Below are 42,200 nucleotides of genomic sequence, written 5' to 3' on the forward strand. Positions count from 1 at the left end.
TCTCAAGGTCGTTCTCGTCGACGAGAACGCCGAGCCGGGCGGCACGCTTCTGTCCGAGCCGCAGGCGGTCATCGACGGCAAGCCCGCCTGGGACTGGCTGGAGGCCGAGATTGCGGCGCTGAAGGCGGCCGGCGTGCGCGTCATGACCCGCACGACCGCCATCGGCTACTACCACCAGAACATGATCGGCATGGTCGAGAAGCTGTCCGACCACCTCGCCGAACTGCCGCAGGACACCCCGCGCGAACGCATGTGGCGGGTGCGCGCAAAGCGCGTCGTGCTGGCGCAGGGCGCGCTGGAAAAGCCGCTGGTTTTCAACGGGAACGACCGGCCTGGCGTGATGCTGGCGGGGGCCGCGCAGACCTACCTCAACCGCTACGGCGTGCTCGTGGGCCGCAAGCCTGTGGTGCTGACCTCGCACGATTCCGCATGGTTCGCCGCCTTCGATCTCGCCGATGCGGGCGCGAGGGTGCAGGCCATCGTGGACACGCGGGCGCAGGTGGACGACGCGCTTCTGGCCGGGGCCGAGGCGCGCGGCATCAAGGTCAGGCTGTCGCATACCGCGACCGCGACCTCGGGCCGGCTGCGCGTCACGTCGCTGCGGGTGAACCCGGTCCGGGAGGGCGCGGTGGGCGCACCCTACGTCATCCACTGCGACGCGGTCCTGATGTCGGGAGGCTGGACGCCGTCGCTGCACCTGTTCTCGCACACCAGGGGCTCGCTTGCGTGGGACGAGGACCTGACGACGTTCCTTCCGAAGGACACGCCCGAGGACTGCGTCATCGCCGGCGCGAGCCGGGGTCTTTGGGGCATCGCCGCCGCGCTTCGGGACGGGGCCGAAAAAGGCCTCGCCTCCGCGGCCGAGCTGGGCCTGACGGGCCATGCGGTCGAACGGAGCGTCGCGGAGGATCGCACCGGCGGCGGCGCGAGCCTGCGCGAGCTGCCCACCGACCTCGACCCGGCGCGCGCCAAGGCCTTCGTGGACTACCAGAACGATGTCACCGCCAAGGACCTTCGCCTCGCCGTGCGCGAGGGCATGCGCTCGATCGAGCATGTGAAGCGCTACACGACCAACGGCATGGCGACCGACCAGGGCAAGATGTCCAACATCAACGGCCTGAACATCGCCGCCGACGCCCTTGGCAGGAAGCAGCCGCAGGTCGGCCTGACGACCTTCCGCCCGCCCTACACGCCCACCAGTTTCGGGGCCTTCGCGGGCTATCACCGCGGCGCGCATTTCGAGGTGACGCGCAAGACGCCGATCGACGGCTGGGCCGAAGCCCATGGCGCGGTCTTCGAGCCGGTCGGCCAGTGGCGCCGCGCGTGGTATTTCCCGAAACCCGGCGAAGGCATGGAGGCCGCGGTGCGCCGCGAATGCGCCGCCACGCGGAAATCGCTCGGCATCTTCGACGCCTCCACGCTGGGCAAGATCGAGGTGGTGGGCCCCGACGCGGTCGAGTTCATGAACCGCATGTACACCAACCCCTGGACGAGGCTCGCGCCCGGCCGCTGCCGCTATGGCCTGTTGCTGGGCGACGACGGTTTCATACGAGACGACGGCGTGATCGGCCGTCTCGGCCCCGACAGGTTCCACGTGACGACCACGACGGGCGGCGCCGCGCGGGTCCTCAACATGATGGAGGACTATGTCCAGACCGAGTGGCCGGACCTCGACGTATGGCTCACCTCGACGACCGAGCAATGGTCCACGGTCGCGCTGAACGGACCGAACGCGGCGAAGCTTCTGGCGCCGCTGGTCGAAGGCGTTGACCTGACGGACGAGGCCTTCCCGCACATGTCCTGCGCCGAATGCACCGTCGCGGGGATGCCCGCGCGGCTGTTCCGGATCAGCTTCACCGGGGAGATCGGCTTCGAGGTGAACGTGCCCGCCCCGATGGGCGCCCGGCTGTGGGAGATCCTCTGGGAGGCGGGGCAGGACTACGACATCTGCCCCTACGGCACCGAGACGATGCACGTCCTGCGGGCCGAGAAGGGCTACATCATCGTCGGACAGGACACCGACGGCACCGTGACGCCCTATGACGCGGGCATGGGCTGGGCGGTCGGCACCAAGAAGCCCGATTTCGTCGGCAAGCGCGGCCTCGCCCGTCCCGACCTGGCAGCGCCGGGGCGCAAGCAGCTCGTGGGCCTTCTGACCGAGGACCGCTCGCGGCTCGAGGAGGGGGCGCAGATCGTGTTCGACCCCGCGCAGCCCAAGCCGATGCGGATGGTGGGCCACGTCACCTCCGCCTATCACTCCGAGGCGGTGGGACGGCCCATCGCGCTTGCGCTCGTGGAAGGGGGGCACGACAGGATGGGCGAGATCGTTCACATCCCCATGCCCGACCGCACCATCGCGGCGAAGATCACCCCGACCGTCTTCGTCGATCCCGAAAACGCCCGTCTGAAGATATGAGGAGGCGACGATGACCGCACCTTTCCCGTCCTCCGCCCCTTCGGTTCTCGCCGAGACGGACGCCGCCCGCGTCACCGTCATGGCGCCCCGCGCGCGGCTTTCGCTCCGGGTGCGCGGCGAGCTCGCCGCGCTGAACGGCGCGCTGGGCCTGACCCTGCCCGGGCGCATCGGCGCCCGCACCGCAACGGGCGGCCTTGAGGCGCTGAGGCTGGGACCGGACGAATGGATGCTGCACTGCGCCGAGGATGCCGCTGCGCCGGTCATCGAGGCCGCGGCCAGTGTCTACGAGGCGCACCCCCACAGCCTCGTCGACGTCTCGGGCCGCGAGGTCAGCTTTCTCATCGAGGGGCCGCGCGCGGCCGAGCTTCTGACGCTGGGCTGTCCGCGCGACATCGACGCCATCGCCGTGGGCGAGGGGCGGCGGACGCTGTTCGACGGTGCGACCGTGATCCTGTGGCGCGACGGCGAAGCCGCCTTTCGCATGGACGTCTGGAACAGCTTCGCGGCGCACCTCGCCCATCTCCTCGAGATCGGGTGCCGCGAACTGGCCGCCGAAGCCGCGTCCTGACGCCGCCGTGACGGCGGGGGCGTTCCCCGGCCCAAAGACCCCGGGCCCCTCGCGCCGCGCCGATCCGGCGCGCGCCATCCGCCCGCGCAGATGCCCGGTCCCGACCGCCCTTGCGCGCCCTTTGGGGGGCAGAACTATCCGTGCCGCCTGTCGTGCTTGCCGGAACCTTTCCACGCATGGGGCATTTTCCGCCAGGGAGGTGCCTTGATCACGGCGGCCATCGCGGCGCGTCTCGGCCAGCCTCAAACGCCTGCCCGGTGCGCGTGGCCTCCCGCCCGCGCCCTCTAAAAGACCCATGCAAGACGAAGGAGAAACATCATGGCCGCGACCACCGATGACGGGCCGCGCAAGGCGGAGGGGGCGCAGACCAGCGCGCTGGGCCTCGTCGGAGACGTCTTCGAACACGTCACCGACCTCGTCCGCAAGGAGCTCGACCTGTTCCGGGCCGAGTTGCAGGAAAACGTCGACAAGGCCTTCGCGGCGATCGGGATGATCGTGGCGGGCGTCGTGCTGATGCTGGTCGCGCTGAACGTGCTGGCCGGCGCGGCGGTCGCGTGGCTGGCGGGCAACGGCATCGCGCCGGGCTGGGCCGCGCTGATCGTCTTCGGCGCCCTCGCCGTGATCGCGTTGATCCTGCTTCTGGTGGGCAGGAACAACCTGCGCTTCGCCAGCCTCGCGCCCTCGCGGTCGGTCAGGAACGTCCGGCGCGACGCGCAGACCCTGAGGGAGGCCGCGGCGCGCAATGGCTGACGTGAGGCGTTCGGCCCGCGAGATGGAGCGCGCCGTCGAGCGCGAACGCGCCGAGCTGCGCGATGCGGTGGATGCGCTGTTCGAGGTCTCGGCCCGCCTCGGTGCCGACGAGATCTGCACGAGGCTCGCCGCCACGCTGCGACGGGACGAAGTGGGACTGGGCGAGGGGCTGGTCCGCGTCGCGCGCGAAAGGCCCCTTGCGCTGGGCCTGACCGCGCTCGGCGTGGGTTTGCTGATGTTCGGACCGCCGCGGCGCCGCGCGCGCGGCGAAGGTGGCGGCGAATTCCGGTATGCCCGGCCGTTTCCGCGCCCGTTCGAGCGCGGCTACCGCGACTACGACGAGGAGGCGCGCGATTTCCTCGAACGCTCCGGTTTCGAGGAGGACAGACCCGACGCCGACGGCCGCGACGCCGCTCGCGCGGGAGCGCCCGCGCGCGGCTGAGCGCGTCTCGGGCCATCATGCGCGTCCATGGCGATCCGATGCGGCCGCGCCGGGGCGGGCCGCATCGAAGGGGTTCTAGCCCGTCGGCATCAGGAAGATCTCGTTCACCGCGCAGCGCGGCTCCGCCTCGAGCGCGAACAGCGCCGCATCGGCGATGTCGTCGGGCTGAAGCTTGTCGGGCTTGGGTTCGTCGAAGAAAGGCGTGTCGACCATGCCCGGCGCAAGGATGGTGCAGCGCCCGCCGAAGGCTTTCATCTCATCGGCCAGGTTGCCGCCGTAGCCGTGCACGAACCACTTCGAGGCGCCGTAGACCGATCCCGCGATATGCCTGCGGCCCGCCGCCGACCCGGTCAGAAGAAGGTGGCCCTTGCGCGCCTTCAGGTGCTCCATCGCGGCCTTCGCGGTCCACAGCACGCCCAGCACGTTCACGCGGATCATGGCCTCCCATTCCCCGGGATCGCCCGCGTCGGTTCCGGCCGCCGAAAGGCCCGTCCCGGCATTGGCGAAGGCGGCGTCCATGCCGCCCGTCCGGCTCACGAAGTCCGCCATGGCCGCGCGCTGGCTTTCCAGGTCGGTCACGTCGCCGGGCAGCGCGATGGCCTTGTCGCCAAGCTCGTCCACGAGGGCGTCGAGCTTGTCCTTCGACCTCGCGAAAAGCCCCACGGTCCAGCCCCGCGCGACCGCGGCCCGTGCCGTCGCCGCGCCGATCCCGCTCGAGGCGCCGGTGATGAAAAGTGTCTTGTCCGTCATGTTGCATCCCTCTTTTCGGATTGTTCGCACAAGGGTGGTGAACGCCCGCGACGGCGTTCGGTTTCATGTGCCGCCGCGCCGCGTTCGGCCTTGTGCGTGCGCGCCGTTGCGGTATTTATGCAAACGTATAGCAACATGCGGAGCGGGGGACCATGACCGCGCAGCGACCGAAGTTCAGGCGCAAGGCGGCCACCATCCGCAAGCAGGCGCTGGTGGACGCGACGATCGAGGTCGTGGCCGAGGCGGGCGTGCGCGCGGCCACGGTCCGCGCCATCGCCGAGCGCGCCGGCGTGACGCAGGGGCTGATCCGGCACCATTTCTCGTCGAAGGAGGACCTCGTCGCGGCCGCGTACGGCCATCACATGGCGCGCATGACGGACACGGTCTGGCGCGCGACCGGCGATCCGGCCGACGCGCCCGGCCTGAGACTGTCGCGCTTTGTCGCCGCCGCGCTCGCGCCGCCGGTGATGTCCGCGGACTGGGTCGCGCTCTGGGCGGGTTTCCTCGGCGAGACGCTTCACGACGAGAGGCTCGGGCGCATCCACGACGAAAGCTACCGCGCCTTCCGCGACCTGCTGGAGCATCTGATCGGCGAGGTCCGCGCGGACGCCGGGCGGCCCGCCGACGGGCCCGAGCGCCGACGCCTCGCCATCGCGGGAAACGCCGTCATCGACGGCCTTTGGCTGGAGGGTGCCGCCCTGCAGGAGAGTTTCGGGGCCGCCGAGATCGCCGCGATGGGGATCGGGGCGATCGCGGCCATTCTTGGCGTCGCGTTGCCCATGCCGGATGAAATCGAGGGGACGCAGCGATGAAATACGCCGAGGTGCTGGACCGCGTCGCCGATCTTGGCGGGGCGAAGTGGGAGGTCCATTTTCGCGCGCGGGCGCTGGCCGCGGCGGGCCGGGACATCATCGAACTGACCATCGGCGAGCCGGACACGCCGACGCCCCCGCACCTCGCAGAGATCGCCATCGACGCGATGCGGCGGGGACGGACGCGGTATTCCAACGGGTCGGGCGAGGCCGGGCTGCGAGCCGCGCTGGCGCGGCGCTACGGCGCGCGGAGCGGACGCGACATCGACCCCGCGCAGGTGCTGTGCTTTCCCGGCACGCAGACGGCGCTTTACGCCGTCATGGCGGGGATCGTCGATGCGGGCTCGGAGGTCCTCGTCGGCGACCCGATGTATGCGACCTACGAGGGCATCGTGCGGGCGGCGGGAGGGCACGTCGTGCCGGTGCCGATGGACGCGGGCGACGGGTTCCGCCTGAAGGCCGAGGACGTGGCCGCGCGCGTCACGCCCGCCACGCGCGCGATCCTTCTCAACTCGCCGCACAACCCGACCGGGGCGATCCTGTCGCGGGCCGACATCGCGGCCATCGGCGAGGTGGCGCGCGCGCATGACCTGTGGATCGTCAGCGACGAGGTCTACGAGGATCTCGTCTTCGACGGCCAGGGCTTCGCGTCGCCGCTGTCGCTTCCCGGCCTCGCCGACCGGGTGATCGTGGCGTCCTCGATCTCCAAGTCGCACGCCGCGCCGGGCTTCCGCAGCGGCTGGATCGTGGCGCCGGCCGAGTTCGCCCGCAGGCTTCTGCCGCTTTCGGAGACGATGCTGTTCGGCAACCAGCCCTTCATCGCCGACATGACCGAGGCCGCGGTCTCGGCCCCGTCGGACGTCGCGGCGGGCATGGCAAGGCGCTACGCCGCGCGCGCGGCGCACCTCAAGACCACGCTGGAGGCCGCCGGACGGCTTGCTGTCCACCCGCCGCAGGCCGGCATGTTCGCAATGGTCGACATCTCGGCCACAGGCCTCGCCTCGACGCCCTACGCCCTCGATCTTCTGGAGGAGGCGGGCGTCGCGGTGATGCCCGGAAGCGCCTTCGGCTCCGCGCTCGACGGGTGGGTGCGGGTCAGCCTGACGGTGGACGACGCGCGCTTCGACGAGGCGGCCGCGCGCATGGCGGCCCACGCGGACACGGTCTGCCGCGTGTCGTCCTGACGCGGCGCTGCCGCCCGCCGGGCCCGGAGACGGCGCGCCGCGGCCCTCAGCGGAACAGCAGGACCGGCACCTTGCACGAGCGCATCATCTCGGTCGTGGTCGATCCGATGACGAGGCTGCGCACCCGGCTGTGGCCATAAGCGCCCATCACCAGCATCCCGAAGCCCTCGTCGTCCACCAGCCTGCCCAGCATCTCCTCGGGGCGCCCCTCGACGATGCGGGTCTGCGCGTCGATCCCGGCCGCCTTCAGAAGCGCGCTCGCGTCCTCGAGGCCCTTCCGCACTGCCGCGCCCTCGGCGCCGACTGTGACGACGGTGACGGCGAGCCCCGCGAAAAGCGGGCTGCGCGCGATATGGTCCACGGCCTTCATCGCCGAGCGGCCGCCGTCGTAGGCCACCAGCACGCGCTCGATCGGGGCGAAGGCGCGCGAGGCCACGAAGACGGGCCGGTGCGCCGCGCGCACGATCCGCTCGAGGTTCGATCCAAGGTGCCCCCTCGCAAAATCCGCCGCCTCGCCGCGCTTGCCTATCACGATGACGCGGGCCTCGTCCTCGATCTCGCCGATCGCCTCGACGATGTCGCCATGGCGCAGGCGCGTCGTGATGTCGGTGACGCCGTCCCGGTCCACGATGGCGCGGGCGTCCTCGAGGATGGCGCGGCCCCTGTGGCTGACCAGCTTCGCGCGCTGCGCGTCGAGTTCTGCGAGCTCCTCCAGCAGCGCCGAGCGCGCGCCCAGCCGGATCGAACCCGACAGGTCGCGCGTTCCCGGAGCCTCGCGGCGGCCGAGGACGTGGATCAGCTCGACCGTGGCCCCGGTGCGCGTCGCGATCCACGCGGCGTGGTCGCAGACGCTTTCGGAATAGATGGACCCGTCCACCAGCGCGATGATCTTGCTCGTCATGTTCCCGTCCCCCCTCAATGCGCCGACAGCTTGTCGAGCGCGTCCGGCCTGTCGCTGAGGCCCAGCCTGTCCACCAGCGTCTCGGTCGCCTCGTTCATGCCGACCACCTCGACCTCCGCCCCGTCGCGGCGGAACTTCAGGATGGCCATGTCCAGCGCCTGCACCGAGCTGATGTCCCAGATGTGCGAACGGCTCACGTCGATCACCACGCGCTCGGGCGCCTCGCGGAAGTCGAAGGCGTTCATGAAGTCCTCGACCGATCCGTAGAACATCTGCCCCTCGACGTGGTAGGTGCGCACGCGGCCGTCGTCGCTGATCTCGGTTGTCACGCGGAACAGCTGCGCGATCTTGCCCGCGAAGAAGATCCCCGACAGGAGCACCCCCACCAGCACGCCGATCGCGAGGTTGTGGGTGTAGACGACGGTGGCCACCGTCGCGAGCATCACGATCGAGGACGAGCGCGGATGCACGCGCAGGTCGCGGATCGACGACCACGAGAACGTGCCGATGGAGACCATGATCATGATCGCCACCAGCGCCGGCATCGGGATGATGCTGACGAGATCGCCGAGGCCGACCACGAGGATCAGCAGGAACACCCCCGCCACGAAGCACGACAGCCGCCCGCGTCCGCCCGACTTCACGTTGATGATCGACTGGCCGATCATGGCGCAGCCCGCCATGCCGCCGATGAAGCCTGTCGCCGTGTTGGCGAGGCCCTGGCCCACGCATTCCTGGTTGCGGTTCGACTTGGTGTCGGTGAGGTCGTCCACGATGTTCTGCGTCATCAGGCTTTCCAGAAGGCCCACGACCGCGACCGCGACCGAGTAGGGCAGGATGATCCTCAGCGTCTCGAGGTTCAGCGGGATGTCTGGCAGCAGGAACATCGGCAGCGTGTCGGGCAGCTCGCCCATGTCGCCCACCGTGCGCACGTCCCAGCCGAAGGCCACCGTCAGCGCGGTCAGGACGATGATCGTCACCAGCGGCGAGGGCACGGCCTTCGTCAGGCGCGGAAAGAGGTAGATGATGCAAAGCCCCGCGGCCACCAGCGCGTAGGTCAGCCACGTCACCTCGCGCGGGTCCAGCTCGGGCAGCTGCGCCATGAAGATCAGGATGGCGAGCGCATTGACGAAGCCTGTCATCACCGACTTCGAGACGTAGCGCATCACGAAGCCCAGCCTCAGAAGGCCGGCCCCGATCTGGATCAGCCCGGCAAGCACCGTGGCGGCAAGCAGGTATTGCAGCCCGTGGTCGCGCACCAGCGTCACCATCAGCACGGCCGTCGCGGCCGTCGCCGCCGAGATCATGCCCGGCCGCCCGCCCGCGATCGCGGTGATCACGGCGATCGAGAAGCTGGCGTAGAGTCCCACCTTCGGGTCCACGCCCGCGATGATCGAGAACGCGATGGCTTCGGGGATGAGTGCGAGCGCCACCACCAGCCCCGCCAGGAGGTCGCCACGGATGTTGCCCAGCCACTGGCCGCGGTAAGCGTCGATTGAAAACATGAAATGCGTGTCCCTGTCCGGCGCACGCATCCGCGTTGCCGGCCGTCGCGTGATTGCGTGTCGTTGTCCGGCGGATCGGCGGCCGGAAGAGCCACCCGGCGTCGAGGCCGGGTCCCGGTTTCTGCGATGCAGAATAGAGAATTCCACGCCGAGGGCAACCTGCGGGGGCGCGCGCGCCCGATCCGGGGGGCATCGACATGGCGGCGCGGCCGCGCAAGATTGGCGCCACGCCGGGCGGGATGGGACCGGCGAACGGGCATCTGCTGAGGGAGAGACGCGCGATGGCACCGCTCGAGGTCGGAAGTTTCGCCCACGGCGAATGGATCGCGCCGGGGCAGGGCGCGCGCGAGATCGCGGACGCCGTCACCGGCGAGGTCTTCGCGGTCGCCGGCAACGCGGCGCTGGATACGGGCGGGATGCGGGATCATGCGCGCGCCACCGGCGGCCCGGCGCTGCGTGCCACGGGCTTTCATGACCGCGCGCGGATGCTCAAGGCGCTGGCCACCCATCTTGAGCGGTTCAAGGACGAGCTTTACCGGCTGTCCCACCGCAGCGGCGCGACGCTGGCCGACGCCCGCATCGACATCGACGGCGGCATCGGCACGCTGTTCGCCTACGCCTCGAAGGGGCGGCGCGAGATGCCGGACGGGCAGGTCTATCTCGACGGCGGCCCCGAGCGGCTGTCGCGCGACGGAAGCTTCATGGGCCAGCACGTCTGCACGCCGCTGCACGGCGTCGCGGTGCATATAAACGCCTACAACTTCCCCGTCTGGGGGATGCTGGAAAAGCTCGCGCCGACGCTTCTTGCCGGGATGCCGGCGATCGTGAAGCCCGCGACCTCCACCTGCTACGTCACCGAGGCCTGCGTCCGCCGCATCCTCGAAAGCGGTGTCCTGCCCGAGGGCGCGCTCCAGCTGGTCTGCGGCGGCCTCGGGGATCTGCTCGACCGGCTCGATTGCCAGGACGTCGTCGCCTTCACCGGATCGGCCGCCACCGCGCGGAGCTTGCGCGTCCTGCCGGGCCTGATCGGCAACTCGGTGCGCTTCACGGCGGAGCAGGACAGCCTGAACGCCACGATCCTCGGGCCCGACGTCGCGCCGGGGAGCCCGGAGTTCGACCTCTTCGTGCGCGAGGTGCACCGCGAGATGACCGCCAAGGCCGGGCAGAAATGCACGGCGATCCGCCGCATCCTCGCCCCCGAGGCGCAGGTCGAGGCGTTGATCGTGGCGATCTCGGCGCGCCTGTCGCAAACGGTGATCGGCGCGCCCGAGCGGGAGACGACGCGCATGGGCGCGCTGGTGTCGATCGAACAGCGCCGCGACGTCCTCGAGAAGGCCGCGATCCTCGCCACGGAGGCCGAGCGCGTCTGCGGCGATCCCTCGGCCTTCGAGGTCCACGGCGCGGATGCCGAGCGCGGCGCCTTCCTGCCGCCCCTCCTGTTCCATTGCGATGCGCCCGACCGCGCCGCGCGCGTCCACGACACCGAAGCCTTCGGACCGGTCGCCACCATCATGGGATACGGCGATCCCGGCCACGCGGTGGCGCTGGCCAATCGCGGCGGCGGCAGCCTCGTGGCCTCCGTCGTCACGCGCGACCCTGCCGTGGCGCGCGAGATCACGCTGGGCTCCGGCCCGTTCCACGGGCGCCTCCACTTCGACAACCGCGCGTCCATGACGGCAAGCACGGGCCACGGCTCGCCCCTGCCGCACATGGTCCATGGCGGGCCCGGCCGCGCGGGCGGCGGCGAGGAACTGGGCGGGGTGCGCGGCGTGCTGCACTACATGCAGCGCACCGCCATTCAGGGCAGTCCCGACATCCTCACGGGCATAACCGGCGCATGGATGCCCGGCGCGCGCGAGGTCTCGGCGCCCGCCCATCCCTTCACCCGCCGCTTCGGCGAGCTGGCGCTCGGCGAGACGATCCGCACCGGCGAGCGCGAGGTGACGCTGGGCGATATCGAGACTTTCGCAAGCTTCACCGGCGACACGTTCTACGCCCACATGGACGAGGACGCGGCGGCGCGGAACCCGTTCTTTCCGGGCCGCGTCGCGCATGGCTACCTGCTTCTGTCCTTCGCCGCAGGCCTCTTCGTGGACCCCGGCGAGGGGCCGGTCCTCGCCAATACCGGTCTCGACGGCCTGCGCTTCCTGAAGCCCGTGCAGCCGGGTGCGCGCATCTCGGTGCGCCTGACGGTCAAGGCCAAGACGCGCCGCACGGGCGATTACGGCGAAGTGCGCTGGCACGTCACCCTGAGCGATCACGAGGGCGAGGCGGTCGCGGAATACGAGCTGCTCACGATGAACGCATATTGAGCGGGCATCGCCCCGGTCCGCGCCCTCGCGGCAGGGCCTCGGGCGGGGGCGGGGTTGCAGTCTTGGTGCCCGGCATGTTCGGATAGAGTCCTGGGCGGGCCACCGCCACGCAGGCGCGCAGCCGCCGGATCGGCACGTTTCGGGGAACACGCGCGGCACTCGCGGGTTTGTCATGAAAAGCCGGCATGACGTTCGAAATGCGCGGCGACATAACGGACGACGGGGAGAACGACGAATGGCGGCAAGCAAAAGCCGCGCCAGCTCGGCGGCACGGTTGAAGGACCTTGCGTCGAACAGGCTTGCGATAGAGGGCATCGATCCGGACATCGACGCGGGGCGCTTCGCGGCCAAGGCGGTCGCAGGCTGGCTCATGCGCGTGGAGGCGGACGTCTTCGGCGACGGCCACGAGGTGTTCGGCGCCGCCGTCGAGACGTCGGAGGGCGCGCTCGTGCCGATGATCCACGAGGGCAACGACCGCTGGAGCGCGGAGATCGTGCTCTCCGGGAACGGGCCTGCGGGCTTCGAGGTGCTGGCGTGGCGCGACGTCTGGGGCAGCTGGGCGCGCGACACCGCACGGAAGATCGCCGCAGGCGTGGACATCGGGGTCGAGCTGCAGGAGGCGGCCGAAATCCTCGGTGCGATGAAGGCGCCGCGCGGGCAGGGCGAGCCGTTGAAGGCGCTCCGCAAGGCCGCGCAGGCGGGCGACGTGAAGGCGCTTCTGACCGACGAGGCGGCGGCCTTCATGGCCGCGCACGGGCCCCGCGCCAACCTGACCCGTTCGCGCAGGGTGCCGGTCTGGGTCGATCGCGAGCGCGCGGCGTTTTCGGCGTGGTACGAGCTGTTCCCCCGCTCGCAGGGTCCCGAGGGGCGCCACGGCACCTTCCGCGACGTGATCGGACGCCTGGACTACGTTGCCGACCTCGGCTTCGACGTCCTCTATTTTCCGCCGATCCACCCCATAGGCGCGACCAACCGCAAGGGCCGCAACAATTCCCTGCGCTCCGATCCCGAGGACGTGGGCTCGCCCTACGCGATCGGATCGCCCGAGGGCGGCATGGACGCGGTGCACCCCGAACTGGGCACGATGGAGGACTTCGATGCGCTGGTCGAGGCCGCGCGGGGCAAGGGCCTCGAGATCGCGCTCGACATCGCGCTGAACGCCTCGCCCGACCATCCCTGGATCGCCGAGCACCCCGAGTGGTTCGAGCACCGCCCCGACGGCAGCATCAAGCATGCCGAGAACCCGCCGAAGAAATACGAGGACATCGTCAACTTCAGCTATTACCTCGGCGAGGAGCCCAACATCCCCTTCTGGGAGGCGATCCGCGACCTCTTCGTGTTCTGGATCGGCCACGGCGTCACGATCTTCCGCGTCGACAACCCCCACACCAAGCCGTTCCCCTTCTGGGAGTGGATCATCGAGGAAGTCCGGCGCGACCACCCCGAGACGATCTTCCTGTCCGAGGCCTTCACCCGGCCCAAGGTGATGAAGCACCTCGCCAAGCTGGGCTTCAACCAGAGCTACACCTACTACACCTGGCGCAACACCGCGCCGGAGCTGGCCCAGTACGTCACCGAGCTGTCGCGCGACGCATGCCGCCACTACATGCGTCCGAACTTCTTCACCAACACCCCCGACATCAATCCCTACTTCAACCACGATTCCGGTCGGCCGGGCTTTCGCACGCGCACGGTCATGGCGGGCTCGCTGGTGGGAAACTGGGGCCTCTATTCGGGCTTCGAGCTGTGCGAGGCCGACTGGCTGCCGCCCAAGGACGAGTATCTCCATTCCGAGAAATACGAGCTGAAGCACCGCGACTGGGACGCGCCGGGCAACATCAAGGACGACGTGCGGCTGATCAACCGCATCCGCCGCGAGAACCCGGCGATGAAGGATTTCACCAATATCCGCTTCCTGCCCGTGGATGACGACAGGGTGCTGTTCTACGGGCGCTTCGACGAGGCCGCGCGCAACTACCTTCTGTTCCACGTCCTCGTGGATCCCTTCGCCCCGGCGGAGTTCGGCTTCGAGCTGCCGCTGTGGGAGTTCGGCCTGCCCGACGAGGCCTCGGTCGGGGCCGAGGACGCCATCCACGGCAACCGCTTCACCTGGCACGGCAAAAGCCACAGGCTCTGGCTCGACCCGCAGGAGCGGCCCTACGCCATCTGGAAGCTGTTCCCCCCGGGAGGTGCGCAATGACCGTCGTGGACAAGGACCTGCTGGCCGCCGATCCGGCCGTGCCGGCGCAGGACTGGTACAAGGACGCGGTGATCTACCAGATCCACGTCAAGGCCTTCCAGGATTCCAACGGAGACGGGATCGGCGATTTCGCCGGTCTCATGCAGCGGCTCGACCATGTGCAGGAGCTGGGCGCGACCGCGATCTGGCTCCTGCCGTTCTACCCCTCGCCCCTCAGGGACGACGGCTACGACATCGGCGAATACAAGGCGATCAACCCGTCCTATGGCACGATGGGGGATTTCCAGGCCTTCGTGGACGAGGCGCACCGGCGCGGCCTGAAGGTCATCACCGAGCTGGTCATCAATCACACCAGCGACCAGCACGAATGGTTCCAGCGCGCCCGGCGCGCGCCCAAGGACAGCCCCGAGCGCGACTTCTACGTCTGGTCGGACGACCCGTCCAGGTGGATGGACAAGACGCGGGTGATCTTCAACGACACCCACGACAGCAACTGGTCGTGGGATCCGGTGGCCGAACAGTTCTACTGGCACCGCTTCTTCGACCACCAGCCGGACCTGAACTTCGACAACCCGGAGGTTCTGCGCGAGGTGCTGGACGTGATGCACTTCTGGCTGGACAAGGGCGTGGACGGCCTGCGCCTCGATGCGATCCCCTACCTCGTGGAGCGCGACGGCACCAACAACGAGAACCTCCCCGAGACGCACGCCGTCCTCAAGGCGATCCGCGCCGATCTCGACGCCCATTACGACGACAAGATGCTTCTGGCCGAGGCGAACCAGTGGCCCGAGGACACGCGGCCCTATTTCGGCGAGGGCGACGAGTGCCACATGGGCTTCCACTTTCCGCTCATGCCCCGGATGTACATGGCCGTCGCGCAGGAGGACCGCTATCCGATCACCGACATCATCCGGCAGACGCCCGCGATCCCCGACAACTGCCAGTGGGCGATCTTCCTGCGCAACCACGACGAGCTGACGCTCGAGATGGTGACGGACCGCGAGCGCGACTACCTGTGGGATTTCTACGCCAGCGACAAGCGCGCGCGGATCAACATGGGCATCCGCCGCCGCCTCGCGCCGCTCTTGCAGAACGATCGGCGCAAGATCGAGCTTCTGAACTCGCTCCTGCTGTCGATGCCCGGCACGCCCGTGGTCTATTTCGGTGACGAGATCGGCATGGGCGACAACTACTATCTCGGCGACCGCGACGGGGTACGCACGCCCATGCAGTGGTCGGCCGACCGCAACGCGGGCTTTTCCCGCGCCAACCCGCAGGCACTCTACCTGCCCACCATCCAGGACCCGGTCTTCGGCTACGAGGCGGTGAACGTCGAGGCGCAGCAGGCCTCGCCCTCGTCGCTTCTGAACTGGATGAAGCGCATGATCGCCGTGCGCCAGCGCCACAACCTGTTCGGTCGCGGCGAGATCGAGCTTCTGTACCCCTCCAACCGCAAGGTGCTCGCCTATGTCAGGCGGCAGGGCGAGGACGCGGTGTTCTGCATCGCCAACCTGTCGCGGCAGGCGCAGGCGGCGGAGATCGACCTTTCGGAATTCGAGGGCCGGGTGCCGATCGAGCTGACCGGCCAGTCGCCGTTTCCGCCGGTGGGCGAGCTGCCCTACCTGCTGACGCTTCCGGCCTACGGGTTCTACTGGTTCCTTCTCGCCGACGCGAAGGAGGCGCCCAGCTGGCACGCGGGGTATGCCCAGATGCTTCCCGACTTCATCACGCTGACCACGCGCGACGGGTCGATCTCCGGGGCGATGGCCGACCGCTCGCGCGACGAGTTCGAGCGCCGTTCGCTCTGCGCCTACCTGCCCCTGCAACGCTGGTTCGGGGCCAAGGAGGGGCGCATCGAACACGCGCGTCTCAGACCGTTGGCCGAGCTTGACCGGCAGCACCTTCTGTCCGTCGTGGACGTTCGCGTCGGCGGTGCCGATCAGCGTTACTTCCTGCCGCTCGCGGCGCTCTGGGGCGAGGACAACCTGACGATGGGTCCGCGCCTTCCCGCGACGCTCGCCAAGCTTCGCCAGGCCAACCGGGTCGGCGCGATCGTGGACGGCGCCGTGGAAGAGGGCATGGCCAACGCGCTGCTGGCCGCGCTTCGCGAGGGCCGCGAGATCGACGCGGGCGAGAACGGAAGGCTTGTCTTCTCGCCCACCGAGCGGCTCGAGGGCCCCGCCGCCGATCCGGGCGTGCCCCGGCTTCTGTCGGCGGAGCAGTCGAACGCCTCGATCGCCTTCTCTGACAAGCTGATCCTGAAGCTCTACCGGCGCCTCCGCCGGGGTATCCAGCCCGATATCGAGGTGGGCCGCTTCCTGACCGAGGAGACGGACTTCGAGGCCACGCCGCCGCTTCTGGGCACGCTCGACCTGATCGACGCCGAGGGGCAGGTGACGACGCTGGCGGCCGCCAGCGAGTTCGTCCGCAACCAGGGCGACGCCTGGACCTACGTCACCGAGGCGCTGGATCGCGACATGGAACGCCACGACACCGTCGAACGCGGTCTCAAGCCCGAGGAGGCCGAGGAGGGCGCGGTCATGGGCGGGCCGCTCGACCTTGGCGAGGTGCTGGGCCGGCGCACGGCGGAATTGCACCGCGCGCTGTCGAGCGGCGCGCCGGGCGGCGCCTTCGGGACGGAACCGCTGGGCGGCGACAGGCTCGTGCGCGCCGTGGACGAGATCCGGGGCGAGGTCTCGGGTGTCCTCGACCGGCTGCAGTCGCGGCTGCGGGACCTTCCGGCCGGCAGCGCCGAGCTTGCGCAATCGCTGCTCGACGGGCGCGGCCGCCTCCTGGAGCGGCTCGACCGGGTGCGCGGCATGGCCCCCTCGGGCGGGTGCTGCCGCATCCACGGCGACTACCACCTCGGCCAGGTCCTCGTCGTGCAGCGCGACGTCATGATCATCGATTTCGAGGGAGAGCCCACGCGGACCCTCGAGGAGCGCACGGCCAAGACCTCGCCCCTGCGCGACGTGGCGGGGATGCTGCGCAGCTTCGACTACGCGCTCTGGTCCACCGTCCGGCGGCGCCTGGAACTGGGCGCCGACCCCGAGCGCACGCTGGCCGGCGTCGACGGCTGGCGGCAGGCCACGCAGGGCGCGTTCCTCGACGCCTACCGCGCCACGATGGCCGGCGCGCCGGTCCACCCCGACGATCCAGAGGCCGAGCGCGCGCTGCTCGACCTCTTTCTCATCCAGAAGGCGGCCTACGAGGTGGGCTACGAGCTTTCCATGCGCCCCGACTGGATCGAAATCCCGCTCCGCGGCCTGCTGTCCCTGACCATGGACGAACAACGATGACCCCATCGACCTATCCCGACACCGCACCGGCCGCCGCCGAGATCGAGGCGATCCTGCGCGGCCAGCACGGAGATCCCTTCCGCATCCTCGGAATGCACCAGCACGGGGACGGGCCGATCACGGTCAACGTCTTCGCGCCGGACGCGACCGAGGTCGAGGTGCTCGACATGAAGGGCCGGACGCTCGGCGCGCTCCAGCTGATCGACCCCGAGGGCTTCTTCCACGCCTGCTTCAAGCGGCGCAAGAAACGCCAGCCCTACCGCCTGAGGATGCGCAACGCCACGGGGCACGAATGGGAGGTCGGCGACCCCTACGCCTTCGGGCCCGTGATGGGCGAACTGGACGAATACCTGCTCGGCGAGGGGCGCCACGAAGAGCTTTACCGCCGCCTCGGCGCGCATCCGATGACGCACGAGGGCGTCGAGGGCACGGCCTTCGCCGTCTGGGCGCCCAATGCGCGCCGCGTCTCGGTCGTGGGGCATTTCAACGCCTGGGACGGCCGCCGCCACGCGATGCGCCGCAGGGGCGCCACGGGCGTGTGGGAAATCTTCCTGCCGGGCATCGGGCCGGGCGAGATCTACAAGTACGAGATCGTCGGCGCCTACGGCCATCTTCAGCCGCTGAAGACCGATCCGGTCGGAACCTATGCCGAGCTGCCGCCCGAAACGGCCTCGATCGTGCACGGGCTTCCGCGATACGAATGGAGCGATGACGGCTGGATGGAGGCGCGCGCGGCCGACCAGCGCCGCGCGCCCGTCTCGATCTACGAGGTGCATCTCGGCAGCTGGCGGCGCACGCTCGAGGGCGAGATGCTCGATTACGCCACGCTCGCCGAGCAGCTCGTGGACTACGTCTCCGAGATGGGGTTCACCCATGTCGAGTTCCTGCCCGTGAGCGAGCATCCCTTCTCGGGGTCGTGGGGCTACCAGCCGGTGGGCCTGTTCGCGCCCACGTCCCGCTTCGGCACGCCCGAGGATTTCGCGGCCCTGGTCGACCGACTGCACGGCGCGGGCATCGGCGTGATCGTGGACTGGGTGCCGGCGCATTTCCCCACCGACGCCCACGGCCTCGGCAACTTCGACGGCACCGCGCTCTACGAGCACGCCGACCCCCGGCAGGGCTTCCACCAGGACTGGAACACGCTGATCTACAACTTCGGCCGGCGCGAGGTGGCGAATTTCCTGCGGGCCTCGGCGATCTACTGGCTGAAGGAGCTGCACATCGACGCGCTGCGCGTCGATGCCGTGGCCTCGATGCTATACCTCGACTATTCGCGCAACGAGGGCGAGTGGATCCCCAACCGCTACGGCGGCCGCGAGAACCTCGATGCGATCGAGTTCCTCAAGGGAATGAACGAGGTGGCGCGCGACTACGTCCCCGGCGCGCTGACCATCGCCGAGGAAAGCACGGCATGGCCCGGCGTCTCGCGGCCCGTGTCCGACGGCGGCCTCGGGTTCGACTTCAAGTGGAACATGGGCTGGATGCACGACACGCTCCAGTACATGAGCCAGGATCCCGTTCACCGGAAGTATCATCACCACGAGATGACCTTCGGCCTGGTCTACGCCTTCTCCGAGAATTTCGTGCTGCCGCTCAGCCATGACGAGGTGGTGCACGGAAAGGGCTCGATGCTGGGCAAGATGCCTGGCGACCGCTGGCAGAAGTTCGCGAACCTGCGCGCCTACTACGGCTTCATGTGGGGGCATCCGGGCAAGAAGCTTCTGTTCATGGGCGGAGAGTTCGCACAGGAGCGGGAGTGGAACCACGACATCTCGCTCGACTGGCATCTGCTGGAGGATCCGCTCCACGACGGGATGCGGAAGGTGGTGCGCGACCTCAACGCGCTCTACCGGTCCGAGCCGGGGCTGCACCAGCGCGACTGCGCGCCCGAGGGATTTGCGTGGATCGAGGGGGGCGACAGCGACAACAACGTGTTCTCCTTCGTGCGCCACGGCGAGGACGGCGCGAAGCCCGTCGTCGTGATCTCCAACATGGCCCCCGTCCTGCGCGAGAATTACCGCATCGGCGTGCCCTGGGCGGGCACCTGGAGCGAGCGGCTGAACACCGACCGGGCCGAGTATGGCGGCTCGGGGGCGGGCAACGGCACGCTGCGCGCCTCCGACGAGGGGATGCACGGCCAGCCCCATTCGCTTTCGGTGACGCTGCCCCCGCTCGCCACCGTCTTCCTGACCCCGGACTGAGCGCATGGACAAGGCCGCCCCCGCAACCCTGTCGCGCCGCGTCCACGCCGGATCGGACGTCCCCCTCGGCGCAAGCTGGGACGGCTCGGGCACCAATTTCGCGCTGTTCTCGGCCCATGCCGAGCGGGTGGAGCTGTGCCTGTTCGACAACCGCGGCCGGCGCGAGCTGGAACGCATCGAGCTGCCCGAGTTCACCCATCAGGTCTGGCACGGCTACCTGCCCGACGTGCGCCCAGGCCAGCTTTACGGCTACCGCGTGCACGGGCCCTACGCACCCGAGGCGGGGCACCGCTTCAACCCCAACAAGCTGCTGCTTGACCCCTACGCGCTTCAGCATGTCGGCAACCTGCGCTGGCACGAGGCGCTATTCGGCTACAAGATCGGCAACGCCCAGGGCGACCTCAGCTTCGACCGGCGCGACTCCTCCTTCGTCATGCCGAAATGCGTCGTGGTGGACCCTGCCCATACCTGGGGCGGCGACGTCCGGCCCGACGTGCCCTTCGGGCGGACGCTGATCTACGAGGCGCATGTCGGCGGCATGACGATGGGCTGCGAGATGATCGACGAGCCGCTCCGCGGCACCTTCGAGGGCCTCGCCGATCCCCGCGTGATCGACCACCTCGTGAAGCTGGGCGTCACCGCGATCGAACTTCTGCCGGTGCAGGCCTTCTACGACGAGGGCCACCTGACCGACCGTGGGCTGGTCAACTGGTGGGGATATTCCACCATCGGCTTCTTCGCGCCCGCGCCGCGATACCTGACGCATGACGGCGGCCTGCACGAGTTCAAGCTGATGGTCCGCCGCCTGCACGAGGCGGGGATCGAGGTCATCATGGACGTGGTCTACAACCACACCGCCGAGGGCTCGGAGCTTGGCCCCACGCTGTCCTTCCGGGGCATCGACAACGCCAGCTACTACCGCCTGTCGGAGGACCCGCGCTACTACTACGACACCACGGGCTGCGGAAACTCGCTGAACCTGCGCAATTCCCGCGTGCTGCAGATGGTGATGGATTCGCTGCGCTACTGGGTCGAGGAATGTCACGTCGACGGCTTCCGCTTCGACCTCGCCACCACGCTCGGCCGCGACGGCGAGACCTATTCGGAGCACGCGATCTTCCTCGAGGCCGTGCGCCAGGACCCCGTTCTGGCGGGCGTGAAGTTGATCGCCGAGCCGTGGGATACCGGGCCCGGCGGCTACCAGCTGGGCAATTTCCCCCCCGGCTGGGCGGAATGGAACGATCGGTATCGCGACACGCTGCGCGGCTTCTGGCGCGGCGACCCGGGCGCGTTGAAGCATGTCGCAGGCGGGCTTCTGGGGTCGGCCGCGACCTTCGCCCATGACGGGCGGCGCCCGTGGGCGAGCGTGAACTTCGTGACCGCGCATGACGGTTTCACGCTGAAGGACCTCGTGTCCTACAACGACAAGCACAACGAGGCGAACCAGGAAGGCAACGCGGACGGCCATTCCCACAATCTCAGCTGGAACTGCGGGGCCGAAGGGCCGACCGACGATCCCGCGATCAACGCGCTGCGCGACCGTCAGCGGCGCAACATGATGGCGACGCTCCTGTTCAGCCAGGGCACGCCGATGATCCTGATGGGTGACGAGCGCGGGCGTACGCAGAACGGCAACAACAACTCCTACTGCCAGCCGGGCGCGATCAACTGGCAGGACTGGACCCCGCCGGACGACGAGCTGGAATTCGAGGATTTCGTGCGGCGCCTCGTCCGCCTGCGCGCCGGCCGCGGCCTGTTTCTGGCCGAGAGGTTCCTTCATGCCGGCCCCGACGCGCGGCACAACCGCTTCGCCAAGTGGCTGCGGCCCGACGGCGAGGAGATGACGGCCGAGGACTGGGACAATGGCGAAAGCCGCGCGGTCGGCCTTCTGATGCACGAGGGCACGACGTTCCTCCTGATGGCCATGAACGCCTCGGACGTGGACCTCGACTTCGCGCTACCGGGCGGCGAGGACCGGCGCTGGTCGCTTCTGGTGGACACCGCGCGCGGCATCGCCGAGGACACCGGGTGCTGGCACGTCCACGGCGGCGACACGATCCTGCCGGCCCGCTCGCTCTTGCTGCTGGAGACGGGCCTTGACCATTGAGGCGGACGCCGGCTGGGGCGCGTCGCCCGCGGGCGACGGGTGCTGGCGCTTCCGCATCTGGGCGCCTGGGGTGGAGGCGCTGACGCTGAGGCTGGCGGGCCGGGACCTCGCCATGACGCAGGAGGGCGAGGGCTGGTTCGGCGCCCGCGCCGAGGCGAGCAAGGGCATGGACTACGCCTTCGTCCTGCCGGACGGGACCGCGGTGCCCGACCCGGCCTCGCGCCAGCAGGCGGGCGACGTTCACGGCGCCTCGCGCCTCGTGGCCCCGAGGACGCCCGCGCCATGGCCCGGCCGTCCGTGGGAGGAGGCCGTGATCTACGAGCTTCACGTCGGCACCTTCACGCCGGAGGGCACCTTCCGCGCCGCGATCCCCGAACTGGACCGCCTTGCCCGGATCGGGATCACGGCGATCGAGATCATGCCCCTCGCGCGGTTCGGCGGCGACCGCGGCTGGGGCTACGACGGCGTGCTGCCCTATTGTCCGCACGAGGTCTACGGGCGCCCCGACGACCTCGCCGCGCTGATCGAGGCGGCGCACGCGCGCGGCCTGATGGTGCTGCTCGACGTGGTCTACAACCACTTCGGTCCCGACGGGAATTACCTGCCGCTCTATGCGCCGGACTTCTTCGACGCGGGCCGCCACACGCCATGGGGCGCGGGGATCGACTACACGCAGGCCCCCGTCCGGCGCTTCTTCATCGACAACGCGCTCTACTGGCTGGGCGAGTTCGGCTTCGACGGCCTGCGCCTCGACGCGATCGACCAGATCGCCGACCCCTCCGAGCCCGAGTTGCTGGTCGAACTCGCCCGCGAGGTCCGCGCCCGCCTGCCGGGGCGACGCATCCACCTCACCACGGAGGACAACCGCAACGTCACCCATCTGCACGAGCGCGAGGACGGCCGCGCCGCGCTGCACACCGCGGAATGGAACGACGACATGCACAATGCCGCCCACGTTCTGGCGACCGGCGAGCACGAGGACTACTACGCCCCCTTCGCCGACGACCCGCTCGCCCATCTGGGACGCGCGCTGTCCGAGGGGTTCGCCTTCCAGGGCGAGGGCGGGCGCGGCGAGCCTTCGGCGCACCTTCCGCCCGTCGCCTTCGTGGACTTCCTGCAGAACCACGACCAGACCGGCAACCGCGCGCTGGGGGAGCGGCTGGACGCGCTGACGGACGGCGACACGCTGTCGGCGCTGACCGCCATCCTGCTTCTGTCGCCGCATGTTCCGCTGCTGTTCATGGGCGAGGAATACGGCGAGACGCGGCCGTTCCTGTTCTTTGCACATTTCGGCGACGCGCTCGACGATGCGGTGCGCGAGGGGCGGAGGGCGGAATTCCGCGGCTTCTCCGACTTCACCGGCAAGGAAATCCCCGATCCGATCGCCAGGGAGACCTTCCTGCGCTGCAAGCTCGACCCCGCGCGCCGCGACAGCGCGGAGGGGCAGGCGCGGATGGCCGGGATCGCGACCCTTCTCGACCTGCGTCATCGCCTGCTCGTGCCGCATCTCGGCGCGGCGGGCGGGCACTGCGGGACCTGCCTCGCGGCGCGCGACGGGCGGCTCGCGGTGGACTGGCGGCTGGGCGGGGTCCGCCTGTCGCTGCGCGCGCGCTTCGGCGCGGCGGCGCTTCCGGACGGCCGGGGGCGCGAGATCCACCGCACAGGCGGCGCGCGGGCCCGCGCGGAGGCCGTGCACTACCTGGAGGCGGCGTGATGGCGATGCGCCTTCCGACGTCGTGCTACCGTCTGCAATTCCGGCAGGGCATGGACTTCGACCGCGCCGCGTCGCTCGTGCCCTACTTCGCCGATCTCGGGATCAGTCATCTCTACGCCTCGCCGCTCTTCACCGCGACGCGCGGCTCGACGCATGGCTACGACGTCATCGACCAGGGGCAGATCGACCCCGCGCTCGGCGGCCGCGCGGGGCTGGAGCGGCTGTCGAAGGCGCTGAAGGCGAAGGGGCTCGGCCTGATCCTCGACATCGTCCCGAACCACATGGCCTTCACGCCCGAGACGCCGTGGCTGCGCGACGTTCTGAGGCGCGGCGCGCAAAGCCGCTTTGCCGGGCATTTCGACCTCGACCCGCGGGCCGAGCGCATCCGCCTTCCGTGGCTTCCCGCACCCTTCGAGGAAATCCTCGAGGACGGCGGCTTCGGGTTGGACGACGACGAGGACGGGCCCGTCCTGGTATCGGGGGAACTGCGCGTGCCGCTGGCCGAGACCGCGTCGCTTGCCGCCGCGCGGTCCGACCCCGCGAAGATCCGCGCGCTCCATGCCGAGCAGCCCTGGCGGCTGGTGCACTGGCGCACCGAGAACGACGCAATCAGTCACCGGCGCTTCTTTTCGGTCACCGGCCTCGTCGGTGTGCGCGTGGAGGACGAGGCGGTCTTCGAGGACGTCCATGCACTTCTGTTCGGTCTGATCGGCGAGGGGATCGTCGACGGCATCCGCATCGACCATATCGATGGCCTTGCAGACCCGGACGCCTATCTCCACCGCCTGCGTGCGCGGGTTCCGAACACCCCTGTATGGGTTGAGAAGATCCTCTCGGGCCCCGAAACGCTGCCGCCGCAATGGCCGGTGCAGGGAACCACGGGCTATGTCGCCGCCCGCGCGCTCTGCCGCCTTCTGACCGAGGCGCACGGCCTCGAGCAGGTGGCCGAGACCTACCGCGAGACGACCGGCCGGACCGACGCGATCGACGAGGTGATCTGGCGCGCCCGGCACCAGGTGATGACCCACGACCTCGCGGCCGAACTATGGGCGCTTCAGCGCCTGTTCTCCGAGATCGCCGCCGCGGATCCCTATGGCGCCGAATTCGGGCAGGAAAGCCTCCGCGAGGCGCTTCTGGAGTTCATCGCGGCCTTCCCGCGCTACCGCACCTACATGACCGAAACCGAGATCGGCGCGGCGGACGCGGCCCTCGTGCGCAGCACGGTCGGGCGGGCTGTGCGGCGCCTGAACCAGCCCGGCGCGCTGCCCTTTCTCGGCGAGGTGCTGACCCGCCCCGAGACGGAGACCGCGCGCTTCCGTCTCAGGATGCAGCAGGTGACGGGCGCCGCCGTCGCCAAGAGCGCCGAGGACACCGCCTTCTACCGCGAGGTGCGGCTCTTGTCGGCCAACGAGGTGGGGGGCGAGCCCGACGACGACCCGCTCGGCATCGACGGCTTCCACCGCGCGATGGAGCGCCGCGCGGAGCAGATGCCGCACGGGCTGACGCTGACCTCCTCGCACGACACGAAGCGGTCCGAGGACGCGCGGATGCGCATCGCGGCCATCACCCGCGAGCCCGACGCCTTCCGCGCGTGGTTCCGCATCTGCCGCGGCTTCGCGCCGCCGCGCCTCAACCCCAATCTCGTGTGGTACATCGCCCAGACGTTTCTCGCCCTTCAGCCCGGCGACGGCGACATGGGCGAACGTCTCGCGGATCACGTGGTCAAGGCGCTCCGCGAGGCCAAGAGCGAAAGCTTCTGGACCGCCCCCGACCTCGAACTGGAGGAGGCCGCGCAGGCCTATGTGCGCCGCCTCGCCAGCCACTTCCCGCGCCACGCCCCCGAGGTCCGCGCGATCATCGACGCGGCCAGGCGGCTGACCCTGATCCAGACGGCGCTGAAGCTCACGATCCCGGGTATCCCGGACATCTACCAGGGCTGCGAGTTGCCGTATCATGCGCTCACCGATCCCGACAACCGCCGCGCCGTCGATTTCGACCTGCGGCAGAGGGCCCTCGCCGATCCGGAGGTGCTTCCGGGGGATCTGGACCGCGCCAAGCTGGAACTGACGCGCCGCCTGCTGACGCTGCGCCAGGAGGAGCCGGACCTGTTCCTGTTCGGCGGATACGAGCCCGTCTCCGCACCCCCGCGCATCTGCGCCTTCCGGCGATCCATGCCGGGCCTGAGCCTGACGGTGGCGGTCACGTCCGGCGGCGAGGGCAGCGCGCTCGAGGCGGTGCTGCCGAGGGCGCGCTGCGTCTGGCCCGATGGGGACGCGCCACGCGACTGCCCGGTGCGGATCGCCATCTCGGACGGCTGAGGCAGTCAGCCGGTTTACGAGGGTCCGGGCGCACGATGCGCACGCGTCAGCGCTTGTCGCCCCAACATGTAGACATTCCGCAACATACTTTCGACATAATCGCCGCACGCGCATTTCCCAAGTTGCGGCGCGTGATCCGGAAGGTGACTGTGTCCAAAGGGAGGAGGGACGCCTTGAAGGGCCTGCCGCCGCCCGGCAAATCCGGAGTGGCCTGATCTCGGGGGAGTGATCGTCGCGCCGGGCGTCGTGACGAGACCGCGGGCGTATCATGCGCCTGCTCCGGGCATCGCGAATGCCCCAACGCTTGAGGGACACAGACCTTGCGCAAGACCCTGACCGCTGCCGCCGGAGCGATGACGACGCTTCTTCTCGTTTCGGCCTGCGGCGACGGCGCTGCGACCCGCGCCACCCCCGAGCGGTTGAACGCGCTTCTTCAGGACGGGATCGACCCCGACCGCGCGGCGCGCGCCGACGAGCGCCTTGCCCGGCTTCTGGGCCGCGACAACGCGACGGGCGCGTTGGCGGGCCCCTATGGCGGGCAGGAGGACGGCACGGGCGCCGATCTGGGGCAGCTTCTGGTCGCCGCGCTGGAGCGCAACACCACGATCGGCGCGGCCGCGCAGGACATCAACCGCGCCGACGCCGAGCGGCTCAACGCGATCTTCGGCTACCTGCCGCAGATCAGCTTCGACGCGACCTACAGCCAGATCAACCAGCGCGTGGTCGAAAGCGACAACGCCGTCTTCCAGGAGGGCGAGGCGGAATACCCGGTGCTCGACTACCGGCTTCTCGTGAACCAGCCGCTTCTCGACCTCGGCCGCCTGTTCGGGCTTCAGGTGGCAACGAACGCGCGCAGCCTTGCCGAAGTCACCTACATCGCCACCGTGCGCGATGTGACCTTCGAGGTCACGGACGCCTATCTCGTGGCGCTTCAGGCCGACAGGCAGGCGCGTTTCCTGCGGCAGCGTCAGGAGCTTCTGGCGCGGCAGGCCGCAAGCAACGCCACGCTGCAGGAGCTGGGCCTCGGCGACATCACCGCCGAAAGCTCGGTGCGCGGCGAGGCCGCGAGCCTCGCGGCGCGCGAGGCCACCGAACTGGCGAGCGCGGCCGAGGCGCTGGGCCGGCTGAGCGGTCTGACCGGCGTGACCGTGACCGGGGTGGGCGCGACGTCGTTCCCCTCGGACGTGCGTGGCGTCGAGCGGCGCGTCTCGGCGCAGCAGGCTGTCGAGGACGGCCTCGCCAACAATCCCGCCATCGCCGCCGCGGCCCTGCGTGCGGTGGGGGGCGAACTGGACCGCAGGCGCGCGCTGGCCGAGGATTTCTCGCCCGTCGTCAGCGCCTTCGCCTCGCTGGAATACCAGGACCGGGACGCCAGCCGGTTCGGCGGCGGCTCGGTGACCGAGGACACGACGATCGGCGTTTCGCTGCGCGTGCCGCTGTTCAACGCGGCCGGCGAGGGCTACGGCAGCCGCCCCGCGCGGGTGGCGGGCAACGCGCTGGTGCTGGAATACCATGCCGCCCGCCGCGAGCTGGAAACCGAGATCGTGGCCACGCACAACCGCCTTGCCGCCCTCACGCGCGCCATTGGCGCCTCGCGCAACGCCGTCACCCAGGCCCGCCGCGGCCTGCAGGCCGAGCGCGAGCGGCTGCTGAGCGGCGAGACCGTGGACATCGCCGTGGTCGGCCGCCAGCTGCGCCTGAACGTCGTCGAGAGCGAGGTCGATTTCTACGACCTCGAATACCTGCGCGCCTGGGCGCGGCTGCAATACCTCATGGGGCGCGACCTGTCGCGCGCCGGGGGGTGAGACGTCGGGCCGGCGCGGCCGGTCTGGGCATTCTCGCGGCCTCCCTCGCGGCGGCGTCCGCCCTGGCGCAGGACGTCACCTCGCCCGGCGCGTTCGAGGCGCGCGCGGCGCAGGTCGCGGGCGCGGGCGCGGGCGGCCTTGCCGTCGCCGCCATGCGCGACACGCTCAACTGCACGATCCGCCCGTTGCGCACGGTCGAGGTGTCGTCGCTGATCAACGGCGTCGTGGCCGAGGTCATGGTGCGCCCCGGCCAGCGGGTCGCCCCCGGTGATCCGCTCGTGCGGCTCGACACCTCGCTGATGGAGGCCGACCTCGCGGTGGCCCGCGCCGTGGCCGAGGCCCGCGCTGCGCTGGACACCGCGATCATGCGCCGCGACGGCCTGTCGCGCCGGGCCGAGCGGCTGCGTGCGGGCTACGAGCGCAACGCCGTCTCCGAGGCAGATTACGAGGATGCGGAACTGGACCTCGACCTTGCCGAGGGCGCGGTCGCCGAAGAGCGGCAGCGCATCCGCCTCGCCCGGGCCGAGGCGGCGCGCATGGAGAACCAGGTCGCCAGCGCCGTCATCCGCGCGCAGGTCGGCGGGGTCGTGGGCGAGAACCTGATCGATCCGGGCGAGGGCACGCAAGGCCGCCCGATCGCGACCATCTACGACAACGATCCCTTGCGCGTGGAGGTCTACGTTCCGACCGCGCAGCTTTCGCAGGTGATGGCGGCCGAGCGCCACGCGATCGTGCTGCCCGACGGGCCGCAGGGCGCGCGCGAGCATCCCGTCCGGCTCGATTACGCCGCGCAGGTCGGCGATGTCGCGTCCAACACCATCAGCGTCTTCTTCTTTCTCGAGGCGGACGACGTGCTGGCGGGCAGCCGCTGCACCATGCCCGCGCCCCGGCAGGAGATGTGAGGATGGCGGTTCCGACCATGCCCGCGAAACGCGCCCTTGCGGCCACTGCGCTCGCCGCGCTCACCGCCCCGCAGGGCGCGACGGGCCAGACCACCGGCGAACTCGTCACGGGCGTGAGCTATTCCTCGATCCATGGCGGCACGGCCTTTGCCGACATCGTGATCGAGGACGCCTTCAACACAGGGCTCGCGCTGGACTTCCGGGCGCGCGGCGGCGAGGGCGGTCATGCGTTCAGCTTCGGCGTGGGCGACTCCGTGCAGTTGGGCGGGCGCGTTCCGGGCGACGACGCGAGCCTCTACTACCGCCTCGGCGTCTCGGCCACCGACTGGGAGGCCGACAGCTTCGCAAGCCGCAACGCCAGCCTTGCGCTCGGGATCGCCGCCGGCCTGTCCCCCACGCTGTCCTACCGGGCCGAGACCTTCTGGGACGGGGTCGAGACCGACGACCTCGACCCCGCGCTGTCGCCCCTGCTTCTGCGCGACGAGGGGCGGGCGACGGCCTACGGGATCGGCCTGTCGCTGCACCATGACGGGCGGCGGGGCGCCGGCCTTCTGGCGCCGGGGATCGAGGCGAGCGCCGGCCTGCGCTTCGCCGCCTCGCCCGACACGCGCGCGACCACGCAGGCCACGCTCGCGGCATCGGGCGTCGCGCCGCTCGGGGCGGCGGGGGGGCTACGGCTCAGCGGGTCCGCGGGCCTGATCGAGGGCCGGGCCGAGGACGGCTGGGTTCCGATCCACGACCGCGTCCTTCTCGGCGGCCCGGCGCCGCGCGGTTTCGCCTATGGCGGCATCGGCCCGCGTGACGCTGCGACCGACGACGCTCTGGGCGGCACCCGCTTCGCGCTCGCCTCGGCGGAATACCTCTTTCCGTTGCGCGGCAACCTGATCCTCGGCGTCTTCGCCGACGCGGGAAGCGTTTGGTCGCTGCCCGGCGCGGGCGGCGGTGTGGTGGGCGACGACTTCTTCATGCGCGCCAGCTATGGCCTTTCGGTCAACTGGGACCTCGATTTCGGGACGCTCAGCGTCTCGCTCGCCGACCCCGTGCGCAGCCGGTCCTTCGACGAGGAGCAGACCGTGTCGTTGAGCCTGGAGGCGTCCTTTTGAGCCGTAGCGCCATGAAATTGCCGAACGGAACGTCGAGGGTCGGCCCCCGGAAGCGTGGGGAGCGGTGAAGGGATCTGGTCATGGGCGCGCCTAGACATCCGGTGGCGAACGAGGACGGCGGCGCCGTGCAGCCCGTTCCGACCCGCATCGAGGATCGGATCCTCCCGCTCGAGCCGCGCCTGCTGCTCGACGCAAATCTCGAATGGGACCTGTCGGGCACCACGGCGCTGACCTCGGCGCTTTCGGGCGTCGCGCAGATCTTCGAGCAGCAGTTCGGCGACGTCTCCGCCTTCCTCGACACCTTCGGCCAGAGCGCTGACCAGGCCTTCGCGGCGGTCGAGACCGTGGTGGACACCACCGGAGCGCTGGGCACGGACGACCTGAACGCCGTCACCGAGGCCGTCTCGCGCATCAAGGAGGCGATCACCGCGCTGCGCGACGCGACCGACGGCAGCATTGCGGGTCTTCTCGACGGCACCTTCGCGGCAGATGTCGCGGCAGGTTTCAACAACCGCCTGAACACCGCCAACGGCAACACGGCAGCCGATTTCACGACCGCCGAGGTCGCCGGTCTCTACGCCTACTCGAATTTCGCCGATGGCACCGTGACGGCGGACCGCGACGCGTTCCTGACCGCGAACGCAAGCCGCCTCGGGTCCGTCGACGTGGCCACCGCCACGGGTCTCTTCGACGATGCCGTCGCAGGCGTGCTGGGTCTTCCGGGGGGCAACCTGTCGGTCGCGCTCGCCGACATCGCGCTCGACGGGCAGACCATCATCGACTTCACCCAGACGACCGCGACATCGGTCGGCGTCTCTGTCGTCGTGCCCGACACGATCGCGGATTTCGGCGAGGTGCTGCAAAAGCTCGTGCCCGGCATCTCGCTGCCCTTCGACGTGAGCGTCGGCAGCGACGGCGCGCTTCTGGGCTTCGACATCGACAGCCGCGTCGCCCTGACCGGCGACACGCTCGACGCGATCGGCGTGGACATCCACGACTTCACCTTCGCCCCGCTCCTCGAGCTTGGCGGCCCGGTGACGCTTCCGGCGGACGCATCCCTCAAGCTCGGCATCCTCGAGCTGGAGGCCACGTCGCTCGAGACCGCGCGCCTGGGGCTGTTCGTCACCCCGTCGGCGAACCTCAACCTCGGAGGAGAGGTCGCCTTCACCGGCACGCCCGGCATCACCTTCTTCGGCGACGGCGCCTCCATCGAGGTCGACGCCCGCATATGGGAGGCCGGCGCGGGCGCCTATGCCGACATCCTGGCCGACACGTCCTACGACCTCGTGACGCTCGACGCGGCGGGCACGCTGGACTTCTCCGCGACGCCGCTGACCTTCGCGACGACGCTCACGCTGTCGACGATCCTCGACACCGAGGGCGCGGCGGGGCGGATCCAGACCTTCCTCGAGAACGCCACGATCGGCTTCGACGTGGACCTGTCGGGCGCCGGCCTCGATCCCGCTCTGCAGGCGCAGCTGGAACAGGCGATCGGCACGCTCGCCGCGATGGGCACTGGCGACGTCATCCAGTTCCTCTTGGACGTGGGCGACACGGTCGCAGGCGCGCTGCGGGACGCCGCCTTCGACGTGGCGGTGCCGCTGACGGACCTGAACCTCGGTGCGGTGATGGCCGAGCTCGCAGGCTTCTTCACGGGACTGGCCGAGCGTTTCGCGATCGACAAGGCCTTGCTCGGCTTCGTCGAGGATATCGAGCGGCTGTCGTTCTCGCCGACAATCGACACGCAGACGGCGGACACGCCGACCACGGGACAGCTGGACGCGCTGGCGGGCTTCGACCGGCTGACCTTCGAGGTGTTCACCGGCACGGCCGACGCCGAGGGCAACCCGACGCCGACGGCGGTGACGGTGGACATCGCGGGAACGGACGTGGTGAACACCGCGCTCGACGCGGCGAGCCGGATGTCCGCGCTCGCGCAGCTTCTGACCGCGCAACTCGGCAGTTTCGGGCTTGCATTTTCGGTCACCGGCAGCAACGCGCTTCGCGTCACCTCGGACGTGAAGCCCCCGGTGGGATCTAACCCGCCGACCTACAACACCTTCTCGCTCACGGCGGCGCGCAAGCTCGACCAGTCGGTGGACGGAGATTTCTCGCTCGCCGATCTCGGGTTCGGGCCGGGTACGCTGACGGCGGTGAGCAGCGTCAACGCCGAGAACCGCACCGAGGCGGTCCTGAGCTTCCTCGCCGAGGCGACCTCCGGCGATCTCGGCGCCCTGCAGCTCGACGAGCTGACGGGCGTCACCTCGCTGCGCTTCTCCTTCGTGGTGGACGGGATCGCGCAATCGCTCGACGTGAAGGGGGGCGCGACCGGTTGGGCGAGCCTCGCCGCCCTCGTGACCGACTTCAACACGGCGCTCGATGCCGCCGGCATCGGGCTGACGGCGGGCATCAACGCCGCCGGGGACGGCCTTGGCTTCACGCTCGACGCGGGCGAGACGCGGGCCATCGACATCTCGACCAATGCCGGCGACCTGCTGCGCGCGCTGGACGTGGACGGCCTGATCGGCTGGGTCAACGCCGAGCTGACGAAGGTGCTGCCGGGCGCCTCGCTGGAGTTGACGGACGAGGGCGCCCTGATCTTCGGCTTCCCCGATCTCGGCGTGTCGCAGACCATCGACGAAAGCGACGGGCTGTTCTTCAACACGCAGGACCTCGGCCTGGGGATCGCGGAGAACCTGACGCTGTCCGCGGCGCTCTTTGCGTCCATCGACGCGACGTTCACGTCTGCCGCCGGCATCGACCTCGTGGGGTTCGGCGGCGATATCGTGGGCGCGAGCGGCGGCTCGGCGCTGGGCGAGAGATCGTCGCTCGGGGACACCCTGCAGGACGCGCTTCTGGACAACGTGTTCCTGACCAACCTGTCGCTCGACGCGCAGATCACCGGCGGGGCGTCCGCCATCGCGGGAACGGCCGATCTCGGCCTCGTGTCGATCGCCATCGGCACCGCCGACCCGACCGCGAACTTCCTCGTCGCCGACGCCCAGCTTCAGGCGACGCTGGTGGGCACCGACCAGGCCGGCGACTTCAACGACAGGCTGACCTTCCGCAACCTCTTCGACGCGGTCGCCGACAAGTTCGTGATGGTCGACAACGCCGTGCAGAGGATCGAGGCGCCGGGCCTGACCTCGCTTCTGGGACGCTACGACCTCACGGGCGGCATCGTGGTGGACGGCGACGGGCAGGGGCTGTCGGTAGGGCGCGCGCCGGTCGGCTCGGCGGCCGAGATCCAGGTCGTGGACGCCTTCGCATATGGCGGGTCGGACGCGCTGGCGCAGCTTCTGCTGAAGCTTGGCGACGTGAAGATCACGGTCGCGGGCATTCCGGGCATCAACGAGAACCTGATCGACGGCATCGGCATCACCGTCCTCGACCTGCGCGATATCGCCGGCACGTTCGACCTCAAGCTGCTGAGTTCCTCGCAGCAGGCGCAGGACGCCATCGACGGCCTGACCGCGCTGGGGCAGGGCGACATCCTCGATTCGCTGACCGCCATCGCCAACATGCTCGTCGTCGTGGGCGAGACGCTGTCGGACCGCCTGCCGTTCCTTGCGGACGACATCCCGCTCCTGAACTTCTCGATCCTCGACACGATCGACTTCGCCGCCGATTTCCTGGCCGCCCTGCAGGAGCTCCGCCGCGACCCGCAGGCGGCGCTGAACGTGCTGGAGGGCTATCTCGAGCAGGCTTTCGGGCCGGGCACCGTGACGCTGACATGGGACGGCGCGGCGCAGACCATCCTCTTCGACCTCGAACTGAAGTTCCTCGAGGACGCGCGCCAGGAGCTTCCGTTCCAGCTCGACCTTGCGGAAATCCTCGGCGGCGCGCTGGCGGACTACATCGGCGCGGACCTCGCCGCGACCGTCTCGGGCCTCGTTGCGGCGGGGGGGCAGGGCTCGCTGGTGTTCCAGCCGCTCCTGTCGCTGCGCTTCAGTTTCGGGATCGACCTGTCCCCCACGCTGGCCGAGCCCTCGACCCTCGCCGCCGCTGATCTCGCGCTTGCGCAGCTTGCCAGCGTGTCCTCGGTCAACTTCCGGCCGCAGGGTGGCAACGACCTGCGGATCGTGCGCACCGACGCCGAGACGGGCGCCACAACCGAGACCTTCGTCGAACTCGCCGGCCTCACCACGCTGGACGAGGTGGTGGCCGCCATCGACGCCGCCGTGCAGGCCGATCTCGGCGCCACGGTCAGCTTCTCCTACGACGCGGCGACCGGGCGCGCGACGCTCGCCGACAGCCAGAGCAGCCTGACCGACGCCACCGGCGTGCTGGCCCTGTTCGGGGCGGAAAGCGCGGCTTCCGCCGAGGTTGCGGGCGTCCAGACGCTCGACCTCGACGGCGGCTTCGCCGACTTCGCCGCCGCCCATTCCTTCACGCTCGCGATCAACGGCGAAGCGGTCGCGGTGGACATTCCCGCCGATGCGGGCCGGACCACGGCTGCGGGCTTCGCGCTGGCCGTCAACGAGCTGTTGAAAACGATCTCGATCGGGCGCGACGCGATTTCCGCCACGGCCGCCCCGCTTCTGGACATCGCGCTTTCCCAGCTTCTGAGGATGACCGAGGACGGCGGCACGCTGTCGCTGGAGGCCACGAATTTCGCCGAGGCCAACGGCTACGGCGCGATCTCCTTCGAGGTCTCGGCGCAGGACACGGCGCGCGAGATCGAGTTCCGCATCGAGGAGCTCGGCGGCTCGAACCTCGGCCGTGCGCTGGGCCTGGCGGCGGACGGCTCGGTCGTGACCGGCGACGTGGTGGGCGAGGTCCTGTTCGAGAGCGTGACCCTCGGCGCGCCGCGCGTCTACCTCGACACGGCGCAGACGGGCATCGTGGCCGAGTTCACCGCCGGCATCGCCGAGGGGCTGAACGTCGAGCTCGGGCTCGGGCCGCTCAAGATAAACGTCGTGAACGGCAAGGCGCTGGTGAATGCGGGCGACGGCTCGGGCGACGCGGCGTTCCTGAGCTTCACGATAAACGACATCGACGGCGACGCGAACGCGGGCCAGTACGACCTGAAGCACATCTTCGACATCGCCAGCGACCCGTCCGCCAGCTTCATCGACCTCTTCGGCTTCGACGCGCAGATCGGCATCGACGTGCTGCTGCCGCTGAGCGACAGCCTCGGCCTGTTCGACCCGGCGACCGACAGCCTCAGCTGGCAGACCGTCCTTCTTGGCGTGAAGCCGGGCGCAAGCTGGGCCGACCTCGCTTCGTCCAGCCTCGACGCGGTGTTCGAGGGCGATCTCGTGTCGCTCTACCTCGGCGACGGGATCGACCTGTCGAATTTCCGCTTCACGCTGCCCGACCTGAGCGACTTCCTGTCGAACCTCAATGTCCTGTCGCTGCTGAACGACCCCCGGCTCGTCCTCGAGGGCATCGATGCGATCCTGAAGCAGATGCAGAAGGTGTTCGACGACTTCCTCGGCGACATCAACCTGCCCGTGGTGGGCGACGCGATCGGCGCGGGCGTCACCTTCTTCGACGACTTCCGCTACCGGATCATCGAGCCTGCGCTCGCCTATGCCTCGACGCCGCTGCCCGACGGGTCGCTGCCGACGACGGTGGACCTGCTGACGGGCTTCATCAACGACCAGCTCAACAGCCTGTTCGGGACGAACGGCGTCACCTACCTGCAGGCCTATCTCGACACCTCGGGCTCGACCGAGGAAAGCTACGTCTACGGCGTCCTGAACTTCAACGGCATCATCTTCGACGAGATGATGGACATCGACTTCGACTTCGGGATCCCCGGCTTCAACCTCGAGGTCGAGAAGGGCAGCAAGATCCGGATGGCGCTGAACTACGCCATCAACATCGGCTTTGGCTACGACCGCAACGGCTTCTTCCTGCTCAACGACACCGACGACGCGGAGGCGGGCATCGAGTTCATCGTCGATGCAGGCACCTTCGAAGGCTCGATGAGCGTGTTCAACGTCCTCGGCATCGACGCCAAGGCGGTCACGCTGGGCAGCGACGGCCTGATCGACCCCAACGCCGGCGGGACCGCGCAGCTGACGGCGGCGCTGACGGCCGACCTGTTCGGCGACACCGGCCTGACCATCGTGAACGGCACGCCGCCGCCCGGCGGGTCCTACGTCACCTCGACCGAGGCCTACCGCAACTTCGACCAGGTGACGCCGCGCGACGGGCTGGGCCGCGTCCTCGACTTCGAGAAGGTAGTCTACGCCGCGCAGATCGACACCGCGAAGCTGATCGAGTTCGGTTTCTCGGCCGAGATCGATCTGCAGATCGGGCTGACGGGCAACATCCTCGATCCCACGACCGGCCTCCCGATCGAGATCGGCGGCGTGCAGGCGATCCCTTCCGTCGCGGCCGAGGTGGTCATCAAGGGCGGATACTCCACCGCCGCCGGGCTCGGGCTGACCGAGCTTGCCTTCAAGAACGTCCGCCTCGACGCGAGCGTGCTCTACGACGCGATCATCGCGCCGGTCCTAGAGCCGATCATGCAGTTCGTCGATCCGCTGGCGGACTTCTTCGCGTTCCTCAACGCCGATCCGGTCAAGATCGTGATCGACCTGCTCGGCAACGTGTTCCCGATCCTCAGGATCGCCTCGACGGTCATCGAGATCGGCGCGGCCGTGACCTCGTTCGTGCAGACCCTTGCCGATACCGGAGGCTGGGTCCTGTTCGGCGACTTCGACTTCACCGGCTCGGCGGGCAACGTCAGTTCGGGCGAGACGCGCATCTCGGACGTCGACCGCCGCGACATCGCGCGGAGCGGCACGACCACGGCAGCCTCGGCGGGCGCGCAATTCGGCGTCTTCGGCAATGCGCAGAACGGATTGTCGATCGAGATCCCGCTGTTGCGCGATCCGTTCTCGGCGATGGACATCCTTCTGGGCAACTACGAGGACGTCGACCTCATCGTCGCCAACTTCACACTGTTCAACATCAACACCGGCGTGATCGACATCGGCGACGAGGTGCTGCGCAGCTTCGGCGCGCCGGGCTGGGTGCGAAGCATCATCAGTTCGGTCTTCCAGGCCACGATCGAGCTGCGGCTGATCGCGAAGTTCACCGCGGGCTACGACCTCAGCGGCATCGTCAACTTCGTCAACACGCTCGATCCTGAACGCCTGCTCGACGGGGTGTTCATCGACGCCGCGCCCGGCGCGCTGGTGGACGTCTACATCGGCGCGAGCTTCCGGCTGAACCTCGGGATCGCGGGCGTCAACGCCGCGGGCTACGCGGGCGTGACGCTGACGTTCAACGACCCCAACGGCGACGGCAAGCTGCGCATCCCCGAACTGATCGCCGTTGCCGAGGCCGCCTACGAGGCGGCGCAGAGCAACCCGATCGACGCGCTGGGATACATCTTCGCGGGCACCGCCGAATACGGCTTCTTCCTACGGGTCTGGGTCGGCATCAGCCTTCCCTGGCCGCTGCCCGACATCAAGTGGTCCACGACCGTCTTCAACATCAGCGACAGCATCTCGTTCGGCGGCAACCCGATCCCAGCGCGCATCGGCGCGGACGCGGACGGCGGCACGGTCGTCCTGAACATCGGCGCGCGCGCGGGCGCCAACATGACCAGCCTCGACGAGGATGGCGACGACAGCGTGACCATCAGCGGCACCAACGCCACCGGCTACAACGTGCAGGCCGCCAGCGACGGCAAGTCCATTTCGGGAACCCTTGCCGCTGGCGCGGGGGCGGTCGTCATCCCGGCGGGCGAAGGCAACAACGTGGTGAACCTCGGCGCGATGAACTCGGCGCCGACCGTCACCTACCTCGGGTCGGGCCGCGACGTGATCACGCTGCCGCGCACCGGCGTCCACGTCGTCTTCGCCGGAACCGGCGACGACGAGATCAAGGCCGCCACCGGAGCCACGGGCACCTACATCGTCTTCGGCGAAGCGGGAACCGACAGCGTCGAGATCGACGGCGGCAACGTCATCTACTTCGGCGACGACGATTTCCGCGCCCGCGACCGGTTCCAGTCCGCCTTCGCCAGCGGCGGCATCACCGAGGAGGCGATCCGCGCCTTCTTCGGGCTGAACGCGGACGGGACGCTCACCGCGGCCGGGACGGGCAACTTCGACACCGGCAGCCGCACGGTGAACCTTGCCGGACTGGCAGACATCTACACCGCGCTCACGCAGCTGAACGCCGACAGCGACGACGAGACCGTCACGGTCGGGCAGGGCAACCACGCCATCTTCACCGGAAGCGGCGACGACGTGATCACGGCGTCGCTGGGCGGCGGCGGCGAGGTGAGGATCTTCTCGGGCGACGGGTCGGACACGATCACGGCGGGCGGCGCGGACGCCTTCATCGAGGCGGGCGCGGACCGCGACCTCGTCATCGTGAGCGCCGCGGTCTCCGAGGTCTGGGGCTGGGGCAAGGCGGCTGGCGAAAGCGGCCTCGCCGCGGCGGACGCAGCGACCAACGCGCTCGCGCAGCGCGACGATTCCGACGTGCTGATCGGCGGAGCGGGCAACGACAGCCTCTATGGCCAGATCGGCAACGAGATCCTGCAGGGCGGGCTCGGCGACGACCTTCTGCGCGGCGGCATCGGCGACGACATCGCCGTGGGCGGCATCATCGACATGGCCTTCGCGGGCGGCGCCCCGATCGACATCACGACCTTCGATCTGGACAGCCAGCTGCAACAGGGCATCTCGATCGCGGTCGAGAACCTCGCGGACGGCGACGACGATCTCGCGGGGTTCACCGGCGAGGACATCCTGATCGGCGGCGGCGGCAGCGACACGATCGTCGGCGGCGAGGCGAACGACATCCTGCTCGGCGATTTCGGGACGGTGACGCTGTCGGCGAACCTGATCGCGGAATCGGTGGAGACCGCTTTCGCCACCAGCGCCTTTTCCGGCACGGACGTGCTGGACGGCGGGCAGGGCAACGACATCCTCGTGGCGGGCGCGGCCGCGCCGGGCGAAAGCGAGACGCTGGTCGACCGCTTCGGCGACAACATCTTCATCGGCGACTTCGGCAGGGCCGAGGGCGCTCAGGTGCTGACGGCGGCGACGCTCGTGACCAGCTTCGCCTCGACGGCGGGCGGCGCGGACAGCGTGATCGCAGGGCGCGGCAACGACCTGATCCTCGGCGGCGAGGGCGCGGACTCGATCGACGGCGGGCTCGGCGGTGACCTCATCATCGCCGACAACGGCACGCTCGACATCACGGCGGGCACGGTGACGGGCTTCGCTCTGGCCACCGACGGCGGCGACGTCATCACCGTGGGCACGGACGATCCGGGCTTCTACGGCACCGACAGTCCCGATGACCTGAAGGACGTGATCATCGGCGGCCTCGGCGACGACACCGTGAACGCGCAGGACGGTGGGGTCGCCTTCATCGGCGATGCGGGCGTCATCGCGCTGAACCCCGTCGGCCTCTCGGCGCTGCGCACCTACGCGCCGCCACCCGCAGGCGCCTCGCAGGAGCAGATCGACGCGGACACGCGCGCGCGCAACCTCATCGACACGCTGGCCGAAAGCCTCACGAGCACCGCCAACGGCACGGACGGCGCGGACAGCGTCAGCACCACCGGCGGCGATGCCGCGCTGGTGCTCGGCGGCGGGGCGGACGTGGCGATGCTGGGCGACGGGCTGGCCTACGTCCTGTCCGACGACGGCACGCTCAGCGTCACGCCGAACGACGACTACTCGGGCCGTGAGGTCGTCCTGAGAAGCGCCGAGAGCCTTCAGGCCGGCAACGACGACACCGTGAGCATCGGCGACGGCCTCGGCCTCGTGGTCGCGGGCGAGGGGGCGGATTCCGTGACCATGGGCCTCGGCGCGCATCTCGTGCTGGGCGACGACGGGGAGATCGTGCGCGACGACCGCAGCGGCGCGCTGAACATCTCGCTCCAGAGCGATCACACCGACGAGGACGGCGACGACGTCGTCACGCTCGGGGCTGGCGCGAACACCGTCATCCTTGGCGGCGGCGCGGACAGCCTCGTGGCGGGCGACGGCGGGAACCTCGTGCTCGGCGACAGCGGCGAGGTCTCGATCGACCCGACCCGCACCACGGCCGGGACGCGCGACCCCGCGGAGGGCGGCGGCGACACCATCTCCACGGGCCTTGGCGACGACGTCATCCTTGCGGGCGGCGGGTCGGACAGCATCGTGACCGGCGCGGGCTCCAACATCGTGCTCGGCGACAGCGGCACCTACGAGAAGGACGTCGCGGCGGGCACGGTTACCTTCGCCTCGACCGCCCCGGCCACCGGCGGCGACGACACGATCGAGGGCGGCACGGGCCGTGACGCGATTGTCGCGGGCGCGGGCGCGGACATCGTCATCGGCGGCGCGGGCGCCAACAGCGTCATCGGCGACAACGGCACCATGCTGCTCGACCTCGCCACGCACGCGCTGCGCAGCCTGCAGACGACCGATTTCGCGGATGGCGGCGACGACACGATCACGACGCTTGGCGGCAACGACGTGGTGGCGGGCGGCGCGGGCGGCGACAGCCTCGACACCGGGGCCGGGCGCGACGTGATCCTCGGCGACAACGGCGGTCTGACGGCGGCCGCGGGCGCGGTGGACGGCACCGTGACGAGCGAGACGCTCGATTTCGGCGGCGACGACAGCATCCTCGCGGGCGAGGGCAACGACATCGTCATCGCGGGCCTCGGCAACGACACCGTCGCGGTCGGGCAGGGCGACGACGTGGGTCTCGGCGACGATGGAACCGTGACCTTCCGCAACGCCACCGACGTGGAGACGATCGTGCTGACCAATCCCGACCGGGGCGGCGACGACAGCGTGACGGCCGAGGGCGCTTCGGGCGACAACGTCCTGATCGGCCAGAAGGGCGACGACACCCTGCGCGGCGGCACGGGCGACGACATCCTCGCGGGCGACCTCGTCGAGATCGAGGTCCTGAGCTTCGCGGGCGTGCAGCCGGGGCAATCGCTCGTGGACCGGCTGGCGCGGCTGGAGGGCGTTCGCATCGATATCGGCGGCGCGGACCTGATCCTCGGCGGCGCGGGCCGCGACCTGATCTGGGGCGGCTTCGGCGCCGACGAGCTTTTCGGCGGCGAGGGGCAGGACATGATCATCGGCGACACGGCCTTGCTGGAGCGGACGCTCAGCTACCGGTCGGGCCTCGTGATGATCGAGGGGATCGCGGTCGAGACGAACTTCCCCTTCGAGGAAGGCGGCAACGACGACCTGCACGGCAACGGCGGGGCCGACATCATGATCGGCAACCTCGGCCCGGACACGTTCTTCGGCAACACCAAGGACGACCTGCTTTATTCGGACGGCTACGCGGGCACCTTCGAGGCGCGGTGGGGGCCGGACCGGTTCACCGGACCGACGGCCGAATTGAAGCTCCTGACCTCGAACTTCGCGGGACCGGGGGCCATCGACGTGGTCTCGGCCGCGCAGCAGGACGACGCGATCGGCAGCCCGCTCGACTTCACTGGAGAGCTCGACTGGATCCTCGGCGAGATCGGCGAAACCGAGCGGCCGGAGCTGTTCTCGAAGCAGTTCACGCCCGAAGGCACCGCGACGCCCGGCGAGGACCTCGGCGCGCTGGTGGACGCGATCCTCGACTACCTGTCCTCCGAGGCGATCCTCGCGGCGCTGGCCGAACTGATCGCGAACGGGGTCGATCCCGACCTCATCCGCGCGGCGCTGATCGCCACGCTGGTGGACCGTTTCGCGCTGGCATGGACCGGGGACATGGTGGCGTTCGACCGCGCATTGAACCAGATGGTCGATTTCATCCTGGCACGGGTTGATCTGCAGGCCTCGAACGGGGACATGATGGGCGAACCGGTGGCGCTGGCCGCGGAATGACCACGACAAGGGAGACTGAGCAGATGAGCGACAAGGTCGAGGGCGCGCCGCAGGCGCTCGGGGGCGTCAACATCAACTGGGATGACGCCGACATGACGAGCACCTATGCCAACATCGGCACGGCGACCGCGAACCGCGAGGAGTTCTTCCTGCTGTTCGGCACGCACCAGCACTGGCGCGGCACGGTACAGGAGAAGACGTCGCTCGACGTGACGCTGTCGCAGCGCATCGTCATGAGCCCCTTCGCGGCCAAGCGCCTCGCCGTGATCCTGACGCAGTCCATCAAGGCCTACGAAGACCAGTTCGGCAAGATCGAGGTCTGACGAGAGGCGATGCTCCAGCATCTGCGCACGGTTCTCCGTCTCGGCCCCGGCGAGGCGCAGCCTTTGCTGTTGTTCGGTGACGCGGCCGGCGCCGAAGCGCTGTCCGCGCTGTCGGCGATGCGCGGCGACCGCCCCAACGCGCGGAAGCTCGGCGGCGCGCTTCTGGTGGTGGCTCCGGCCGCGCCCGACATCTGGACGGGGTGGATCTTCGCGCAGCTTCCGGCGGTGACGGACTTGCCGGACCTGATCTCGCGGGTCGCCGGCCTGTCGCGGGTGATGGTCGCCACGGAAGGGGCCGCGCCCTCGGCCGCCGCGTCGCCCGAGACCGCCGATGCCGTGGCGTTCCTCGCCGGGCGCTTCGCCACCGCGGGCCGTCTGCGGCGCCGCGGCGTCCTGCAGACGATGGCTGACGCCATCCCCGAAGCGGGGCTCGCCGCGGGGGGCGCGGCGTTCCCCGTCTCGGCGCGGCGTTCGGGGCGGCCCTCGGTTTCCGACCGCGACCTCGAGACGGCGACCGACGAGATCCGGGCGCTGGCCGAACGCCTGAGGCGCTCGGGCGGGACGCGGCTTGCCGCGCGCGCCGACGACCTGCGCGAGGACGGCCTCGACGCCGCGCTGGTGCTCAAGAGCGTCGGCCGGGAGGCGATGATCCTAGATGTGCCTCCAGCGGGCGAGGCGGGGCTCGGCCTCGTGCTTTACGATCCCGCCCCGGGGGCCGACGCAGCGATCGCGCCCCTGCGCGATCTCGGCCATCTCGCGATGCGCCGCCGCCGAGGCA

22 protein-coding genes and 1 other annotated feature are annotated in these 42,200 nt (G+C 69.8%); of the genes, 19 read left to right on the forward strand and 3 right to left on the reverse strand.

Annotated features, from left to right (window positions below; genetic code table 11):
• The 4 genes from P6F26_RS16540 to P6F26_RS16555 all read left to right on the forward strand — a co-directional run.
• Positions 1–2,416, forward strand: a 2,416-nt coding sequence (locus P6F26_RS16540) for a sarcosine oxidase subunit alpha family protein (RefSeq protein WP_278029812.1), incomplete at its 5' end; no start/stop codon positions are given.
• Positions 2,417–2,426: 10 nt separating this feature from the next.
• Positions 2,427–2,984 carry a sarcosine oxidase subunit gamma gene (locus P6F26_RS16545; RefSeq protein WP_278029813.1) on the forward strand — a complete coding sequence of 186 codons (558 nt, stop codon included), beginning with the start codon at positions 2,427–2,429 and terminating at the stop codon, positions 2,982–2,984.
• Between the two features lie 318 nt (positions 2,985–3,302).
• Positions 3,303–3,734, forward strand: a complete 432-nt coding sequence (locus P6F26_RS16550) for a phage holin family protein (protein ID WP_278029814.1) — start codon at positions 3,303–3,305, stop codon at positions 3,732–3,734.
• The gene (locus P6F26_RS16555; RefSeq protein ID WP_278029815.1) at positions 3,727–4,176 is read left to right on the forward strand and encodes a hypothetical protein; all 450 of its coding nucleotides are present in this window, start codon (positions 3,727–3,729) and stop codon (positions 4,174–4,176) included. The genes P6F26_RS16550 and P6F26_RS16555 overlap by 8 nt, the downstream gene beginning before the upstream one ends.
• A 75-nt stretch (positions 4,177–4,251) precedes the next feature.
• On the opposite strand, the gene P6F26_RS16560 is transcribed toward P6F26_RS16555, so the two are convergent.
• Positions 4,252–4,926, reverse strand: coding sequence for an SDR family oxidoreductase (locus P6F26_RS16560; protein WP_278029816.1), 675 nt, complete (start codon positions 4,924–4,926; stop codon positions 4,252–4,254).
• 152 nt (positions 4,927–5,078) lie between these two features.
• On the opposite strand from P6F26_RS16560, the gene P6F26_RS16565 reads away from it, so the two are divergent.
• Together P6F26_RS16565 and P6F26_RS16570 are read left to right on the forward strand one after the other, a co-directional pair.
• Complete coding sequence (locus tag P6F26_RS16565) at positions 5,079–5,738, forward strand: TetR family transcriptional regulator C-terminal domain-containing protein (protein ID WP_278029817.1); 660 nt, start codon at positions 5,079–5,081, stop codon at positions 5,736–5,738.
• Positions 5,735–6,922: a pyridoxal phosphate-dependent aminotransferase gene (locus tag P6F26_RS16570; RefSeq protein WP_278029818.1), complete on the forward strand. Its 1,188-nt coding sequence runs from the start codon at positions 5,735–5,737 to the stop codon at positions 6,920–6,922. The genes P6F26_RS16565 and P6F26_RS16570 overlap by 4 nt, the downstream gene beginning before the upstream one ends.
• A 46-nt stretch (positions 6,923–6,968) precedes the next feature.
• Here the strand turns inward: P6F26_RS16570 and P6F26_RS16575 are convergent, their stop codons facing one another.
• Together P6F26_RS16575 and P6F26_RS16580 are read right to left on the reverse strand one after the other, a co-directional pair.
• On the reverse strand, positions 6,969–7,823 hold the full coding sequence (locus P6F26_RS16575; RefSeq protein WP_278029819.1) for a universal stress protein: 855 nt from the start codon (positions 7,821–7,823) through the stop codon (positions 6,969–6,971).
• 14 nt (positions 7,824–7,837) lie between these two features.
• Positions 7,838–9,328 (reverse strand): SulP family inorganic anion transporter, encoded by a 1,491-nt coding sequence (locus P6F26_RS16580; RefSeq protein ID WP_278029820.1) that lies wholly within the window; start codon positions 9,326–9,328, stop codon positions 7,838–7,840.
• Positions 9,329–9,389: 61 nt separating this feature from the next.
• Positions 9,390–9,446, reverse strand: a sequence feature (sul1 is cis-regulatory element that is thought to sense ions involved in sulfur or methionine metabolism; They are found in Alphaproteobacteria).
• 163 nt (positions 9,447–9,609) lie between these two features.
• On the opposite strand from P6F26_RS16580, the gene paaZ reads away from it, so the two are divergent.
• The 13 genes from paaZ to P6F26_RS16645 form a co-directional block, all read left to right on the forward strand.
• Complete coding sequence (paaZ, locus tag P6F26_RS16585) at positions 9,610–11,640, forward strand: phenylacetic acid degradation bifunctional protein PaaZ (protein WP_278029821.1); 2,031 nt, start codon at positions 9,610–9,612, stop codon at positions 11,638–11,640.
• 235 nt (positions 11,641–11,875) lie between these two features.
• Positions 11,876–13,840, forward strand: a complete 1,965-nt coding sequence (locus P6F26_RS16590) for an alpha-1,4-glucan--maltose-1-phosphate maltosyltransferase (protein WP_278029822.1) — start codon at positions 11,876–11,878, stop codon at positions 13,838–13,840.
• Complete coding sequence (gene treS / locus P6F26_RS16595) at positions 13,837–17,139, forward strand: maltose alpha-D-glucosyltransferase (protein ID WP_278029823.1); 3,303 nt, start codon at positions 13,837–13,839, stop codon at positions 17,137–17,139. The genes P6F26_RS16590 and treS overlap by 4 nt, the downstream gene beginning before the upstream one ends.
• Positions 17,136–19,340, forward strand: a complete 2,205-nt coding sequence (glgB, locus tag P6F26_RS16600; RefSeq protein ID WP_278029824.1) for a 1,4-alpha-glucan branching protein GlgB — start codon at positions 17,136–17,138, stop codon at positions 19,338–19,340. Before treS ends, glgB begins: the two co-directional genes overlap by 4 nt.
• A gap of 4 nt (positions 19,341–19,344) precedes the next feature.
• Positions 19,345–21,447, forward strand: a complete 2,103-nt coding sequence (gene glgX, locus P6F26_RS16605) for a glycogen debranching protein GlgX (RefSeq protein ID WP_278029825.1) — start codon at positions 19,345–19,347, stop codon at positions 21,445–21,447.
• Positions 21,437–23,161 (forward strand): malto-oligosyltrehalose trehalohydrolase, encoded by a 1,725-nt coding sequence (gene treZ / locus P6F26_RS16610; RefSeq protein ID WP_278029826.1) that lies wholly within the window; start codon positions 21,437–21,439, stop codon positions 23,159–23,161. The genes glgX and treZ overlap by 11 nt, the downstream gene beginning before the upstream one ends.
• Positions 23,161–25,479, forward strand: coding sequence for a malto-oligosyltrehalose synthase (gene treY, locus P6F26_RS16615; protein ID WP_278029827.1), 2,319 nt, complete (start codon positions 23,161–23,163; stop codon positions 25,477–25,479). Before treZ ends, treY begins: the two co-directional genes overlap by 1 nt.
• Before the next feature lie 320 nt (positions 25,480–25,799).
• The gene (locus tag P6F26_RS16620; protein ID WP_278029828.1) at positions 25,800–27,284 is read left to right on the forward strand and encodes a TolC family protein; all 1,485 of its coding nucleotides are present in this window, start codon (positions 25,800–25,802) and stop codon (positions 27,282–27,284) included.
• A complete protein-coding gene (locus P6F26_RS16625) occupies positions 27,281–28,186 on the forward strand; it encodes an efflux RND transporter periplasmic adaptor subunit (protein WP_278029829.1) in 906 nt (301 codons plus the stop codon). Before P6F26_RS16620 ends, P6F26_RS16625 begins: the two co-directional genes overlap by 4 nt.
• A gap of 2 nt (positions 28,187–28,188) precedes the next feature.
• A complete protein-coding gene (locus P6F26_RS16630; RefSeq protein ID WP_278029830.1) occupies positions 28,189–29,289 on the forward strand; it encodes a BamA/TamA family outer membrane protein in 1,101 nt (366 codons plus the stop codon).
• A gap of 80 nt (positions 29,290–29,369) precedes the next feature.
• Positions 29,370–41,099: a beta strand repeat-containing protein gene (locus tag P6F26_RS16635; protein WP_278029831.1), complete on the forward strand. Its 11,730-nt coding sequence runs from the start codon at positions 29,370–29,372 to the stop codon at positions 41,097–41,099.
• A gap of 23 nt (positions 41,100–41,122) precedes the next feature.
• Positions 41,123–41,422, forward strand: a complete 300-nt coding sequence (locus P6F26_RS16640) for a DUF3467 domain-containing protein (RefSeq protein ID WP_278029832.1) — start codon at positions 41,123–41,125, stop codon at positions 41,420–41,422.
• Positions 41,423–41,431: 9 nt separating this feature from the next.
• A partial coding sequence (locus P6F26_RS16645; RefSeq protein WP_278029833.1) for a hypothetical protein occupies positions 41,432–42,200 on the forward strand: 769 nt, incomplete at its 3' end.

It is taken from the genome of Roseicyclus salinarum, from assembly GCF_029624655.1.
Classification (GTDB): domain Bacteria; phylum Pseudomonadota; class Alphaproteobacteria; order Rhodobacterales; family Rhodobacteraceae; genus Roseibacterium; species Roseibacterium salinarum.

Coding starts and splice junctions, on each gene's coding strand:
- P6F26_RS16545 (WP_278029813.1), top strand. CDS start 2,427: ATGACCGCACCTTTCCCGTCCTCCGCCCCTTCGGTTCTCGCCGAGACG.
- P6F26_RS16550 (WP_278029814.1), top strand. CDS start 3,303: ATGGCCGCGACCACCGATGACGGGCCGCGCAAGGCGGAGGGGGCGCAG.
- P6F26_RS16555 (WP_278029815.1), top strand. CDS start 3,727: ATGGCTGACGTGAGGCGTTCGGCCCGCGAGATGGAGCGCGCCGTCGAG.
- P6F26_RS16560 (WP_278029816.1), bottom strand. CDS start 4,926: ATGACGGACAAGACACTTTTCATCACCGGCGCCTCGAGCGGGATCGGC.
- P6F26_RS16565 (WP_278029817.1), top strand. CDS start 5,079: ATGACCGCGCAGCGACCGAAGTTCAGGCGCAAGGCGGCCACCATCCGC.
- P6F26_RS16570 (WP_278029818.1), top strand. CDS start 5,735: ATGAAATACGCCGAGGTGCTGGACCGCGTCGCCGATCTTGGCGGGGCG.
- P6F26_RS16575 (WP_278029819.1), bottom strand. CDS start 7,823: ATGACGAGCAAGATCATCGCGCTGGTGGACGGGTCCATCTATTCCGAA.
- P6F26_RS16580 (WP_278029820.1), bottom strand. CDS start 9,328: ATGTTTTCAATCGACGCTTACCGCGGCCAGTGGCTGGGCAACATCCGT.
- paaZ (WP_278029821.1), top strand. CDS start 9,610: ATGGCACCGCTCGAGGTCGGAAGTTTCGCCCACGGCGAATGGATCGCG.
- P6F26_RS16590 (WP_278029822.1), top strand. CDS start 11,876: ATGGCGGCAAGCAAAAGCCGCGCCAGCTCGGCGGCACGGTTGAAGGAC.
- treS (WP_278029823.1), top strand. CDS start 13,837: ATGACCGTCGTGGACAAGGACCTGCTGGCCGCCGATCCGGCCGTGCCG.
- glgB (WP_278029824.1), top strand. CDS start 17,136: ATGACCCCATCGACCTATCCCGACACCGCACCGGCCGCCGCCGAGATC.
- glgX (WP_278029825.1), top strand. CDS start 19,345: ATGGACAAGGCCGCCCCCGCAACCCTGTCGCGCCGCGTCCACGCCGGA.
- treY (WP_278029827.1), top strand. CDS start 23,161: ATGGCGATGCGCCTTCCGACGTCGTGCTACCGTCTGCAATTCCGGCAG.
- P6F26_RS16630 (WP_278029830.1), top strand. CDS start 28,189: ATGGCGGTTCCGACCATGCCCGCGAAACGCGCCCTTGCGGCCACTGCG.
- P6F26_RS16635 (WP_278029831.1), top strand. CDS start 29,370: ATGGGCGCGCCTAGACATCCGGTGGCGAACGAGGACGGCGGCGCCGTG.
- P6F26_RS16640 (WP_278029832.1), top strand. CDS start 41,123: ATGAGCGACAAGGTCGAGGGCGCGCCGCAGGCGCTCGGGGGCGTCAAC.